A 57,671-nucleotide genomic window follows, 5' to 3' on the forward strand; every position below is an offset into this window, starting at 1 on the left:
TGTTGCTGCAACAACTGAAGCATCCGGTCACGCTGAGCGGAAAGGCCCGGCGAATGCGGCGCGTAACGCAACCCGACCTCGATCACGTCCAGCGTCCGATGCACCAGCAGCGGATCGGTCACGCGAGACGCGGCGGCAACGATGCCGTCGGCAAGCGCGTCTATCGCCGTACCGGTTTCCGGCGACGGGTCGTTTTGCAGCGCGGTCATCGCTCGGGTCACGCCGTCGAGCCACGCTGCACTGGCAGACGGAGCAGCCGCCAGTTCCACGAGCGAGCGGCGCGCATCGGGCACGCTCATCGCGGCGGCGGGCGACTCATGCTTTTGTGTCGCCGCTGCCGCTGCGGACGACAGTTGTGCGCGCCGCCGCTGCAAGCGCGAGGAGTCCGGAAACAGTTGCAGGGCCAGCGCGATCCGCGCCCGCGCTTCGTCGAACCTGGCCGAGTCGAGCGATTGCCCGATTGCAGCGTCGTATCGCGATTCAATCTGCGGACTCTTCAGCAATGCGCTGCCTGGGTCCAGCAAGCGAATCCGGCGCAGGACGTCCGCCGCGCTGCCCGGCTGGTCCTCGAACAACGCGTCGCGATCCAGCGCTTCGTCGAGGTTGCTGGCGAGCTTCGCGAGCATGTCGGCGCGCTCATCGTCTATCTGCTTGCGCCGCACGTCGAATTCCGGCGAAAACAGCTTCAACTGGTCGCGGATCTGAAACACGTGCTGGGCCGCCGCATAATCGATTCGTCCGAGCGGCGGGCTCCAGTATGCGTCGAGCCGGCTTGCGAGAAAGCGCTGAATCAGATCGTTCTGGTTCAGCACGAGCCGTTCGCGCTCGTCCACGCCGAGCAATGCGAGCGCGGCGACCGCCTGGTCTTCATTCGCGTAGTGGCGCGGGTCGCTAGCGGCAAAGCGCGCGATGGTTGCTTCCAGCTGCCGATGACGATGCTGGCTATGCCATGCAAAGGCGCCCGCCGCGAGCACCGCCACCGCGAGCGCGCCCGCGCAGTATGGCAAGAGGCGTTCGTGCAGCTTCCTCGGCCGCAGCCCTTCTACCAGCGCGCCCACCGTTTGCAACCGCTCGCCGCCGCGAAACGCCACCGCCTGACACAGCGTGCGGTATTGACGCCGCCCGAGACCCGGCACAGGCGGCGGCACTGCGTTCTCGCTCAACGCGACGTCGGCGCTGTGCCGGCCGAACGGATGGCGGCCGGTCAACAGCTCGAAGATCACACAGCCGAGCGCATACACGTCGTCGCGAACCGACGGCGCGGCGCCCTCGATCATGTCGAGGCTTGCATAGGCCGGTGTCATCGCGCCGAGCGTGCCGGCATCGAACACGGTCTGCTCACCGGCCGCGCCCGCGGCAGCCAGGCCCGCGCGCGCAATGCCGAAGTCGAACACCTTCGGCACGCCGTCGCGCGTCACCATGACGTTGCCCGGTTTGAAGTCCGAGTGCACGATGCCGCTCGCATGCGCACGCTGCAACGCTCGCGCCATCGCGTCGATCAGCGGCCACGCCTGCCGGAACGGCATGCCGGAAGGACGTTCGCGGATCAGCGTGCGCAGGTCCGTGCCGTCGATGTACTCCATCGTCATGAAAACGATCGTGCCGTCCTTGTCGAAGTCGTAGACGTGCACGATGTTGTCGTGAGCGAGCCGCTGCGCGCGGCGCGCTTCGCGTTGCAACGCAATCAGCGAATCCGGGTGGCGGCGGAACTCGTCGTTGAGCACTTTCACGGCCACGTAGGGATCGCGGTCGCGGGCCTCGACCTTGCGCTCGTCGCGCGCCAGATAGACGACGCCCATGCCGCCGCGCCCCAGTTCGCGCTCGAGCAGAAAGCGTCCTTTGAGCAGCTTGCCGACCGATGCATGGTCGCTGCTTTGCGCCCGAGCAACCCGTTGCCAGGTATAGCGGTTCAGGCTGCTGTCGGTGGACCGGCTGTCACCGACGCTACTGTCGCTCGCATGACTGTCGTTCACATCATTGCTTCGGACTTCTGCGGAATCCGCGCGGTCGGCCAAACGGCTCGCGAGTTTGACGACCGTCGCGTCGTCCCACGCTGCGCGCGACGCGCTGTCTTCCTGGTCCATGCGGCCTTCGTCGCGCGATGAAACTGCCAATGCGGGTTGCACGACAGTCAGGCCGTCTACGGCGTCAGCGGGCTTCGCGTCGAGCGGCGCGACGTGCCGCGCGAACAGGCGCCGCGCATGTGCGTCGATCACGAGGAACAGTTTCCGGGCGCGCGTGCCGCCGGCGCCGAGGCGTGAGTAGTTGTCGTTCATCGAGGTCTGTCAGGCTGCGTCGAGCCGTACGATCACGGCGGAGAGGTTGTCACGGGCGCGGCGCGCCAGCGAAAGCGCGAACAGGCGGTCCACCAGTTGCTGCGGAGAGTGCGGATGGCGGCATGCGTCGGCCAGTTCACCGTCGCTCAGTTCCTTGTTGATGCCGTCCGAACAGAGCAGAAACAGCATGCCGGGACGGCTGCCGGCCACCGCCCAGTCGACGAACAACTCGTCTTCGACGCCGACCGCGCGTGTCAGCACCCCCGCCCCCGCTGCCGGCGCGCGCGTGCCGAACTGCGTAATGTCGGGTGGCTGACCGTGCACGTGATCGCGCGTGAGCTGAACCAGCGTGCCGTTTTCGTGCACATAGACACGGCTGTCGCCAACCCAGCCGCACAGCACGAACGTTGGGGCGTGGACCAGCAGCGCGAGCGTCGAGCCGATTACGTCGACCTGCCGCGCAGCGGCTGCCGCGCGCAGCTCGGCGTTGACCTGCTGCAACGTATCCTCGATGGCCGCAATGAAGTCGTTCACGTCGGCGCCGCGGGTCAGCGCACCCAGGCGCTCGACGATCAGCGTGCTCGCGTAGTCGCCTGCCGCGTGGCCGCCAAGTCCATCGGCGACGACCCACAGCCCGAGGTCGTCGCGCACCAGGATCGCGTCCTCGTTACGGCGGCGCACGTTGCCCGTTTCGGTGTGGCCGGCTGAGCGGCAGATCGTCGTCATGCGCTGATCTCCACGATCGCGAGCGGCCATTGCGACGGCGGCGCGCGAAGCCCGGCCACGCTCGCCAGATACGCGCGCGCGTCGTCGCAGGTCGGCAGCGCGAGCGCTGTTGCGAGACTCTCGCGCGCGAGCCGCGTGAGTTGGCGTGTGGCGAGCAGAAGCAGACGGTCGCCGCGCTGCAGTGAAAGCGCGGCTTCGTCGCAGCCGGGATCGTCGCCGGTGCCGATGCCGGGCATCTCGAGCCACGCGTCGCCGAACAGCAGATCGTCGAGCTCGCCGCCCGCGCCGGCCGCGCGCTCGACGAACGGCGTGAGCAAATGGCCCGCTCGCCAGTGCCACGCCGCCGCCGCGCCGACGCGCAGCACCCTGGCGGATGCGCCCTCGAAACAGACGAGGACAGCGGCGCCGTTCTCGGTCACGGCCGCACGCGGTTCGGGGTTCGGGTCGAGGTTCGGGTAGCGGCTTGAGTCACGACTCGAGTCACGACTCGAGTCGCGGTTCGGGTCGTGGCTTGAGTCACGGCTCAGGTCGCGGCTTGATTCGTGGCTCGGGTCGCGACTCGACTCGCGCAGCCGCGCATGCAGCGACATCAGCCCGGCCCTGAGCGTTCGTGGGTCCGGCGCGTTGTGCAGTACCGTCTCGCGAATGCAGCGCGCGGCCACGCGGCGTGGATCAGGCGGGCCCTCGTCGGCGCTCACGAGCAATATGTTGCCGTTGTGGAGCCACAGCGTCGCGCTGCCTGCCGCGGCGGTGCGCGGAACGAGACCCGCACTGTCTGACGCGGGCGAGGTTGAAGCTCCGCTTGCCAGGGCCGAGGGTGTGGCTGCCGGTGTGGCGTCGCTTGCATGAATGCCCGGCGGGCCGGATGCGTCTGTCGCGGCCAGGTCACAAGGATCGTCAATGAACGCGAGTCGCTCGTGCGCTTGGTACTGTTGAGGCTGTCCGTGCTGCTCTTGCAGTTCATTCAATTCGTGCAGCCCGTATGCGTGCTGATCCGGCACGCGCGCGGGCCCGAGCAGCGCCGCATAATCGCGCGGCAATCCGCGCGTCGCCAGCAATCGCGCCGCGCCCGCGGTCCACCACAGGCACCACGGACCCGGCTTCATGCAAAGCTGACGCCATGCCTCGCTCAGAATCAGTCCCGCGCATGCGCTGTCCGATATCCCGAGTTCCCATTGCCCGCTGTCCCACGGCAATTCACGCCAGAGCGCCGACGCGTCGCGCGCGTCGCTCAATGGCCGGGGCAGCGCCACGACGCGCGCGTCGAATGTCTCGACGCTGACGGCCTCGCCCTGAGCGCTGCGGTACACCCGTTCGAGCGCATCGAACCAGCCGGGATTGCCGAACAGCCGCGTGACATCGCCGGAACAGGGCGCCGCCAGCACGGTCGGGAAAGCGCGGCCGACACGGTCCACGGCCGGACCGGCGAGACCGCACCACGAGCCGTTGCCGCACACCTGTGGCGGCAGCACGAAGCGCCATGCCGGGGCGTGCTGCCAGGCAGCCGCCCATCGCTCGCCGGTCTCGCGCCGCCCGATTTCCACCGCGCGCTGGAAATGACGATCCCATGCGTCGACGAAGTCCGCCGGCAGCCTGCGCCGCACGAAGTCGCCCGCGCCGGGCAGCTTGCCGTAGAAGCCGACCGCGCCGCTCATCGCGGGCACCTGAAGCGCCGCACTTCATTGTTATCGAACGGATTGCGCAGGCTCGCCGGCTGGATCGGCAGCCTGAGCGCGTGGCCGTCGAAATCGAAGCTCGCCACATAGCGAAGATCGCCCTGCTTTTGCAGGCGAGCGGCGTCGAGCGCATGGAAGAACGCCCATTCGCCATCGAGACGCAACGGCGTACCCAGCGGACGGCCCGCCACGTCGAAAGCGCTGACCGACACGTGGCCCGGCTGCGGGCCCGGCCATGCCATTGTCACGCTCGACACCCCGTTAGCCGAATAGTCGTATTTCTGCCCGTCGATCTCGATCACGGCCCGCGCGATAGGCGGCTCGAACTGCGGTGCGAGCAGCGTGAAGCCAACCCGGGGCTGGGCACCGTTCGGAAAGAACATCTGACGGATGTCGTCCGCGGCCTGCGCGCCTGCCAGTACCGATTGCGGTCCCGGCGGCGCGCCCGGTTTCCAGCGCCATGCACGGCTGCCGGTATCGACTCGCTGCGCAAGCGTCGATTTGAAGAAGCTGTCGAATCTGCCGCCGTTGCCAAACAGTTCGGCAAAGTTCTGCAACGGAATGTCCGACCCGCCGCCCGGTGCAAACGGATAGCGTCCGTCGACGAAGTTGGCGCAGTCGCTGCCCGCCGCCGCGCGGAACTGGTCGGCAAGCGCCGCGCTGCTGCCGCTTGCAACCAGATCGGCGCTCTTGCCGGTGAGCCCCTGAATCAGCGCGGCCACTTGCGGCGGCAGTTGCCCCGCTTCCTGGCGCGCGGCGAGCAGCGCCGGGCTATTCTGCGCGGCGGGGTCGCTCAGGTCGTTCATGGTCAGCAGGGTTTTGCCGAGCTGATCGAGGACGGTCAGGCTGTGGTCGAGCGGCGTCGCGCCGCTCGTGCCCGCGCCGAGCTGATTGATCTGCGCGAAGTGTTCTTCTATGGCGGCGCCCGGCTGCCGCGAACCGGCCGCATTCGCATCGCCCGCCTTCAGCGTCACACCGGCGGGCAGCGGCGCGCCGGCATTGCGCAGTTCGCCCGCGAGCCGCGTGTTCAGCGCGCGCTTCGCCGCGATGTTTTCGCCGGCAAGCCTCGCCTGCGAGGCCAGCGCATCGGCGCCCGCCGCGCCGCCGCCTGCCGGCGCGCGCAACATGTCGCTCGTATTATCGCGAACCAGATTGAGCAGCGCCTTGAGCGGCGAACTCGGTCCGGACAGTTTCGCGGCCATCGTGCTCGCGTCCTGAATGCTCGTGACAGGCTGCAACTGCAGATCGGCGAGCAACGCATCCCAGCTTGCGATGTAGTCCTGTTCGTAAAGCGTCAGCACCTGTTGTTCGTAACGCGAGCGGGCCAGCGGATCGACGCGCCCGCTGTCGAACACCCAGTAGTCCTTCACGAAGCGATCGACGGATTGGTCCAGCCCGCCGCTCACCTCCGACTGAAAATACGGCCGCGTGAAGAGAACCGGCAAAGGTTCGGAGAGCGGCGTCCCGCTCTTGCGACGGAACACGTTGCCGAGCAAGCCGAGCGACTGGTCGAGCCGCACCGGCGAGACCCCCGAGCGCCCGGCGTCCAGTCGCACACTGCCGTAGATCAGCGTGGCGACGTCCGCTGTCTTCAGTGTCGAGCGCGCCTGAGCGATCAGTGCGGGATCGAGCGGCAGCGCGCGCGGTTTCTGCGCGTCGCCGAGCCGGGCCGAGAAGTGCCTGTCGAGCGCGGTGCGAATCGCCGGGTCCTGCGGGAACAGCCGCTGCCACTCGACGCGGGCAAGCGCGGCCAGTTCGTCCGCGTCGAGATGCTGCGGCTCGCCGAGCATCAGGTAGCCCTTCAGATCGTCGTAGAGCGCTTGCGGGTTGCTGGCGTTTTCGCCGAGACCTTCGCGAAACCGCAGATCCACGCCGGGCAGCAAGGTGCCGTCGAGTTCGCGCAGATACGCGCTGTGCGCCTGCGCATAAAGCGCGTTGCCCTGATACAGACCGAAGCGCATCGACCACGGCACGTGGGCGCGGTACTGGCCCGCGGCGTCCTGCGTTGCGGCGATCACCTCGAGCCGCGCGAGCGCCCGCGCGAAGTACGACCTGATGTCGGGTACGCCGGCAAGCGTCGCGGCGTCGGGCAGGTCCTTCAGCGCGCTCTGGATTTCGGCGACGAATGCGCGGTTGCGTGCATAGCTGGTCGCGAATCCCGCGACCAGCACGAGGGTCACGACGACAAGGCCCGCATACGCGGCCGCCTGCATGAACAGCTTCTGCCGCTCGAAGCGCGGATTCGTGCCCGCAAGACCGGACTCGCGAAACAGCACGTCCTTCAGCAGGCGCTCGACGAAGTAGGTGTGCCGCTGCCCGGCGCCTGCCTGCACTCGCGCGGCGTCCACGCCGAAAGTGCGCGCGACCGCTCCGAGCACCCGGTCGATCGGCGCACCTTCCTGGGTGCCGGAGCTCAGGTAAGCCCCGCGCAGCATCGGCGGCGTGCCGTACTCGTGACGCCCGAACGCGGCCTCGACGAACTGCCTAGCGATGTCGCGAAACGCACCCAGTTGCTGCGGAAAGCTCAGCACCGCCGCACGCCGGCCACGATCGCGCTCGCCATGCAGGCGCTCGATCAGACGCGTGTTGAGACGGTTGAGCAGCAGGTCGTATTCATCGGCGAAACGACTGCACGCGCTGCCGTCGAGGCTCGCGTCGAGAGGAAACGTCATGCCCCACACCTGGCTGCGCAACTGGGCGCCGAGATCGTCGAAGAACTCGCCGAAGCCCGCCACCAGGTCGCATTTGGTGAACACGAGATACACGGGCACTGCCACCTTCAGGTGCTGCGCAAGCTCGTCCAGACGCCGGCGCACGGCGCGCGCGTGCTGTTCGCGCGCGGCGTCGTCGAAGCCGAGCAGGTCGGACACGCTCATCGTCACGATCACGCCGTTCAGCGGCCGCCGCCTGCGATAGCGGCGCAGCAGCGCGAGAAACGACTGCCATGCCGCCGCATCCGCTTGCGCATCGGAATCCTGAGTCGTGTAGCGGCCCGCGGTATCGAGAAACACAGCCTCGTCGGTGAACCACCAGTCGCAGTTGCGTGTTCCGCCGATGCCGCGCAACGCGTCCTTGCCGAAGCGCTCGGACAACGGAAACTCGAGCCCGGAGTTTTGCAGCAGCGTGCTCTTGCCCGAGCCGGGCGGCCCGATCACGACGTACCACGGCAACGCGTACAGGTTGCGGCCGTTACGGCGTGTCGTGCGCAGCGTGTGAATCGCTTCACGAAAGCGTTGCAGCAGTTGCGCGCGCTCCTCGCTGGCGGGCTCCGCGGCGGCGATCCGCGTCTCCTGTCCCGCCAGGTCGCCCGAGAGCCGCGCGGTCTTGCGCTGCGCTCTCCAGTGCATAACCTGCAAGGCGATCATCCACGCGAGCACCACCGCGAGAATCAATGCGACCCGCGCCGCCGGGCTCGCGAGCGGTTCGCGCTCGCCAATGCCCACGTAAGGGCCGCCGAGCCAGATCAGCGCCGCAATCAGCAGCACGGCCAGCGCGTGCGTGAACCACCGGGACTTGACCCAGGTTTTCAGCGTGTTCATGGGTTCAGTTCTCCGGGATAAACAGAATTTCCACGCGACGGTTGCGCGCCCGGTTGGCCGGCAGGTCGGCCGGCGTCGCGACCGGCTGCGACGAACCGGCACCGTTTGCCTCCAGCCGGCGCGGATCGTCGAGTCCTTGTGCGAGCACCGCGAGCGTGTTCTGCGCGCGCGCCGTCGAGAGCGCGAAGTTGTCCTTGAATCTGAGCGAGTGCACCGGTTGATCGTCGGTATGGCCCACCACGATCACGCGCCCGCGCACCTGGTTGAGCGCCGAGGCCACGCGACGCAGCAGCGGAATTTCGTCGGGGGCAAGGTCTGCTCCGCCTGAGGGAAACAGCGCGCCTGCTGCAAGGCGTATCGTGTCGCGCCCGTCGGCCTGCTCGTCGACGGTCAGTGCGCCGGATTGTTCAAGCGGCGCAAGCAGCGCCTTCAGGCTGTTGCGCGCCGGCTTCGGTGCGGCGGCATTGCCAGGCGGCGGCGCGCTGTTGGGACCGATCGCGGCAAGCTGTGCGCCGACCGGCTCCGCGAGCGCATTGAGGCGCGTGAAGAAATACAGGAACGCGCCAATCACGATGACCGCCGACGCGATAGCCGCGATCCACAGCGGCACGTGACGCATGACCGGATTGCGGCGGTCGTCGACGCCGCGCCAGTGCGGCGCCAGTTCGGCAGCGGGCGCTTCGCGCAAGCCGCGAATCCGGCGATACAGATCGTCCTGAATGTCGGCAAGACGGCCGAGCCCGCCCGGCTCCACCAGATAACGTCCGCCGAAACCGAGCGCGAGGCAGATGTACATCATCTCGATCAGATCGAGATGCCGCGAAAAGTCCACGCTCAGCCGCTCGAGAATCTGGAAGAACTTGGCGCCGCCGTAGGCCTCGCCGTGAAACGTCACGAGCAGCGTCTTTTGCGCCCAGCCGCTGAGGTCACCCCACGGCGCATTGTTCACGGCTTCGTCGAGCATGGTGCACAGCACGTAGCGCGCGGCCACGACGGTTTGCGTGTTGACACCGGCGTCCTGCGCGTGACGCTCGAAGCTGTGCACATGAGCGACGGCCTGCTCGCGCAGCCGCGCGACGTCGGCGGGCGCCGCCACGCTGTGCCGCAACTGCACGCTAAGGAGCAGCAGCGGATTGGCGGCGCGCACGAGCGGATTGACGACGCCGCTCATCAGTTCGGCCAGTTCGATGCGCGGCGCGGCAGAAGCTGGTTCGTGGGCGCGCGCAGGCGCGTGCCGCGGCATGATTAGGGTGGCGTCGTCGGCGCCCGCTCGAGGCTGCGGGCGGATGACCGTGGCGTCGATGCGCCCGGCCTGCTGATCGTTGCGATTGGCGGTGCTCATGCGCGAACCGCCCACAGTTGAAGATCGAGACCGGGAAAGCCGCTGCCGAAATGCATGGCGATGCCGCCGGAGGTCTTCAGCATGCGCCACATCGGCGAACCGCGGTCGCACTCGAAATATACGAAGCCGGACGTATAGGGCAACTGGCGCGGCGCAACCGGCATCGACGAAACGCCGATGCCCGGCAGTTGCAGATTGACGAGATCGCGAATTCGCTCGACGGGGCCGATTTTCGATTGCGTGGGCAACTGCCTGCGCATGTCTTCGGCCTTCATGTCGGCTCGCGCGGCGAGCACGAAGCTCGCCGTGTCGAGCAGCGTCGAATCGGGCACCACGCCGACCCAGACGCCGTACTTGCGTTGTTGCAGTGGAATAGCCACCGCGCTCTGTTCGAGCACGGCGCTCAGCGCGATCCTCAATGCGTCGATCACCGGCTCGAAGCTCTCCCGCAGCAGTTCGTGCCGGTACGCGGGAAAGCTCTGTGCGCGCTTGGCGGGCGCAGTGAAGGTGGCCAGTTCGCCGGCCAGCTCGAGCAGCAACTGGTACAGCGCTTCGGGATGCAACAGCGGCGCTTCGGCCAGATGCGCCACGAGCGGCTGATAACGGTTGATGACCTGAAGCATCAGGAAGTCGGCGATCTCCGCGGCACCGCCCCGATCCGTTTGCGTCACGCGAATCGCGAGCGCTTCGCCGCGCTGGTGAAGCAGGCCGAGCAGTTCCGACAGGAACGTCACGAGGCGCTCGGCGGCCTGCGTCTGCAACGCGCTCGGCATGAAACCGTCGTCGAGCGTCACGCGCCGGTCTGCCCGGCATTCGATCACGCGGGCAAGCGGAATCCGCATCAGTCCCTCGGCGGGCTGCGACTGCGGCATGAGCCGCGTGCTCATGCCCGCGACTTCGAGCACGGTGAGCCCTTCCATGCTGCCGGACGCGTCGTGGACTTCCGTTTCGCGAACGCGATAGCGCAATAGCTGATCGGCGCTGCCCGCGCCGCTCCAGCCGCTGTCGGGCCGCGTCGACGAGCGCAGCGGCAGGCTCAGATGAACGACTTGATCCCGCCAGTTCGGATCGATGTCGAGCGGCGCGGGCAACGGGTCGTCGCCCGGCATCGAGAACGGCGTGCCGTCGGGGAACACGCCCCGCGCGCGCTTGATGCCGAGCTTGCCTATCGCGAGCAGGTCGGGTTCGAGTTCGAGCTCCTGGAAGCCCCAGCCATGCGGGCGCAGCGCGCCCGCGCGCAGTTCCACGTAGCGCTCGAAATAGCGCTCCTGCTGCTGCATGTGCTGCGGCCTGAGGAACAGGCCTTCGCTCCATATGACTTTGTTGCTGTGGGTCATGGTGTCGGTTCGATCAAGAGTTCTCGTTGCGCCGCCCGGCTTTGGACGGTGTGCTGACGCGTGGCCGCGCTCACGCTGGCGGGTCGTCGGTGGCGCGGGCCTTGAGGTGCGCGAGCTGCTGCTCGTAGGCCCGCGCGAATTCGTCGCCGAACAGGCGCCGAAAGCATTCGTCGGGGTCTCGGGTGAGCGCGTCGAACTGCTCCTTGTAGCGCTCCCAGTGACGCGGCCGCCCACCGAGAGGCAAGCGTCGCGCGCGGCCTTCCGACTCTTCGATCCGCGCGGGATCGAACTGGGCCAGCATCGACTGGAACGCCGAGCGCACGCCGGCGAGCATTGCCATCTGATGATTGCGGATGTCGGCGGCGGCGTCGTTGAGCGCCGCGTTGCCGGACAGGAAGCCGCCGTCCGGCGGCGCGAACAGCCTTCGGACCGCTTCCTGCGCGGTCGGCGCGAACTTGAGCGGGTTGTTCTCCGAACGCTGGATCAGCGTTGCGGGTAGCCGGAAGCGGTTCTTCAGTTCGGCGCGGGCGCGCAGCACGTCCATCATCGCGTCCACCGCGATGTGGAGCATGTCGGTCAATTGCTGCGACTGGGCGTCGGCGGATGCCGGCGGGAGCGCGCTGGTTGTTGCGGGGCCTGCAGTGGCCGACTGGGGTGACGGTGGTGATACTGGTTGGGCTGGTGAGGCCGCTGAGGCCGCTGAGGCCGGTGAGGCTGCTGAGGCTGCTGAGGCTGCTGAGGCTGCTGAGGCTGCTGAGGCCGCTGAGGCGCCTAAGGCACGCGACGTTGGTAACGCAGGTGACGTTGCAAACGCCTGCGTCACCGGCGCCGCTGCCACCGGGTCGATTGGCGAAACCGCTGCGCCGGTCGCAACGGATGAGACCGGCGCGACGGCGGAATCCGGAAGATCTGCGCTAGCCCGCGGCGAATGCTGCAAATCCACCGGCTGCGGCGAGTCCGGCGTCTGCGACGGGTCTGTCGAGATTCCAGCGATACGCTCGCCAGCGCCCGGCTCCGGTTGCGCCCCGGAACGTGGTTCCACCTTGCTTGCGGTTGCGTCCCAATCGTCGGGCAACAGCGGGCCGCTGGCTCGCGGCTGCTCCACTTGCGGCGGACGGAACCGGTCCGCGACCGCTGGCATGTGGTTCCATTCCGGCGCCGGCGCCGCCGGAGCCGGGGATGCGGCCTCGGCAAAATACGATGGCGGTGCGTCGAAGAGCGCGAGCGGATCGAGGCTTGAGCCGCCCGCAGCGGCGTCGGCCGCACCGGGAATCAGACCTTCGGCAAAGCCTGCGCCGCCAGACATGCCGACGCCTCGGGACGGCAGCAGCACGCTCAGATCGAGCGGCTCGGCGTTGTGCGCGCGCTCCGCTGCCACATCGGCGGCGGGCGACGGTACCGCCAATGGCGCGGGCGCCGGCGCTTTGCGAACCTCCTTCGATACGTCGCGCGAGCTATGGTCCTGTTCCACCGTCTCGCCGCGAACACGCACGGCGATGTCGAAGGTATCTATCTGCAACCGGTCACCGTCTTTCAGCGCCGCTGGATCGCCCCTTTGCAAAGCGACGCCATTGAGCAGCATGCCGTTGGTGCTGCGGTCCTCGACGAAATAGAGGCCGTTCAGGTAGCGCACCAGAGCATGCAGCCGCGATACACCTTCGGTGCCGAGTACCCAGTCGCAGTCTTCCGAGCGGCCGATGCTGCCGTCGCGACAATCGAACACGTGTTCGCGCCGGCCGCCGAGGCGCTCGCCCCGTTCGCCCTGCACCGAAAGAACCAGACTGTGCGCCGTGCTCATTGCGTCGCTCCGCTCATACCGTTAGGAATGCCGAGCAGTCCCAGCGCGTCGCGCACGAACGCTGTGCGGCGCGCGTCGATCTGCGCCGGGACCAGCGCGGCCATGTAAGTGACGGCCGCCGTTGCCGCAATCGCGCTCAGGTGTTCGGGCGGCGGCGTAGGCTGCTCGTTTCGAGGATTCAGGTTGCCGCCGGTCCAGCCGGCCGACGCGCACGCCCATGCGCCGATGCTCCGGTAGCGGTGCTCGCTGGCGAACAATGCGGCGGCGGCGCGCTGCGCTTCGCCCGGCGCGCGCACCCATGCTTCGGCGAGAGCGACACCTTCGCGGTCGTGCGCGCCGAGGGCCTCGCGGCTCGCACACTGGCATACCCACGCAACCGTGTAGCGATGCGGCAGGAGGCGCGCGAGCAGGCTCAGCGCGTCGGCGGCCAGTCCGTCGTCGAGCAGCGTCTGAACGGCGACGCGCGGCGTCATGCCCGGTTCCAGGCGGGCGTTTGCCGGCGCGGAAAGCCGCATCTGCCGGGCAGCGTCGAAAAGCGTGGTCATAGCGGCAGGATCATCGGCGCCGCGCCGCCAAGTATTGCGCTGGCCGTGCCGATCAGTTGCAGGTTGGTGGACTGCACGAGGCAGTTGGCCTCGGACAGGATTTCCATCGCGGCAATCGAACTGATGTTCAGATTCGCTTTGGAGTTGAGTTCCATCGCGAGGCCCGATGTCATTGCCACGTTGAGTTCGCCGTTCACCGTGACGTTGGTGCCCTCGATCGCAATCTCGCCGGTGCTGTTCAGCGTGATGCTCGCGAGCCCGGTCACGAGCCTGATCTGCTTGCCGGCCGTGAGCGTGTAGTTGCGCGCCACCTCAACGTCGTGGTCATGCTCCGATTCCTCGCGCAAATTTTTCTGCGCATGAATCAGCACCTCTTCGCTGCCCTTCTTGTCCTCAAAGCGGATTTCGTTGTAGTCCTCGGCGGAGCCGTTGTGGCTGCGGCTTCTCACGCCGCTTTGCGTGCGGTTTTCGGGCAGGCTGTACGGCGGCATGTTGTCCGCGTTATAGACGCTGCCGATAATCAGCGGCCGGTCCGGGTTGCCGTCGAGAAAGCTGACCACCACCTCCTGTCCGACGCGCGGAATAAACTGCGCGCCCCAGCGCTTGCCCGCCCACATCTGCGCGACGCGCACCGGGCAAGAATTCTGGGCGTTCGGCTTGGCCGGGCGGTTCCAGAAGAACGTGACCTGCACCCGGCCATACTTGTCGACGGCGATATCTTCCGGCGTGTTGCCTTCGACCACCGCGGTCTGCAAGCCGGCAATCACGGGGCGCGGCGTGAGCGGCATGGTGCGAAACGGCTGACGGCTGCGAATCGCCCTGAACGCGCAGTGAAACGGCCCCTCGTCCTCGTCCGCGCCGCCGCCCGTCACATAGTCCGGCTCGACGAGCCGCATCTCGGTTTCGATCACGAGATACTCCTGATTCGCCTCCGCAAGCGGAAAGTCCTTCAGCCTGAACAACGCACCGGTGGCGAGACCGCACGCGTCGGTGTGCCCGGCGCTCGTCAGCATCGGCACGTTGAGCGCATCGGCGCGCACCTGCGCGTAGCGCTGACCGTCCTGCAGGCGCTGGTCGTGACCCACGTAGTCGTACGAGTAGTCGTAGATGTCGAGACCACTCACGCCGTGGGCATCGTCCTTGTCGGTGACGTCCTCGGTGGCGAGCAGCGACGCTTTTGGTTTCAGATAGTCGTAGTCGTCCAGTTGCACGCGCGTTGCATTTGTCGTGCGCGCGGCGCTCCAGTCGCTGATCGACGCTTTCATGCGTTTGCCGCGTTCAGTGGGCGGCGCATAAGGGATCTGCTCGAAGCCGCCCACAGGTGAATGAGCGCCGAGCGCATCGGCCAGCACCATGGTGTGCACACCGTCCGCATGCGTAAAGAAGTAGTAGATGCCTTCCTGCTCCATCAACCGGCTAATGAAGTCAAAGCTGCTCTCGCGGTATTGCACGCAGTAGTCGCGCGGCGCGTAGCTACCGCTCAGGCTCAGTTTCACGTCTGCATAGCCGGCGTCGGCGAGCACCGACTTGACGATCTGCGGCACGCTCATGCTTCGATAAATGCGACAGTCGCGCCGGCGCGTCGCAAGCCACGGCTTCGGCACGACGCCGAACGTGTAGACGGCGTAACGCACGTTTTCGATGTTCACAAAGCCGCGCTGCTCGCACTCGTTGACCATACCGTTGAAGTACCGCGTATAGCCTTGCGGAGTGACGAGCTTGACTGTCATCGGCGTGCCGAGCAGCGTGCGCAAATCGATCTGCGGGTTCTTGCTGATGGCCTCTATCCGGTATGAAAAAAGACGGCCGAGCGATTCAGTCGCGGTCATGTTCGAGAACAGCAGACTGGCGCCGAGGTTCGAAGCGAGCGTAAATGCGTGAGCCATGGTGATTGACGGAAGCGGGTTGCGTGGAAAGTCCGGTCGGTGCAGCGCGCCGGGTTGTGCATGGCGCGAGCGTCCATGCGTGCTAAAGGTCCACGTCCACGCTGAACCTGGGCAGATTCGCCGCCGATTTCACATTTCTCTCGACCTGCGTTTTGAGCGACGTCTTGAAGTTCTCGCGGATTTCGCCTTTGAAACGCGACACGGAGACCCACTCGTCAAGCATCTCCTTGAGTGCTTCCTTCGTGATCAAGTTTTCTTTTGCGGGCAGCGTCGAATCTTCTATCAGCTTCTTGCGCAGCGTTTCGAGGTTCGCGGCACGTTTGTCCCAGCCGCCGTCGCTCGCTCCACCAATGTGGATCGACTCGGGTCCGACGTCGACCGTCACGCCGCTCTCGTGGATCGCGTCCTGCACACGCTTGCGCCGCACCGTCAGATGGAACTTGCTGACATTGATCTTGAGCGGCGAGGTCTTTTTCAACTGACCGATTTTCAGCGTGGCGTTCACGTGTGCAGAGAGAAACAGGACGTCCTCCGTACCGTCTTCTTCGCTCACTGTCCACGGAATCACGACCGCGTTCGAAATGAGGTTTACGGACTTCGACTTGTTGTCCTTCGCGTCGTCGGGCAGCACGTCCCTGTATGTGAAGCGGGGATTCGATCCGTGCTCGAAGTTCTGGATCAACCTCGTCACGAACTGCACGACATTCCTGTCGCTCAGTGTGGACAGTTCCGCGAATCCATCGTTGCTCTTTCCTGCTGGCATCGCCTTATCTCCCGACGCGATTGGTTCGTCTTTCAAAGAACACAACAGCCGGGACTCGCGATCTATTCCTTCGTCATGAAGTAAAAAAATCGACAAACGCGGCGCACGGCAAGCGGGATAACGCAGTGACGCGCAGTCGAACGTACTGAACGGAGCGGGACGGATGACGCAAGGCTCAAAGCCAGTCGTGGAAGTAGCTGTCTCTCACCTTGTGCATCGGGAAATACCAGTTGTCGCGCATGAACAGCTTGTTCTCAAGGCTCTGATCCGGACTCTGCGAGGCGGCGAGGTCCGTGAACATCTGGTTGCGCAGCTTCGTGAAGCCGGAGCTCTCGGCCGCCGCGGTGGGGCCTGTCATCTTGATCGTGCTTCCGCGCACGTCGCTCAGGTACTGGGCGCGCAGGTCGTCGCTGGTTTTCAGCGAGCGAAACCTGCTATGGATGAGTGTCTTATACGACTTCAGTCCATTGCTGCGGGCGTGGCTGGCGATGATCGAGTTGCTGATGGGCGGCGGATCATCTCCGCGAATATTCGCTCGCCACCAGTCCGCACTTGTCCAGTCGTTTTCGCTCACGCCGTTGTGCCACACGGCATTCACGGCGGAAAACCGCGGATAAGACTGGTGGCAAATGATGTCGCCGAGCGGACTCACGCAACTGACGTCCGTATCCACATAAATGCCGCCGTACTGAAGAAGAATTTCGATGCGCAGGATGTCGCTGGCCGAACCGAAGTTGGCGCCGCGATTGACGAGTTCGCTGCGATAAATCGCTGCGTTCTTGCCCATCTTCAGGTCGCGCTGCACTTCGCGCAGCTTGATTCCGTTCGCCTCGCAAAAGTTGATGATGGAGTTGACCTGCTGCGCGCGCATACCTCGCAGAGTCTCGCCGCGCTGGTTCAGATAGTCTTCAAGATAGCTGATCGTGGCGGCATCGCCGCCGCTTTCGCCAAGGCTGCGCGCGACCTCTTGCCATTGCGCCGAAGAAACGCGCCCACCGCTTTGCGCGCTGACGTGTTCGCTGATCTGCCGGCGGCGTTCGCCGGTCAACAACTGGTTGGCGTCAATCCAGAGATTGACTTGCCAGTCGGGATTCATCCGCGGAAAGGTGACGATGCAATCGCGGTTCCGCTGCGGTATGTCGCCGCCGATCCAGATGATATGAATGACCTTTGGAATGGCTCTCAACTTTCTGAACTCCTCATATAGATCAGTTGACCGAAGACGCTATGCCAGCGCATCGGCAGGCGCACTGACAGCCGGCGCGCACGCGTCGAACGAATACGCGAAATCGCCTTGCTCCACGCTCACGCGAACCTGCCCGATAGCGCCGCCGTCGATCAACCGCGCAAGGAACTCGCGGCTGATTGCGGGCAGCATGGTGTTGGTCAGTATTGCGTCGATCATCCGGCCGCCGGATTCGCTCTCGGTGCAGCGCCCGACGATCAGGCGAACAACCTCGTCGCCATAGTCGAACGCCACGCGGTAGCGCTCCTCCACGCGACGCTTGATGCGGTTCATCTGCAGCGTGACGATTCGCGCCAGCATGTCAACGCTGAGCGGGAAGTACGGAATCGCGACGAGCCGGCCGAGCAGCGCGGGCGGAAACACGTCCAGTAACGGCTCGCGCAGCGCCTTTGCGAGCGCCTCGGCATCCGGCATGGCGGTCGGGCGGCTGCAAAGCTGTGCGATCCGCTCGGTGCCGACGTTCGTCGTCAGCAGAATCAGCGTGTTGCGGAAGTTGATCGAGCGGCCTTCGCCGTCTTCCATCACGCCCTTGTCGAAGACCTGGAAGAACAGTTCGTGCACGTCCGGATGCGCCTTCTCGATCTCGTCGAGCAGCACCACGGAATACGGCTTGCGACGCACCGCTTCTGTCAGCACGCCGCCCTCGCCGTAGCCGACATAGCCCGGCGGCGCGCCCTTGAGCGTGGACACCGTGTGCGCCTCCTGGAACTCGCTCATGTTGATCGTGATGAGGTTCTGCTCGCCGCCGTACAGCGCCTCGGCCAGTGCCAGCGCGGTCTCGGTCTTGCCGACGCCGGAGGTGCCCGCGAGCATGAACACGCCAACCGGACGATCGGGATTGTCGAGGCCCGCGCGCGAGGTTTGAATGCGCTTTGCGATTGCTTCCATCGCATGGTCCTGGCCGATCACGCGCTCGCCCAGCACGGTCGCTAGGTTCATCACGGTCTTCAGTTCGCTGCGCACCATTCGCCCGACGGGAATGCCGGTCCAATCCGAAACGACCGAGGCGACCGCCTGATAATCGACGCTCGGCAGGATCAACGGAGACTCGCCCTGGAGTCCGGCGAGCTCGGCTTGCAGCCGCTTGAGCTCCGCAAGCATGTCCGCCTGCGCGGAAGGGTCGGGCGCGGGCGCATCTGCGAACGCAGGCGCCGAGGCCGTGCGCGTTTGCGTGATCTGGTCGGCCTCGCTCTCTGCCGGCCGCGCGACATCTTCACTCGCTTTATCGACCGCGGCACTGCCGCCGCGCAGTTGCGCACGCAGCGTCAGAATCCGCTCCACCAGCGCTTTTTCTCCGGCCCATTCGGATTCGCGTTGTGAGCGGCGCGCGCGTGCTGTCTCGAGTGCAAGCGCGACGCGCGCCTCGCGCTCGTTCACGTCGATGCCCACGCTTTTTTCGCGCTCGATGATTTTTTGTTCGGTCTCCAACGCCTCGATCTGCTTGGACATGTCGTCGATTTCGGCAGGCGTCGCATGCTGGCTGATCGCCACCCGCGCACAAGCCGTGTCGAGCAGGCTCACCGACTTGTCCGGCAACTGGCGCGCAGGAATATAACGATGCGACAGCGCGACGGCCGCTTCGAGCGCCTCGTCGAGAATCTGCACCCGATGATGCTGCTCCATCGCGCTCGCGACACCGCGCATCATCAGAATGGCCTTTTCTTCATCGGGCTCGTCGACGGGCACCGTCTGGAACCGCCGCGTCAAAGCCGGGTCCTTTTCGATGTGCTTGCGATACTCGGCCCATGTCGTCGCGCCGATCGTGCGCAGCGTGCCTCGCGCAAGCGCCGGCTTGAGCAGATTCGCCGCGTCCGAGGTGCCGGCCGCGCCGCCCGCGCCGACCAGAGTGTGCGCCTCGTCGATAAAGAGAATCACTGGCCTCGGCGACGCCTGAACTTCGTCGATCACCTGCCGCAGCCGGTTCTCGAACTCGCCCTTCATGCTGGCGCCGGCCTGCAACAGTCCGACGTCGAGCGTGCGCACCACCACGTCCTTGAGCGCCGGCGGCACGTCGCCACGCGCGATCCGCAGCGCAAAGCCCTCGACAACGGCAGTCTTGCCGACGCCCGCCTCGCCCACCAGCATGGGGTTGTTCTGGCGGCGGCGCATGAGTATGTCGATGAGCTGGCGAATCTCGCCGTCGCGCCCGACCACGGAATCGAGCCGGCCCTCGCGCGCCTGCGCGCTCAGATCGACTGTGAATTGCTGCAACGCCTGCTGTCTGCCCATCTGCGCCGGCGCAATCGAGCCGCTGTTCTCGCCAGGCGCGGGCGCCGGCCACAAACGGAAACCGTCGGTCGCCTCGAGGCGGTCTTCCGGCGATCCCGCGGCGATCTCACCGAACGCATCCGCCAGCGCCTCCGCCTTCACTTTGGCGAATTCGGCGGACAACGCGTGCAGCGCGTTGCGCAAGTGGCGCGTGCGCAGCGCGCCGACGAGCAGATAGCCCGTGCGAACCTGAGCCTCGCCGAACATCAGCGTGGCGAAGACCCAGGCGCGCTCGACGGTTTCCTCCACGTCGGTGGAGAGATCGCTGATCGTCATATTACCGCGCGGCAGACGCTCGAGCGCCGCGGTCAGATCGCGAGCGAGATTCGACGGGTCCACGTCGAAGTGCCTGACGATACGGTGCAGGTCCGAGTCCTGCAATTGCAGGATCTGATGCACCCAATGCGCCATCTCGACGTACGGGTTGCCGCGCAGTTTGCAAAACACGGTGGCGCTTTCGATGCTCCGGTAGGCAAGCGAATTGAGCTTGCCGAACAGTGCGCCGCGACTGATCTCGGCCATGGTGGCGATCCTTTCAAATAGAGTGGCCGGCTTGATGCCGCCAGTTGGAAGTCAGACGCGAACGCGTCGGTGCAGTGCATTCGCGCGGTCTCAGTCGACCGGCGTCAGCACGACCTCATCCGCGTCCACGGGCTTGCGGTAATGGCCCATCCATGTGCTGAACCCCATGCGGCCCATCTGGCCGAGATGGGTCGCGGGCACCTCTTCTTTCTTGAGCACGATCTGCACATCCCAGCGTTTTTCACCGCCCACGTAGAGCTTTACCGCAGCCACCAGTTCGGCGAGCGCGTCGCCGCCCGGCAAAAACCGCTTGAACTCGCCAAGCGGCAGCGGGCCGATGCGCAAGCGAAAGCGTTGCTGCGCGCCCCGCACATGTGCGCCGAGCGTCGCGTCGCGACCCAATGACGCGACCGCAATGCCCATTCGCAGATGGGTGTCGCGCGGCAACTGCATCCAGTCCGTCATGAATTCAAGCACCGCCACCGGCACGCCGAAGTAGTGCGCAAGAAAGCCCCTGAGCCCCTCTGCATTTCGGGCCTGCGGGACCAGCCGGCCGGCGAAAAAACGCTTGTACTGATCCGGCAGCGCGTCGCGTGCCGCGAGTTGCGGCGCGGCCATTCCAATCAGAGCGCCGACATACGTGCGAAAGCGGTCTTCGTTGGGACGATCGAGCTGAACCGTGGGCTGCGCATCGGCCCACGCGCGGTAGAAAAGGCTCAGCATCCGGTGATGAAAGATGTCGGCAAACGCCACGAGTGACGTGTCTTTCGCGTTGCGCTGACGCTCGAGCGCATGCTCGGTCAGATGCAACGGCAACGGACCGTTCGGTCCGAACAGCCCGAAAAACAGCCCGTACAGCGTGCCTGGCGAGCCCGGCGCCCCGCGCTCGAAGCGCTCGATGCCGCGCGGCGCGAACTCGAGCGTCGCCGCATGCGCAAGCCGCATGGGATCGTCGGCAGGCTTGGTCGAATGTCCGAAGCGGGGATGGTCCGGGTACGCGCATTCGAGCCGGCGCATCGCCTCGAAAAACTCGAAGTCGAATGGCCGCTCGCTCAGCGCGGCCTCGAGCGCTAAAGGATCGGACGCTTGCCGGGTGTGGCGGACCATCGGGCTACCTCGTTACGTTCGAAGGTGCGCAAAACAGTCTCGGTGAACGAATTCAGCGAGACGTAGCGCGCGAAAAAGTGCTGAAGCACCGACGCGAGCAGAAACGCGCTGCTGCCCTCGAAGGCGGCGTCGCTACAGGTCAGTGTGATTTCAAGGCCGCGTCCGTACGTGATCGGTCCGGGCACGGGTATTCGCCGCGTGGCGGGCCTGGCGGCGACCCGCTTGATGCCCTCGATCTTCCGGCGTGCCGCCGCGTCGAACTCGTCGCGATAGAGGCCGAGCATTTCGCGCAATGCCGCGGCATTCTGCTCGCCGTCGCGATCGGCGTCGCCACTGTCGTCGAAGAGCGACAGGTAATTGAGCTGCAGGTGACTGATCAGCCGCCATGCGGTCTCGCCGGTCGCGGTCGGCGCGCGTGGCCGGGTCGGACCGGCGATGCAGCGAATCGATGTAACCGGTGCGTCGGTGTCCAGCGTGAAATCGGTGTACGACTTGCCGACCGGCATGTGCAATGGCAGATCGCGGTTGGTGCACAACACCCTCAAGCCGAGCTGACGCAGCGTGCTGGAGTACGGTGCGTCGTTCGCGTCGACGAGTGCAATAAACGTCTCGCTGCCCACATAGCTGGAGCGTGCGCCGTTCTGCAATTGCCTGCCCGAAAGAAGACGCGGCTCGCGGCGCAACGTATAGAAGGCCGACTGCGCGTCATGCCAGGTGCGCGACGTGCCGCCATAGAACGGCAAGAAGCTTTGCTGCGGTTCCTGGCTGTCGCCATAGCCCTGCACGTCGAGCACGCTGTGCACCTCGAAATCCATCGGCCGCGTGCGATCGCCTATCACGTGATACTCGGTCTTGCCCTGTTGCAGATGGATCCGGTCGGCGCGCTGCTCGAACAGGTTGACCGCCGGCGTGCAGAACAGCCTGAAGTTGCCGGCGTCGAGCGCGTGATGCAGCCTGGCCACAGCGCGACCGAGCCACACCACGATCTCGAACTCATTGCCCTGCGCCCGTGCGAGCGCGGAGCGCAGGCCCGTGAACTCGACAAAACGAAAGCGCTCCGGGCACGCGAAATATTCCTGCAGCAGTCGATAGCCGCTAAACGAACGGTCGCCGTATGGCAGCATCGCCTCGTGTTCGTCGAAGCCCGTCGCGCGCAGCGCCGCCGCGTCATGATGCTCGCTGACGATTTGGCCTTCCTGCGCGCCTCGCACGCGGACCGTATAGCCCGCCCCGTTTGCGAGCATCTGCTCGTAGATGACGTTGGGCAGTTCGTCCGCGCCCGCAAGGTGAACCGGCAGGCTGTCGAGCGCCAGCATGTTGGTCTGCGCGCCAGACAAGGTGGAGAAGCGCAGCCGCAACCCCGCGCGAACCTCCCGCCCCGGCGGCGGCACGAGACCGGCAGCGGCAAGCGCGGCCGGCGTGTCGAAGTAGCGCGCCTCGGCAAGTTCGAGCGGCCACAGCGTGACTTCGTGCGCGGTTCGATACTCGCACGCGGTGCGGTCGCCGAAACCCTTCAGGCTGCGCAGCACCGTGTGCCGCGCCACCGTGTGGCCGGCAACGGGCAGATCCTGGGTGCCGTCCGGATGCATCTGCACCACCGCCATCGACGGAATCGGCAGCAGATAGTGCGGATAAATCATTTCCAGCAAATGCTGGGTGAACACCGGGTACTGCGCATCGAGCTTCAATTGCACCCGCGCGGCGAGAAACGCAAAGCCTTCCAGCAGCCGCTCCACATAGGGATCGGCACATTCGAAGCCTTCCATGCCGAGGCGCCCCGCGATCTTCGGATAGGCGCTGGCGAATTCCGCGCCCATCTCGCGAACATGCTGCAGTTCGCGGTTGTAGTAACTGAGAAGACGTGGGTCCATGGTTGTCAGCCGAAATGTTGCGAGACCCGGAATTCACCAGTCTCGAGATCGACGTCGGTATGCAGATAGAGCGCAAGCGGCATCGGTTGCGCCCACATCTGCGACTCGATACGAAAACTCAGCGAGCGTGCGTTCATCACCGCGTCGTCGATGTTCACGGCCACTTGCACCGTTTCCGCAATCAGGCGCGGCTCGAAGTCGATGAGCGCTGTGCGGATACGCTCCTGCAACATGCCTGCGTCGATGCCGGACAACGGCGCACCCGCCAGGTCCGGGATACCGAAGTTCAGGACGGAGTTGGCGACGTGATCCAGCCCGGGAAGACCGTCGCTGTCCCACTGCCGCGTGCAGTTCAGGAGCGCGGCAATGTCACGTGTCACGTACTCGCGCAGGCGAGCCGCCGTGATGACCCGCTGCTCGCGGCTCTCGTCGGGCTCGCCGGGCGCCATGTCGGTGAGCCGGTCGAGCAACGAGGGCTGCAAGCGTTCCTGAGGGGTTAACTCCGCCATCCGTTCGGTATCCTTATCGTATGAAACACCTTACCGTCGTGCGACCATGTCAGGTTACTGCTTCGCGACCTGCTGGATGTCGAACGTGAAGTCCTTCGTGCCGCCGCTTGCCTTGCCTTCGTCGTCCTGGGGCTGGAACGAATACTTGAACTTGCCGAAGTGCAGTGTGATGTTTTCGGTCAGACGCTCGTCGCCACCGCTGCCACCGGTCGCGACCGACGTGATCAGCACGCCTTCGCTCAGTTCGATCGTAAGGAAGTCCGTTTGCTGACCGGTGGCATTGGTCACGTACAGATTGGCGGTTTCAAGTCGCGCGCCCGTGCAGCAGGCGTTGAGAATCGCGTTCGAGCAACTGTCGACGTACTTGGTGATGGTGATGTCCTGGATGTTCGCCTTGCCGCCCGACGCGTAGCCCGCGCCTGTGTGCAGGTTGCCGGTGTTGCTGACGCCCCACGACCACGCGATGATCGGCACCTCGTTCTTGTGCTTCGAATGATTGGACGCGCCCTGGATCGTGACCGAACCGGAGCCGAATTTCAGGTGCATATCGAATGCCATATTGACCTCTTCCCGTTGCTAATAAGTGTGCTCGCCAGTAAGGCGAACGTGGAGCCCGTAGCGTTGGCGCTGCGGACAGGTTCCTTGCATGCTGACGCGGTGCCGCACGCCTACGCGGCGAGTGCGGAGGGTAGGCGCGAGACGAGCCGTAGCGACACCGTCAGTCCTTCCAGCTGGTAATGCGGTTTCAGGAAGAACTTGGACGTGTAGTAGCCAGGGTTGCCTTCGACTTCCTCGACTACTACCTGTGCCGCGGCGAGCGGCTTGCGCGCCTTGGTTTCTTCGCTCGAGTTCACCGGATCGCCGTCGACGTAGTTCATCACCCAGTTCGACAACCAGCTCTCCATCTGCTCACGCGTGCTGAACGAACCGATCTTGTCGCGCACGATGCACTTCAGGTAGTGCGCGAAGCGGCAGCACGCAAACATGTACGGCAACCGCGCCGAGAGGTTCGAATTCGCGGTCGCCGACGGATCGTCGTACTCTTCCGGCTTTGCCACTGACTGCGCGCCGATGAACGCGGCAACGTCCGAGTTCTTGCGGTACACGAGCGGCATCAGACCCATCTTGTCGAGTTCCGCCGAGCGCCTGTCGGTGATCGCAATTTCAGTGGGACACTTTATGTCTACGCCGCCGTCATCGCTCGGGAAGGCGTGAACCGGCAGGTTCTCGACCGCGCCGCCCGACTCCACGCCGCGAATGCGCGTGCACCAGCCATACAGCTTGAACGAGCGATTGATGTTCACCGCCATCGAATATGCCGCGTTCTGCCATGTGTATTTCGACGAATCAGCGCCCTCCGTGTCTTCTTCGAAATCGAACTCCTCGACGGGGTCGGTCTTCGCGCCGTACGGCAGTCGCGCAAGCGTGCGGGGCATCGTCAGCGCCAGGTAACGCGCGTCGTCCATTTCGCGCAGCGAGCGCCAGCCGGCGTAGTCCGGCGTCGTGAAGATCATCGACAGGTCACGCGGGTTGGCAAGCTCGCTCCAGTTTTCCATGCCGAGCAGGCTCGAATCGGCGGCGGAGATAAACGGTGCGTGGGCCGCGGCGGCGATCTGCGAGATGCCGCGCAACATTTCGATATCCTGAGGGCTATGATCGAAGTAATAATCACCGATCAGGCAGCCGTACGGTTCGCCGCCGAGCTGACCATACTCCTCTTCGTAGATGCGCTTGAACACCGGGCTCTGGTCCCATGCAACGCCTTTAAAGCGCTTGAGGTTCTTCCCCAGTTCCTTCTTCGACACATTCAGCACGCGAATCTTGAGCATCGGATCGGTCTCCGAATTCGTGACCAGATGATGCAGGCCGCGCCATGCGCCCTCCAGTTTCTGGAATTGCTCGTGATGCATGATGCGATTCAACTGCTCGGTGATCTTGCGGTCGATCTCCGCGACATACGCATTGATGGTTTGCGTCACGTCGTCGGAGACGATGTTCGAATCTTGCAGCACCTGCTCGGCGAGCGTGCGCACGGCCGCCTCGACCTCTTCCCTCGCGCGCTCGTTCTTCGGGCGAAACTCCTTGTTCAGCAGCGCGGCGAAGTCGCTCGTGGGGCTCAGCGTGCCTTGGGCGGCCGCTTCCAACTGGTTCTGGCTTTCCATGATCGCCCTCACTCCTGTCCGGGTTCGGTGTCAGCAGGCTTTGGCGCGGCGCTTAGCGATTGCAGCAGCGCCGGGTCCTTCAGCGCCTCGGCAATGAGTTTCTCCGCACCGGCCTTGCCGTCGAGATAAGTACCGAGATTCGCCAGTTGCGTGCGTGCCTGGAGCAGGCGGGCGAGCGCATCGACCTTGCGCGCGACCGCGGCGGGCGAAAAGTCGTCCATGCTTTCGAACGTCATGTCGACTTCGAGATTGCCTTCGCCCGTCAATGTGTTGGGAACGTTGAAGCTCACTCGCGGCTTCATCGATTGCATGCGGCTGTCGAAGTTATCGACATCCACTTCCAACGCCTTGCGCTCTTCTATCGGCGGAAGATCGCCGCTGTTGGCGCCGGACAGATCCGACATCACGCCCATTACAAACGGTATCTGCACTTTCTTTTGCGCACCGTACAGCTCGACGTCATATTCGATCTGTACGCGCGGCGCACGATTTCGCGCAATGAATTTTTGACTGCTCTGTCTCGTTGCCATTCGCTCGTTCCTCTGGATGCATTCGGGTTCGGGGTTCGAAAGAGCCGGCGCGTTTGCGACCGGGCGGCTCGCCAGACGCGCCGTGCTGCGCCCGGCCATCGTCCACGCTCACACAACAGCGCAGAGTCGTGATCTATTCCATGGTTTTTTGAATCGATCCGCTTGAACTCTCGCCCATCGACACAGCCGCCTTCCGCACCAACAACATCTGGGCCGGCGTGAATATTCCATCGCTCCATTCATTGCGCGAAAAGATGCCAGCTAGTGCACGCCGGCACTAGGACTCAACATTCGTCACGACGTGCCGGAATAATTCCGGGCAGTCGGCTGTTCAGTGAACAACAGTGCTTATGGAACCGTGGCTTCAGTACACCGCACGCAATGACATTCTCCGAAGACCCCATACGCTCGTGCCCGATCGCAACGTTGCGCTTCTTACCCGTTTTCCTGCTTGCGCTCGCACCCTATGCCCATGCCGGCTGGACCATTGTGCAAACGGCCGCACCGGTGACCACGATCCACGAAAGCAGTGTGTATCGGGCTGGCTCGGGTCAACGGCTCGCGCAGGACGATATCGTCGAAACGCCGGCAAGCTCCAATGGAATCGTTCAGATGCAGGACGAGACGGGCAATGTGCTTGCGCTCGGAGGCGACACAAGCGTGTTGCTCGCGCGCGATGGCCGTGTCGCGTTACTGCGCGGCTGGCTGAAAGTGCAGCACGCCTGCACTGCGGCCCGTTGCGTGGTGCCGGTCGTGGATACGGAGCGCATGCGTGTGACGCCGGCCGAGCGCAGCGCGCTCGTGATTGCGGCGTCCACGCCGGCTTATGGCGACGCGTACGCCGTGTTTTGCGAAAGCGGGTCCGCAAAAATCGGCACACCAGGCAAGCCGCATGGAAAGCCGGCACAAATCGCAATATCCACCCATGAGTTCGCACGGCTTTCGAAAGCGAACGCCGGCATTGCCGTTTCGGCGCGTCTTGACCCTGCGTTCGTGGCCGCGATGCCGCTAGCGTTCCGCGACGCGTTGCGGCTCTTGCCGTTGCTGCCTGCGCCTGTTCCTGCTGCTCCCGCCGCTCCCGCCGCGCCGCGCACGGCAAGCGCATCGGCGCCCGACTCGCGCCCCGTGATTTATGCGGACGTGTCTGACTGGCTGCACAGCACGCTTGCGGTACGAACAGATCCTGGCACGCGCTTTACTCAACGCTTTGGCGCTCGCTTGTCAGACCCGGCCTTCCGCCGCGACATCCGGCAAAACCTGCGCGATCTGCCCGACTGGCGGCCGCTCCTGCAGCCGCCTATCAAGCCGCTGATGAAGCCGCTTGTGAACCCGCTTACCCCACGACAACCGGCACCTGCCAGGTGGTCCGGCACAGCCGCCCCTGCCTCTCCGTCTTCCGCATCCGTATGGGCTCGACCATGAAGCTATCACTCGCCATCAAGTTCAACCTCGTGTTCATCACCATCTTTGCGATTGGACTGAGCGCGGCGGGCATCGTCGCAGATCATGTGTTGCAGCAACAGTCGCTCGACGAAACCCGCCACGACGCCAATGTGCTCATGAGCGCCGCCGAGGCGATGCAGGACTACACCGCGAAGCACATCACGCCGTTACTCTCGACACAGATTCAGTATTCGTTCGTGCCTGAGTCGGTGCCCGCGTTTTCGGCCATCGAAATGCTCAACACACTGCAGGGCGCGTTCCCGAACTTCTCTTACCGTTCGACGATGCTCAACCCGACCAACCCACGCGACCGCCCTACCGATTGGGAATCCGAAGTGATTGCTCATCTGCACGACAAGCCCGCTTTGAAGGAGGTGACGGGCGAGCGGCGCACGCCGGGTGGCGAACAACTGCTTTTTCTGGCGCGTCCCAGCAGAATCACGGATGCGGCCTGCATGCAGTGTCACAGCACGCCGTCGGCGGCGCCACGCACTATGCTCGACAAGTACGGACCGGCGAACGGATTTGGCTGGACCATGAACGACGTGATCGGCGCAGAGTTCGTTTCGGTGCCGATGTCTGAATCGATCGCACGCGGCCGGGCACTGTGGCGCAGCTTCATGACGGCACTCAGCGTGGTGTTCGCGGTCGTGCTGGTGGTGCTGAACGTGATGGTGCACGTACTCGTCACGCGGCGCCTGCAGGCTCTCTCCCGTGCCGCGGACGAAGTAAGCCTCGGCAAACTCGGCGACGTCGAGTTGCCCACACGCGGCAGCGACGAGATTGCCTCGCTCGCGGTGTCGTTCGGACGGATGCGGACCAGTCTCGTAACGGCCTTCGAGATACTCGATGAAACCGGTGCGGCCGCAACCGTTCCGCACGGCTTGCAGCCATGAGCGCGATGAACGCAACGAGCGCAGCGCCGCGGCAGATCGGCCGTTATCTGGTTGACGGGGTGCTCGGACGCGGCGCGATGGGCACCGTCTACCTTGCCACCGACCCGCATATCCAGCGGCAAGTTGCGCTCAAGACAATCAACCCGGAGTTGCTGCGCGATTCGCCTGAAGCGGGCAGCGCAGCCGACGCGGAACTGCCCGCGCGCTTCATCAACGAAGCGCGTGCGGCCGGGCGCCTCGTGCATCCGCATATTGTCAGCGTGTTCGACTATGGAGAGGCCGACGGCGTCCCGTTCATTGCGCTCGAATATGTGCGAGGAGAAACGCTAGCCACTCGGCTTGCGAAAGAAGCCGTGCATGGCACGCGGTTGCCGCTCGCGCGCACGCTGACGTGGTTCGCGCAGTTGCTGGACGCGCTTGCATACGCACACGAGGCCGGCGTGATCCATCGCGACATCAAGCCGGCCAATCTGCTGATCGCACCGCGTGGCGAATGCAAGATCGCCGACTTCGGCATCGCACAACTGGACACGGGCCGTCTGACACAAATGGGCATGATGATCGGCACGCCTGCCTATATGTCGCCCGAGCAGTACACGGGCGCGCCTATCGACGCACGCAGTGATCTCTTTTCGGCAGGCATCGTGCTGTACGAGATGCTGACCGGCAAGTGCCCGTTTGCGGGCTCGTCGGCAGCTGTGATGCAGCAGGTGCTGAACAGCGTGCCGCCTGCGCCGTCGAGCGAAGCGCCCGGCCTTCCTGCGTCGCTCGATGCGATGGTGCAAAAGGCGCTCGGAAAGCAGCCCGAGGCACGCTACCTGTCCGCGCAAAGCTGGCGCGTCGAGCTGCTCAGTCTGCTGGATACGCTCGCGGCTAAACGCGATGCCGACGAGACGGTAGTGGCGACGCCCGGAAACCGCGGGGCGCTTTTACCGCCGCTTTTACCGCCGCTTCCACCGCCGCCCCCACGGGTCGCCACCGGCACTGCTGACGCGGTATCCGCCAGCTCCGTCATCTGGCCTGCAGAATTGCTGGCGCAGATCGAAGAGCGGCTTGCGAGCCACGTCGGGCCGGTCGCTTCTCTGCTCGTGCGGCGTGCGGCGGCACACGCAACGAATCCGCAAATGTTGGCGGCGCAGCTCGCGCGTCATCTTCCCGACGAAGAGACGCGTCATCACTTCGATACGCTGCTGCAACGGCATACTGGCGCGCCGCGAGCCGTGTCTTCGCGGCCGGAGAGCGAGAGTATTCAACCTCCGGCAGGTGGCACTTCCGCAAAGGCACGCGTGCCCGATGCCGCGCACATCGAAGCCGCCACACGGCAGCTAGCAACGCATATCGGGCCCGTGGCCCGTATCGTCGCGCAGCGCGCAGCGCTGGGCGCCGATACTGCAACCTTTCACAACCGGCTCGCCGATGCACTTCCCGCCACCGTCGATAGAACCGCGTTTCTCCGTGCGCTGAGCGAGCGGCTTCCTGACGCTTAGGAACACTGAATGGGCGCTGAAGGGGTGCCATTGCATCGGCGTAAGCGTTCGCGTTGACGCTCGCATGCAAACGGCTAGCCGGCGAGAATCCGCTTATGCCGGCTCGCCTTGAGGAGAACGATTGTCGAGCGTATTCACCAGTACCAGCAGCAGATGATTCACAGGCGTAGGAATTCCTAGCGCAGCGCCACGACGCGCGATATGTCCGTTGAGATGTTCGATTTCACTACGCCTGCCCCGCGACAGGTCTTGCGCCGTCGACGAATACTGGCCCGCTGGAATGGTCTCCATGATGGTTCGCACGGTCTGATCGGCATCGCTCGAAATGCCGACACCGTCAGCACGGCCAACCGCAATGCATTCCGCGACGATATCGCGCATCGCTATTTCGACGCCATGTCCGCCGCGGCGGCGCAATTCGCCAAATGGCAATTGCGTTAGAGCAGACATCGCGTTGTACGCGCAATTAAGAATCAGTTTCCCCCACAGCGCACCGCGAACATTTGTGGACAGCTCAGTCCCGATTCCGGCGCTGTTCAATATCTGTGCGATATGCTGGCTCCCACTGAATGTCTTTTCTATGATCAGCTCGCCGCTACCGTGATGCCGTACGTGGCCGGCACCGGCCATCTCGCACGCAACATAGACTGCCGCCGAAGAGACTTGCTGCGGTATCACGCTCCGTACGCGCTCGGCGTTGTCCACGCCGTTCTGTAACGTCAGCACGAAAGCGCTGCTTTCCAGATATGGCCGCATCGCAAGCGCGGCCTCCTCCGTGTCGGATGATTTGACGCAAAAGAGAACGAGCTCGGCATTCGCCACGCCCTTCGCATCGGTGCTGGCCGATACAGGAACATACTCGTCGAACTGTGCGCTTTCGAAACGCAGGCCACGCTGCTCAATGGCCGACACGTGCTCCAGCCGGCCGATCAGCGTGACCGCGTGCCCGGCGCGGGCGAGCATGCCGCCGTAAAAGCAACCCACTGCACCCGCGCCCATGACTGCTACTTTCATTCAATCCTCGAATGGCATGTTCAACCACATTAATGGAGCGTCGCGCGTGCTTGCCGCGCTGCTTCCTGCAAAACACCCGTTATTCGCCGCTTATTCCACTGACTACGCGCATGCGTTGATGCCGGCCGGGCGAACAGCTCTGCGAAAACCACTGTTCTCTTCATTGCGCATTGCCACAAGCGCCGAGCGCGTCCATCATGCGAACGAGATCGGCGACCGAGCGGCACGCCATTTTGCGCATGGCCTGGCCGCGGTGAATCTTCGCCGTGATCTCCGCAATTCCCATGGAAGCTGCGATCTGCTTGTTCATCATGCCGGCCACTACGTGTTGCATCACTTCCTGCTCGCGCGGCGTCAGGGTTGCCCAGCGGGCGCGCAGTTCATCCAGCGCGCTATTGCGCGCGAGACGCGCCCTGTCCCAGTTCAGCGCGGCAATGACTGCGTCGATCATGTCCTGATCGCGAAAGGGCTTTGACAGAAAATCCAGCGCTCCGGCTTTCATCGCCTTCACTGTCATTGCAATGTCACCGTGCCCCGTCATAAAGATAATGGGCATGTGCGGCTTGCCTGTCTTCGCAAGCAAAGTCTGAAATGCAAGGCCGCTCTGTTCAGGCAGTTGTACATCGAGCACGAGACAGGACGGCCCGGCGCTGCGCGGTGCCGCGATGAACGCCTCGATCGAGGCGAACGCATGAACTTTCAGGTTCACCGAACGCAGCAGGCTCGCGAGCGCCTGCCGAATCAGCTCTTCGCCATCGACGATGTAAACCGTCCCGTCCTCCTCGTCCGTTATTGATGGAGCCGTCAACAAGGTCATCAAGTCAGGCATTGCCGCGTCGAAACTTGTCAGTTGCGAGCCGCATTGCGGCCCAAGGTGGCTAATCGGGAACATTCCAACGCATGGAAGCATCCTTGTCATCGGAACGCGCAGCGATTATTATGGACCAAACGATCAACAACTCACAACCGTCCCACTGAACGGGGACTTCAACCAGCAGCCACTCCGGGGGTTACCATGACAATCGACTTTTCAAACTTGAATGCATCGGCAAGCAGCGTGTCGTCGAACGCAAATGCGGCGCAGTCCACGTCAGGCAATCGGGCCAAGCCGTCGTTCCAGGAGCTTCTGGCAGAGCTCACCGACTATGTGAACGGCACGCCCGGCGAGCGCATGGAGAAAATGATTCTCGCCAAGCTCGGCGTCACGGAAGAAGAGCTGAAGAAAATGCCTCCCGAAGAACGGGAGAAGATTCTGGCAAAGGTTCGTGAATTGCTGAAAAAGGAAATGGAAGCACAGCGCGAGATCGAGCAGCAAAAAGCTTCCGGCGTGCAGGTCAATTTATCGGTTTGACCGGGCCGCGAGGCGCATGCAAGCAGATTGGAACGCGCGTCGATACCGGCATACGTACGGCGGCGCTACCAGCGCGCCGCCGTCGTCGGAATTACGAATGGGCATAGATCGGACCCAGACCGATGATGTTCTGCTGCGTGTCAGGCGTTTGAGTTACCGAAGCACGCGCGCCCGCGGCTGAACTGCCTTTTGCAACGCCACCGTAAGCGGCGGCGGACGAGCCGTTCTGTGCGTCGATCCGCATCTGGGCGGCTTCAATGTTGTTCGGGTATTGCGCGTTGTCGCTGGCCGGGTTATAGCCCGCCTTCTGCAACTGAACCAGTTCCGCGCGCACGTCGGCACGCGTCAACGGGTGATTCGACTGGGCGAACGAAAGGGCCGGAACGGCAACGAGCGCGGCAACGACGAGCGATTGAACGAGTTTCATGAGTCTTCTCCAGAAAAAAGCAGTGATATTCAGAGGTCGAGGAGTTCAGGTGCAACACCTGGCGCTCGAAGCATGCGTGCCATGGTGTGGTCTGAGCCGAACGCAGTGTTGCCAATCAACCTTGCGTGTCGATATTTGAACTCGCCGACGTATCTGGAATGTGTTCGTCCCCCCTCGTCATGCAAGCCAGTTTATCCGGACGCGGAGTGGATACACTGCGATACAAATCCGCGCCCGCGCCACACCGCCTCATTCGACGGACTCGGTCCTCAATGCGCCAAACGGCGCGCCGAGAGGACGCACGCGCATTCCGGGGTCGAGCCGCTGCCACGGCAGATCGGCGGGATCGGCCGCCATCGGGCCGGGCGACTTTGCAACCAGAATGGCGTGAGCAATTGGCTGAAAATCCGCGCGAAAATGCACCGAACTCTTGTTGACGAGTATCTTCATTCGTTCCGGTTCGATGCCCGCCACGCGAAACAGGTTGCGATCGAAGACCTGCATCTTGACGGTGCTCACGGCTATCCGCACCCCTTCGATCCGCAGGCACGCAGTCGGCCCTAGCTCGCCGCGCATGCCGTTGAGCATCGGGCCATCGAAGCAGAACACACCGTCCGACAGGTGCTCCACTTCGAACTCGCCTGCGAGCGGCGAGTCGCCGGGCACGCCGGAGCGCCCGCCGAGCTCTATCGCGATGCGCGCTCCCACGCCCGCGCGATGTGCGGCGGCGGCGGCCTGTGCGTCCCAGATCACGCCTACAGCGGCTTCGCTCGCGCCATTGCGCAGCAGCGCGCGCACGAGACCCATTGTGTTCGAGTCGCCGCCCACCCCTGGATTGTCTTGCGTGTCGGCGATAATGACGGGCTTGTCGGCCGCGGCACTCAGGCGAATTGCCTCCTGCGTGGCTTCGTCCGGCGTGAGGAAGGGCACGTCCCAGCGCGATTCGTCGCCGACGATCTTCGCCAGCAATGCGTCCGCGGCTCGCTCCGCTGCGTCTTCGTCGAACGAATACGCCCACACGGTGGGACCGCATTCGGGGAAATCCGCCGCTGGAAAACCCGGCGCGAATGAGGCGGACACCACCGGGCGTGTCTCGATGTTCGCAAGCAAGCCGTAGGTTTCGCTCGCCGGCTCCACCAGCGTGCACATGCCATTGACCGGGATGAGGAAGGGTACGCGGCGTAGCGCGCCGTGCAAGGGGCGCCGCTCCCACATGAGATCTTCGAGAATGCGCGCGGCCCGCTCGCCGGTTTCCGCCATATCGACGTGCGGATACGTCCGGTACGCGACCAGCGCGCTGGCATGCGCGAACATTCGTGAGGTGACGTTGGCATGGAGGTCGAGCGAGACGACCACCGGCATGCTGTCTCCCACGATCCGGCGCACGCGCTCGAGCAGTTCGCCCTCGCCGTCGTCGTACTGCTCCGTCACCATCGCGCCGTGAAGGTCCAGATAAATTGCGTCGAAGCCGCCGCGCTCGACAGCCGCGATGATTTCGCCGCCAATACGCTCGAACGCGTCGTTCGTGACATGGGCGGACGCGCTCGCACCCGCCCAGATTACCGGTTGCAGCTCGCGGCCATTGGCCTCCATCGTCTTGATAAATCCGCCGATCGGCACGTTGACGTCACGCAGCCCGAGCACGTCGGCCCCGCGAACGAGCGGCGGAAAGCCTTCGCCCTGAAGGAAACTTGAATATGAGGCCCGCGTCGGCGCAAATGTATTGGTTTCATGCTGGAAACCGGCAATCAGGATTTTCATGTGTTTGACCCTTTCTTGAACCACACCGCAACGCGGCGCCAAATACTTCGGATACCTACTCTTTATGTCGATTCGCTGTGTGATGAATGCGTGCAGTTGCGCAGCCAGTTTGCGGTGCGGATGTCGCCTCGTTGCTCACCGGAACTGTCTTATGCCTTGATCCGATAGTGGCAGGGCGAAGCACTACTAGCAAGAGCAACTAAGTTCACATACCGTTGCCCTGTGAGCAACGCTTGTAGGCTGGCGCTAATTGCGCATGCACTCTTCGAGAACGCCTCGGCTAGCGTGCTGGTCAAAGCTAATCGGCGCACATGCCGTGCGCCGCTTAAACTTCCCGAATGCGCCGCGCAAATGGGCTGCACAAAAAGGCTGCATAGACGAACTGCGCAAGCGGCTTCCGGAACACTTCACCAGGTGTTGCCCCGCCTCACCCCCAGCAAGGTGCGCGGCCTAAGTCTTAAGGGCACAATGCTTGGGGTCGCAAGACGAGTGGCTAATAGATCGCTTCCCGGAACATTACGCGGGGCTGACAATATGGATGGAGCGGTCCACAATCACGGAATGCAATCAGGGTGGATATATGGTGAGACCTCGTGAGTTCGATAGGGACGAAGCGTTGGATCGTGCAATGCGGGTGTTCTGGTCGAAAGGCTATGCCGGGACGTCCACGGAAGATTTGCTCGCCGCCATGGAAATTGGCCGGCAGAGCCTTTACAACGCATTTGGCGACAAACGCAAGCTGTATCTGGAAGCGCTCGAGCGTTACCAGGAGCAGAGCATTGCAGGCCACATCGCGCGTCTCTCGCGAGGGCCGTCCGCTTTGGCGGGCATAAAGGCCCTGTTGCTCGGCACAATTGCCGCAAGCGCCGAAGAACGCGAGCGCGGCTGCATGGGTGTGAACAGCGCGGCGGAATTCGGCACCGCGGACGCCGATGTCACGGCTATCCGCGTTGCAGGCGCCAAGCGGCTCCGGGAATCGCTACTCGCCCGCGTCCGCGAGGCGCAGAGCAACGGCGAAATCGATGCAAGCATGGATGCCGACGAAGTCGCGCTCTTTGTCGGAGCCACCATGCAAAGCCTGCAGTTGAGTGCCCGCGCGGGCATGACGCCGGCCGCGCTCCGGCGCCTCGCGCGGTTCGCTGTCGAGCGGCTGGCGGTGGGCGCGTGATGCGCGCTCGGGTTGCTTCGTGTTTGCAGCGCACTGGCGTTTGCGCCCGGTGTGCGCTGATCCGCGCAATTGCACAAGTGGCTCGTGGACCAGTGATCCAAGGGGCGGTCGCCCGCGGTGATTTGCATCGCGCGTTCAGCTTTTATCATCCCGTACCGCTTGCCCCGATGGAATAGATAGCCCGCTGCGGGTGTTTAGCTTGATGTTGCATAGTCTGCGCCCTCCCGCATCGTTCCATGGAAACACACCAGCCATCGCAGCCGGCCGCATGCTGCACGCATGAATCGAAACGCAGTGCGGCGGTGCCGCGATCAGCGGTGCGAAACTACATCGCATGCCTGCGCGAGCTGGCTGCGCGTGTGCTGCCGGACAGCGGCCGCAAAGTATCCGGCGATGGACGGGTTCGATGACCGCAGCAGATCTGTCCGCCCTCCTCCCGTCGATGCTTCCGCGTCTGTGGACATTCGCGCTGCGCATTTCGGGCGACCGGCACGACGCCGAAGACCTGGTGCAGCGCGCCTGCGTGCGGGCACTCGAACGCGCGCATCAACTTCAGCCGGAAACCGCGCCGCTCAGCTGGATGTTTTCAATCGTGCAGTCCACATGGATCAACGAACTGCGTGCGCGCAGCGTGCGCAGTCGTTCGGGCATGGACTGGGACGATGAATTTCTCGAAACGGTCGCCGACCCGGCCGCGCGCACGCCTGAACAACACGCGATGGACGGACAGATCGTACAGGCCGTGCAGCGGCTACCCGACGCACAACGCGTAGTCATGCTGCTGGTAGCGGTCGAGGGCCTCAGCTATCAGGAGGCGGCGCAAACCCTCGGCGTGCCGATCGGGACCATCATGAGCCGCCTGTCGCGGGCCCGTCAGACCATTGGGGCCCTGTTCAGCGAAAAACAAAAAAGCGCGGCCAGCGCGAGTAGTGGCAAAGGCCAGGGGGCTTGAATATGGACGACATCCTGCTCATGGCGTACGTCGACGGCAATCTGCAGCCGCGCGAGCGCAAGGAAGTCGAACGCACAATTGGCGTCTCGGCGGACGTCGCCGAGCGCGTCGCGTTGCTCAGGGCGTCGGCGTTGCCGTATAGGCGCGCGTTCCAGCGTCAGCAACTGCCACCGGTTCCGGAAAGCCTTGCGCACAACGTTGCGCAACTGATAGACGCGTACGCGGCAGCTTCTGCCACGAGGACCGCGGGCAGGAAGGATCCAGCCGCGGCATGGGCTTCGCGCGCGAGCGGCCGCATTCCGTGGTCCTCGTCTGGGCGCGCGCGCCCTTGGGCTTCGGCTTGCGCGAGAGGTCTCGAGTACGCCCGTCCGTTGCGCGCGCGCATTCGCGCCGCGGCTCCGTGGGCCGCGCTCGCATTCGTGGCTGGTGCGTTTTGTTGCGCCACAGTGCTGCGCTTGACCGAGGGTAGTGCCTCCGCGGTTATCGCGCAGACGCTTTCACCGCAGGCTATGCCGGCGGGCCTGTCGCCGTGGGTCATCGCAGCAGTCAATTATCAGCGGCTCTACGCGCGCGAAACGGTTGCATCCGACTTGCCCATTGCCAGCCTTCCGCAAATCGTCGAAGACATTCGCCGCGACGACGGATTGTCGATTCGTGTGCCCGACCTGCGTTCGCTGGGATTCACGTTGAAACGCGTGCAACGTCTGCGCTTTAACAACAAGGCGCTGGTGCAGATGGTCTACCTGCCGGAAAAAGGCTCACCGGTTTCTCTTTGCGTGATCACAGATGACAAGCCTGATGCGACGCTCGCGCAGCAGCATGTGGACACAATGCAGGTAGTAACGTGGAGACAGGCGAAGCAGAGCTATGCGCTGATCGGCACCTCCGGCGACAGCGACCTCGGAGCAATCGGCAAATACATTGCTGGAAGCGGGAGCGGCGATCTTCTCAGCCAGCTTCTCTCAGCGCATCGGTTAACCAGAAGCGAGTCATGATGTTCGACACTGTCGATGCCGTGCGGTGCCGTGCGGTGCCTGCCACTCGCGGCGTGTCACAGCGCATTCCCGCTTTGAACAGGCAATGCACGGCCATCAAGCAGTCATGCAGATCACGCAATCACGAGCGGCAGCGTGATCCGCACTTCGAGACCGCCTGTACGACGGTTCTGCAACTGGAGCTCGCCACGCATGGCCGTTGTGAGGCGCCGCGCGATTGCGAGTGCAAGGCCCGAGCCAGGCACGCGTTCGGCCGCTTTCGGCGCCCGATACCAAGGCGCGAGTCCCGCCTCCATCTCCGAAGCGTCGATGCGTCGGCCCGAATACGACACCGCAAACATCGCGTGTCGTGCTTCTGCCTTCAGGCTCAGGCGTACGTCGCTGCCATGGTGCAAAGCGTTGTCGATGAGATTGGCCAGCACGCGCCGCAGCGCATGCGGACAGCTGACAACGGGCTGTCCGATATGACCGTCGAGCGCGACGTAGCGGCCTGCGTCGCGGTAGTCGCTGAGCAGCTGGCCGAGCAGGCCGTCTGCATCCACGCAGCGTAGCTGTTCTGCGGCGCTGTACTGCATGCGCGTGCATGCAAGCCCTGCCGCAACCAGTTCGTTCATTGCGCGCAGATCGTGATTGATTGCCTCGCGCTCGGCGGCATCGTATAGGGACTCGCAACGAATGCCCAGACGTGCAAGCGGTGTGCGCAGATCGTTCAGAAAGGCGGCCTGTACGTCCAGCAATTCCGCCAGCCGCTCAGCATGGCGGTGCTCGATGCGGTTTATCGCCCGCATCAACCGCGCGCTGGCACCGGAGGCAATGTCAGGCAGCGCTGCCTTGATCCCTTTGGCATCCTGACGTTCCAGCTCGGTCGCGAGCCGCACGAGGCTTGCGCGCTGTTCGAACGCCTGCAACGCGATGACGGCGGCAAGCAACACGAGACACACGCAAATGGAAGCGGCGCTCAGGAGCATCGCGTTGCCTCTCAGATGACCCGGCAAATGCGCGAGCAAGTTGTCGCGACTCGCGCGGTGCACCTCGACGAGCAGCGCGCAGACCGCGGTTGACAGCAGGATGGCGTAGCGCCAGCGCGCGGAGAAAAGGCGCAGACCCAGAAAGGACGATCGCGCGTAATCCGTTTCGGCGCGGCGATTTACAACGGCTGCTTCATCGGCAGACTCACGTGGCACAGTGGCGTGTGCGGTCATCGTCGTTCTCCTGTTGCCGTCAGCTGGAGCCCGCATGGATGTTTGAACTGTCCACCCATGCGCTTCAATGTGTCTGTGTTTCGATTGCTTTGGTATTGCCGGCCGTTGGCCGAGCTTCGACTTTCTGGTCGCGCGCAACCGGCAAGGTGTCGATAGCAACATGCCAGATGCGGCCCGGCTCCCTGGCCGGTTGCATGGGTTCCAAGCTTACCTTCCGTTTAGCGGCGCGCAATCATATGTACGTATAAGCGAAGTAGCACGCGCGATTGAACGTACGTGCCATTCAGGCGCTACGCGAAGGTCTATGGCTGCCGATGCGTGCGTGACGCGTAACCGCCGGGGGCGGACAGCGCGCCTGGCAAGCAACGGTTTCGGGGGGCGGGGAATGTGCCGTCAGAGCATGCGGTGGGTTGGCATCGCTTCGGCGGAGCGGGCATTGTCATCACAGATGCCCTAGGTGACGCGGAGTGCGAGTTGTCGACGCGGGCGGCCCGGTTCGACGCAAGCTGACCGTGTTCGGGCATGCATGCCGCCGCACGCTTAGCGGTTCAAAAAGACGCGGCGGTAGCGCCTTCTATTGGCAAGTCTGTGCAATGTTCGATTGCTTCGGCGAGAATCACCTGATCGCGATTGCCGGGAACCCGAACCTGACGTGCACGCGGGCGGAACACGCGGTCACCGCGCCTGATTGCGCGTCCCGTCAGCGCGCAGACACAACTGACGCGCGCGAAACCGCTGCACCATATCTGCTCGGCGTACCGCCCCGTGCACGAGTCGCTCCAGGAGACGCTAATGGTTGCGGACGACAACCACTCCACTACCGCAATCCGGGCCGGCCGGCTCGCGCGATGATGGCTTGCGTCGGTCATCGCCGAACGTGTACCTACGCCGCACCGCTGGAGCGGCGTGTAACTCTTTCGCGCGCAGGCGGCGAGTTGTTCCGCGGACGGATCGAGGACGTTTAGCAATGCGCGAACCACGATGTTCTCGTCGGATAGCACTCTCATCGACTGATCTCCAGAAGCCGTGTGTTCGTGATTTGAAAAGCAAGGCGGTGTGTGGAAAAACACGGCGGGCGTCAACCCGCCATGTCGGCTGTCGCTCAACCTCCGCCTTGCTCGCGCAGCGTGAGTTTGCTGCTCACCGACGTGACACCGTGCACCTGCTTCGCTGCCGCGACGGCAACGCCTTCCTGGTCTTCGCTGGAGATCTGCCCCGCCAGCGTTACCTGACCAGTCCTGGCATTGCCGAAGACCGTGATCGTAGTCTGGTCCAGGCCTTTGGTTTTTTGCAGTGACTTCTGTACCGTCCGCGAAAATGCGCGGTTTGCTGCGCGCACGGCCTTTTTGCTCGGCGCGGCCGGCGTTGTGGTGCTCACCGTTGCGTCGGGCGCGGCGTTCGCCGATTCCGCAGCAAATGCCGGTACGTACGCAAAGGCCGATACAACGGCGGCAAGGCTGCCGCCGATCACCAGTTGTCGAAGGTTCATCGTTGAGTCCTTTTAAAGTAGGGGGAACCTGAAAAACGCACTGAACTGCATTCATCCGCGTTAGAGCGCTGCGAATCCGAATGCTTTAATTAGAACTGCGCAATGTATCGGCGGTGTTTCGGCCACGTATCGAAATGTATCTGGCCGGCACCTACGCCGCGACGAGCGGCAACGTGACGCGCGCTTCGAGTCCGCCCGCGCGGCGGTTTTCCAGTTGCAGATCGCCGCCCATGGCCGCCACGAGACGACGCGCGATGGCGAGCCCGAGGCCCGAGCCCGGCGCGCGCCCGGCAGTCTCCGCCGCGCGATACCAAGGAGCGAACACGGCGTCCATTTGAGCGGGTGCGATGCCCGGCCCGGAGTCCACGACGGCGAGCACGAGACACCGTGCCTCCACGCGCACGCATACGCGCGCGTCGCCGCCATAACGCAACGCGTTGTCGATCAGGTTCATCATGACGCGGCGTAGTGCATGCGGGCTGGTGACGACCGGACGGCCGACACACCCGTCCAGTTGCACATGACGGCCGGCGTCGCGGTAATCGCCGATCAGGGTGCGGAGCATCCCATCAACGTCGACGCGTCGCGAGGGCTCTTCGGCACTGCATTGCATCTTTGCGCACGACAGGCTCGCCTCGACGAGGTCGGCCATTTCGGCGAGATCGCGCTGCAGCGCCTCGCGCAGCGGAGCGTCTTCCAGCAGTTCGCAGCGCATGTTCATGCGCGTCAACGGCGTGCGCTGATCGTGCGCGTACGCAGCAAGTATCTGCAGAAGTTCGGCCTGGCGTCCGACGCGGTGACGCAACGAGCCGTTGATCGCGCGGGCAAGGCGTGCAACGTCGGCAGGACCGTTCTCGCTCAGCACTGGCTCCTCGCCGTGAGTGCCGCCCTGTTCGATTGCAGCGGCGAGTTGCTTCAGGTGGCTCGCGAGTTCGACCGCCTTGAGCGCCGTCACCACCGCAACGGTGGATGCCAGCGCTACAAGCAGCATCAGCGGGAACCCGACATTGACGAGGACCGGCCACGGAGCCACCTCGAACACATACGCGCAATAAATGCCTATGCTGGCCAACAGCGTGCAGACCACCCAGGTCGACACCGGGAAGCTCTGCAGCAACTGACCAGTGGATGCGCGGACCGGTTCTGCACGGTTGAGCAACGTGTCTCGTGTATCCAGCGCATGCGCGATCATCTTTTTTCTCCTGTACCTGCCGTTGCGATTAGAAGTTGATGCGCGAATCATAGGTGGTTTGTACCCTTTTAGAAGGTACAGTTGGGAACTACAGACAAGCAACTGTACCCATACCACTTCCCGCGTGTTGCAATGCATGAGCGCGTGAATGGAACAGCGGCTTGCAACTGTCCGCCTTCGGAGACGACAACTTTTCTGTTCCGGGGAATCGCAAGGCGGCCCGGGCGCCAGTCTCCGAAATATGCTGGAGTGCCTTGTCCCATGGACGTTTGCGCGCGTGGGCTTTCGTGCAGACATGCGCGTTGACCGTCGCAAATCGCGCACTGCGGGCCGTCATGTCCGGCCAGCGGCGGCAGCCTGTGGTCGTGCGAGGGGTGCTTGGGGAGCGTGGGCCAGTTCAACCGTCACCGGACCGACGCATCGCAACATGCGGCATGCACGCAATGTGTCCGCACGCCAACGCGTGTCGGCAAGCTTGCAGTGTTCGCCTTATGCGACCTTCTGCGTAGCTCGGCGCAATGGCCGAGCAGCTGCGCTCCCTTCTCTCGCTGCTAGAAGAACTTGACGATTTCCGGCACGCTCAGGACAGCGGCGTAATAGCCCATGAACTGGACCCCGGTGTTGAAGGCAAACAAACGCGCGAGCAGGCCGCCAAACAGACCGACAGTGAGAATCACGGCAAGGCCGAGCAACTGCCCCTCCCACAAGCCAATGACCACGATCAGACCGGAAAACGTCGCGATGATCGCCTCGTGGCTAAGCTTTTTCGCAACGAACGAAGCCGCCCGGTGCGCGTAGTTCATCGCAAGCGGGTACGCGATCAGGGCCGCCAGCGCGACGGACAACAACCCGAAGATCAGGAATTGCGACGTCGACATCAACGTATGCAGGTTGACGATGTGGCCAGTCGCCGTATCCACGGTAAAGCGCGGCGGTGCGTTGAAAAGTGGCGCTGCAGGGCCGGCTGCGACGGGGCTGAGCGGCAAACCGAAAGCGATCAGCGGAATCATGGCTTCGGCAATGTAGGTGGCTTCGGTCACGCCATTTCTCACGGCGATTACTGTGGTGAGCCGCTGATAGGCGTGCTTTATTCGCGCGCCGACGACCTCGCCCATCAGAACGGTCATCGCAACCGGGCTGAACACGAAGGTTGCGCTCGACACGGCGGCCGTCGCCACGGTGCAGGCAGTCTGTTGCCGGTCGAGCACCTTCAGCGGATTCGGGAAGTAGCCGCTCCAACGCATGACGTCGGGCGCAAGCGCAAATTTCGACATGCTCTCGCGACGCATGCGCCGCCTTTCCACCGGCGACAGAATGGAAAAAAGGTCAGCCACCAGCGGGCCAATTGCAATGCCGAGGAAGTAGCTCACGCTCAGGTTGACACCGTACTTGCGCGTGAGTGACTGCAAGCCCACGATCAGAAATACGAATGGAATCAGCAACAGAACCGACGCCCAGCGGCCGGCGGAAAACCATGCAATAAAAATCGCGGCCACCAGAAACACCCACGGCGCAGCGCCCGCAATCAGTCCGCCGAACGGCGCAAGCATGAGCGCGAACAGCACCGCCAAAGGCAATGCGACAAACGCCGCCACCAGCGCGCCGGAGATCATCTTGCGCAGCGCGATATGCGGCACGCCGAGCGCGCGCAGCATTCCCGCCTGCTGCAGGAGCGGCGCGGCCATCGTGTCGCCGGGAATGCCCAGTAACGCGGTCGGAATGGCATGCGTCATATGCTTGGCCACCGCGCCCGCGAGGAAAAACGTGAATACGCCAGCCGGCGGTACACCGAGCAGCGCGACCAGCAAGGTGAGCGGCGCAATCGTGGTGGTTTCGTCAGTGCCTGACACGAGCCCTATTCCCGCGAACACGACAGCGCCAATCAGACCCATGACCATTGCGCTCGGCAACTGGTGGAGCAATTCAGTCATCTCAATGTTCTCCCGCTCGCGCAGTCTTGCTGGACACCTCGTACGACGCGAACAGCTCGAACAGTCCGAGTTCTTTCAGCTCTGCTACCGCGCTCGGCGGAAGATCCACGAGCGAACCGATACCGCCGCGTTCTTCAGCAAGGCGCTCCAGCACCTCCAGCCTGTCCGCATCATCCACCGCGTGCTCTACCACTATCCGCTTGGGCCGGAACAGGACGGCACACAGCGCGCCCGCCGCGAGACAGCCGCCCAGTCCAATCAGCATCGCATAGGCCCGCGCGATAGCCGGATCGCTGACGAAGTGAGACAGCACGGCTTTGCCGCTCACGAACGCGCCTACGCTAATGGCTATGCCGAGCACTATCGACCACGCCAGATGTGCAAGGTCCACCGTGTCGCCCCACACCTGCGCGAACGCAGGCGTCGCGCCTTCAACGCCTGCATGCAGGCCTAAACCGTCTGCCGCGGCCGGCGCCGCGTCTGCACTGGACTGTTCCAATCGATTGCCTCCTGACCGCTTGCATTCTTATTGTGGGCCGCGTGAAAAGCACGGCCGATCGATTCGCCAACAACTGTCCGCCGCAACTCTGCGTTCGGATATCGGGAAAGAGCCAGCATGAGCCGCGGCCGCAACCAGCTTGCGAGGACTCATGCACGTGTTGCTTTATTACTGTGCCGATGACAGCAATGTTGCCGAAGCTGATAGGGCGATAGCTTTATAGATGCAGCCATGCGGCGATGGGGGAAACAGCAGGCTATGCACGGCGAACCGTCCCGGCGAAGTGATGAGCAACGCGGATTGTGTCCGTGCCGGCAGTGCTGCGGGTCCTTCTTTGTGGACCACGGCTCGCCGCGCCGGACGGTTCGAACGCATAGGCTAGCGTTTCCGCAATCCGGCGAGAAGCTCGATCGCGAAGTCCATGCGAAAGTCAGCCGAAGTTATCATTTTATTGACTAACCAGTCAAGATCGTCGCCAGTTGCCCCGGCAGCGAGAGCGATATTGCGCGCATGCAATGTCATGTGACCGCGCTGGATGCCCTCGGTCGCCAACGCGCGCAGTGCTCCCATGTTTTGAGCAAGACCGACGGCGACCGCAATCTCGCCGAGTTCCTGAGCCGTGGTCACGCCCATCATTTGCAACGAGACCCGCGCAAGCGGATGAGTTTTGGTCGCGCCGCCCACGAGGCCGACGGGCATCGGCATCTCGATCGTGCCGACCAGATCTCCATTGGCCGCCTTCTCCCACGTTGTCAGCGACGCATAGCGTCCGCCGCGAGCAGCATACGCATGAGCGCCTGCCTCGACCGCACGCCAGTCGTTGCCCGTTGCGACAATCACCGGGTCGATGCCGTTCATGATGCCTTTGTTATGCGTGGCCGCGCGATACGGGTCGATGGCGGCAAACAGATAAGCGTCGATCACACGGTCGATGACCTCCTCGCCCGAGTACTCTTTCGTCGCGAGCGTCGCGGCCGAATACCTCACGTGAGCGCGCGCAAGCCGCAAATCCGCGAGATTGGAAAGAATGCGCAAACGCACGCTGCCGCCGGTTAACGCCTCGATGCGCCCCGCCACCGATTCGGCCATCGTATTGACGGTGTTCGCGCCCATCGCATCGCGCACGTCGACGATCAGATGCGCGACGAGCATCGCGCCACGCGGCGTATCGGGAAACACATGCACTTCAATGTCGCGGCAACCGCCGCCGAGGCGCAGCAGCACCTGGTCACGGCTATTCGCGAGCCCGATCAGTTCGTCTTTGTGTGCGAGAATCGCGAGCCGCGCGCCATATGGATCGCTCACACCGACTATCTGGACCTGCGCACGCATCAGCGGCCCTGTACTCGACGTGCGGAAGCCGCCACCCTCGCGCGCGAGCTTCGCCATGAACGAAGCGGCGGCGACGATCGACGGCTCCTCGACGGCCATCGGCACGATCACGTCTTTCCCGTTGATCTGAAAGTACCCGGCGACTGCGAGCGGCAACTCGAACGTGCCGATCACGTTCTCGATCATGCCGTTAGCCCTTTCCAGCGGCAGCGCGCCAGGCCTCGCCAATTGTGTCCATTGCGTGTCGTCCAGATCCAGCATGTTGCGAAGGTGCGAGAGTCGCTCATGAGGAGTGAGCGAGCGAAAGTTGGGGAGCGTCGAATTGGTGACCATGCATTGCCTTCGTCGTAGGGCCGCCGCAGATAAGCACTTTTGCTTGCGACCGTGATTGAAAGGCTCAATAATAGGCACACCGTACCCTTTTCAAAGGTACAGTTCGACGTAACAGCTGCAGCTCTGTACCCATAACACTTTTCTGATTTGCGGAGCCGCAACGATGAACCTGCAAAAAAACGTCAGCCTTTCCAGCTCCATGGCGGACACACTGGCCAGACAGATAGAAGAAGGCGTTTTTCCAGCAGGAACCAAGCTGCCCTCTATCAGGGAATATGCGGAGGCGTCCGGTTGCTCGAAAAACACTGTGATCAGTGCATTCGAAACGCTGACCGCAAACGGCCTGATCGAACCGCGCCGCGGCTCGGGTTTCTATGTCGCGCGCCAGGTGAAGGCTGCTGCGGAGCCTGAAGATGCGCGCGTACTCGAACGGGCCATGGACACGGTCTGGCTAATGCGCGAACAGCTGCAAGTCAAGCCCGCGGTCCTGAACCTGGGCGAAGGTTTCCCACCAATCGACTGGCTCGAAGGCACACGACTCGACCAGTACCATCAGCGTGTCGTGCGCACCGGCGTCGCGTCGCTCTTCCGCTACGGAAGCCGCTACGGCTATCTGCCGCTACGCCAGTCACTGCAACAAAAGTTGTCTGGTTATGAAATCGACGCCCCGCCCTCGCAGATCGTGCTCACGCACGGCGCCAATCAGGCAATGGACCTGGTGCTGCGCTATTTCGTGCGGCCGGGCGACGCGGTGCTCGTCGACGATCCCGGCTACTATCCGCTGTTCGGCAAACTGAAGCTTAGCGCTGCCAACATTATTGGCGTGCCGCGCGAAGTGGACGGCCCCAATCTTGCGGAGCTGGAGCGCTGCATGGTGGAGCACCGGCCGAAGCTCTTCTTCACGCAATCGGTCGGACATAACCCCACGGGTACGGATACGAGCGCGGCAAAGGCCTACCGTACTTTGCAACTCGCGGAACACCACGACACGGTGATCGTGGAGAACGATGCATTTGCCGATCTCAGACCGCGCTCGCTCACCCGCATCGCCACATTGGACCAGTTGCGCCGCACGATTTATATAGGCAGCTTCTCGAAGTCTGTGTCCGCGGCGTTACGCGTGGGCTTTCTTGCATGCAATGCAGCGCTCGCGAGCGACCTCGCCGACGTCAAAATGCTGATTCACGTAAGCAGCTCTGAATATAGCGAAAGAACGCTGGCCGCCATCGTGAGCGACGGCCACTTCATGCGGCATACCAACCAGCTACAGGAAAAGTTGCGGCGAGCCACCGCAGCCGGAAAAAACGTGCTGAAAAAGGTGGGCGCAAGCATTTTCAAAGAGAGCGATCAGAGCATGTACTTATGGGCTTCTCTGCCTGGCTGGCCCGATTCGATGAAGCTCGCCAAAGCAATGCTGAACCACGGCGTGATTCTGGCGCCGGGCGCCGTGTTTTCGCCGACCTCGGACAAAGTGTCGCCGTATTGCCGCTTCAATGTCGGCTACCTGTCGGACGAACGGTTCCTCAGCGCGTTGCTTCTGGCCACACGATAAAGAAGCCCGGCGCCGTCATGCAGCGGAGAACGGCGCAACAGCGCGCCGGTCCCGCATGACCGCGACCAGAAGCGCGGCCACGCCGCAGACCGCCATTAGCGCGATCAAGGCGGGCGTGCCCATATGAACCAGCACCCAGCTCGCCACCGCCGGAAAACCGAACGTTCCGATAAAGTAGGCCACCACGAACCAGGTGAGCGCCGGCTGGCGGTGCATGGCCGAGCAATCGTTCACGGCCTGCGCCTGAATGGTTGGATACACCAGCCCGTAGCCGATGCCAAGTAGTACTGCGCTTATCGAATGAAAAGCCGGCTGATACGGCACGACGAACATGGCCGCCGTGCCGAGCACCATGATTGCCAGCAGCAGCTTGGTAGCGACACCGTGATACAGCCTGACCACGATGCGCGTGAGCAACCAACGGGCGAGCACCACCGTCACGGCGTAGAGGCTGAAGAACGTGCCGGCTTGCACATGAGTGCCGCGAATGATGGACATCTGGAATGTCATCGACCCTGAAAACACGCACGCGCACAGCGAAATCATCACGATTGGATAAGCGGCGCGCGTGCGCCAGACAGCGCCTGATTCGCGCAGCCAGCCTCGTTGCACGGGCGCCTCCTGCCGGTGCGGCGATACGCGTCCGAACGCTTCGAGCATGAGCGCCGCGACCGCGCATAGTCCGCCCACCACATAGAACACGCTGGTAAGCGGCCAGTGCCACGAACGGACCGCAACGGCGGCCACGGCGGGGCAGCCGCCAATACCCGCCATCTGGATCGTGCCGAAGCGCATGAACCAGGAACCCCGATCGGCGTCGTTCGTGCGCTCCGTCAGCGACATGGGCGCGGCAAGGCAAAAACCTCCCCAGCCGAACCCTACGAGGAAGCCGGGGACAACACCCATTGCGCTCATCCGGTCGAACTCGGCAAAACCGATCACACCCAGGCCGATGCACAGCGACGCGAGCGCGGTGGTCCGGGCGCTGCCGATACGCCGCGCAAACCGGCCCACCACAAGCGCACCCGCCAGCGTGCCGACCGTGGCTTCGGCAAGCGCGAGTCCGGTATCCAGGTCGTTGCCGCCGAGAGAGCGGAAATGCATCGACAGAAAAAACGTCGCCCCGTACCCGCTCGCCGTGAGCAAGGTGCCGATGAGCACAAAGAAGGCGCTGAATGGGCGCATGGCGAAACCGGGATCAGGGTTGAATCACGACGTTAAGGAGTCCCGCGGATAGCGGCTGCCTCAACCCGCGCCGCGGGCGTGGGGGTCTTGCGCGACATGCGCGGTGTCAGTGGTTGGGAACGCAACGGATTCGCTGATCTCCCGCCATTGGGCGTCCTCTTCGGCGCGGAACCTGGCGGCGTTGGCGGCCACCGCTACCGCGTCGCTGCCCACCAGCAGGCGCAACGGCGGCGCCGGCACTTCGGCAATGTCCATGATCACCTGGGCAACCCGCGCGGGGTCGCCCGGCTGATTGCCGTCACTGCGACGCAGGCGTTCCGCCACCGGACCGATGACTGCCTTGTAGGCTTCGCTGATCTGCGGAATGGTCATCGAGGAACCCGCCCAGTTCGTTCGCATCGATCCTGGCTCGATCACGGTCACCTTGATGCCGAAGTCGCGTACCTCTTTGGCCAGTACTTCGGAAAAACCGCCTACAGCCCACTTTGCCGCCTGGTAGGCCGCGAGCCCCGGTCCGCCCACTCGCCCGCCGACGGACGAGATCTGCATGATGTGACCGGCGCGCTGTTTGCGCATCACGGGCAACGCCGCGCGGCTGAGATTGCAAACACCAAAGAAGTTGACGTCCATCTGTTCGCGCAACGCCTTGTCCGTCACGTCTTCGATGGATGCCAGGTCGGCGTAACCCGCGTTGTTCACCAGCACGTCCAGACGGCCGAACTGCCCGACCGCGAGGCGAACCGCGTCACGCGCGGCGACCGGGTCCGTCACGTCTAGTGCCACTACGCGTACGCGGTCACCATAGGTATCGACTAAAGCCTGCAGGCGTTTGGTGTCCCTCGCAGTAGCGGTGAGGCGTTGACCGCTCGCGAGCACTGCTTCGGCTAGCGTGCGCCCCAACCCTCCGGAACAGCCGGTGATAAACCACACTTTGTCGCGAGTCATTTGCGCGCTTCCTGATGTTTGGAATTGATCGTTGGGTGCTGGCTGAGCTGCGAAGAAACATCTTCGATGTTCGATCGTGCGAGCGAGTAAACGCTCGGCTCCACGCCATACGGTGATTAAAAGCGCGCCATGTATCCCGCGTGTGTCGGCCAAGTATCAGAATGTATCGCCGAGGCGAGCCGTCATTGCGTCCGCCGATTTGCGCTTACAGAGCTGTTCCTTCGCCGTGCCGATGCGAGCATTGCCTCGCGCACGAAATTCAGCGAGGCTATGCACGCAAAAAAACTGGCGCCGCTATAATCCCTCTCATGAAATTCCTTCGGACCTTGCTCCTCCTGTTGCTGTGCGCCGCGCTGCCCCTCAGTGGGCTGGCGGCGAGTGGCTTGACTGGAGAATGTCCGATGCAAACGAGCGTAAGCGCAGGCGACGGCAGCGGAATGTCTTCGGACATGCCGGATTGTGAGAGCATGGGTTCTTCACAGCCGGAAAAAGCAAAAGGCTCGTTTTGCAAAGCAACGGCACAATGCCAACTCGGCAGCCTGTATCACCCGGTCTCCACTCCTGAAGTGGTCCGTCCTGCCGGACTGTCCAGTCCGGTTGTTTTCCATTATGTCGACTCGCTGTCCGTCCGTGAACCGGCCGGCCTCTGGCGACCTCCTCGCGTCAACTAATCCCTATCTGACAGGTTCACCGCGTTTGCGGTGAGGTCGTCCTGCATCCAGGACGTGGATTCCCTATCGGAGTCCGCCGTTGGGGTTAGAACATGCCTTTCACTATTGGCACGCCGTCATGCCGGCGTGCGCCACTGCGCGCGCACTCATTGTGCGCCGCGCTGCTTCTCACGAGCATCACGGGCATCACGAGCATCACGAGCGTCGCGACGCACGCTCAGGAAGCGCCCGTTACGCTCGATGCGGCACTTCAGGCTGCTAGCGACCGCTCCGCCGCGATGGGCGCGGCCCAAGCATCGGTACGCGCCAGTTCGGAAGCTGCTGTCCGCGCCGGTCAGTTGCCCGACCCGGTACTGAAAGCCGGCGTCGACAACCTGCCGGTAAGCGGGTCGCAACGGTTCACCATCGGCCAGGACTTCATGACCATGCGCCGTATCGGACTCGAACAGGAATGGGTGTCCGGCGACAAGCGACGGCTGCGGTCCGCGTTGGCAAACAACATGGTGGACCGGGAGCGCGCCGGCTTTCTTGCGCAGCTTGCGAATACGCGCCAGCAAACGGCTACGGCATGGCTGAACGCGGTCTATGCGAAGAAAGCGGTCTCTCTACAGCAGGAACTGGTGAGCCACATGGCCCACGAACTGGAGGCAACGAAAGCCTCTTATCGCGGCGCCAAAGCGACTGCCGCCGACGTGACGCAAGCTCAGGCCATGCTGGCGCAAACGCAGGACCAGTTGCTCAAGGCGCAGCAGACGTTTCAGACAGCACTCATCAGCCTGTCGCGCTGGACGGCTGCGCCTGTCCCGGATGTGACAGGCGAACCTCCCGCACCGCAGTCGTATGTATCGTCGCTGCCCGTCGACGAGCTTCGTCAGGTGCAGCCGGTGCTGGTGGCTGCCTCGCGCGACATAGAAGTCGCCGATGCGGACACCGCCGTCGCCAACAGTGACCGCAGTCCGAACTGGACGTGGGGAGTCGCTTACCAGCAGCGCGGCGGCCAGTATTCCAACATGGTGTCGATTGGCGTGAGCATCCCATTGCCTGTCAATCGCAAGAATCGCCAGGACCGGGACGCGGCGGAGAAAGCGGAGCTCGGCACCAGGGCACGGCTGATGTATGAGGACGCGCAGCGCCAGGTGGAAGCCGACATCCGCACGCAGTCAGCCCTCCTCGCGAGCGGTCGCGAGCGTATCGCCAATCTCACCGGTTCCCTACTGCCTGCAGCGGACCAGCGGGTCCAGCTCGCTGCGGCGGCGTACAGCGCAGGCACTGGTTCGCTTGCCGACACCTTCGCGGCCAGACGTGCGCAACTCGACGCCCGGCTTCAGGTGCTCGACGTGCAGCGCGACGTATCGCAAACCTGGGCCCAACTCGAATATCAGGTCGTGCCCGCCGCGATGTCGGCTTCGACGCCCGTCAGTCAGTGAAGGAGAACACCATGCAGAACAAACAACTGGCACGCGCGGCCCTTATGGTATTCGCGGCCGCAGCATTGCTCGGTGCAGGCTATGTTGCAGGTAACAGGCACGCTCCGGCGAGCGGCCCGACCGCCACTGCTATGACAGACGCCACGACAGCCGCCACGACAGCCGCGACCGCCGACAAAACCGCCTCTGGGAGCGGTCGCAAGGTGCTGTACTGGCACGACCCAATGGTGCCGAACCAGCATTTCGACAAGCCCGGCAAGTCGCCTTTCATGGACATGCAGCTTGAACCGGTCTACGCCGACGAGGGCGGTTCGAACGGCATCAGGATCGACCCGGGTTTGCAGCAGAACCTCGGTATCCGCTATGCAACCGTACGCCGGCAGGACACGACAGAGGGCTTCGACGCGGTAGCGACAACGCAGTTCGACGAGTCGAAAGCCGACGTCGTGCAATCGCGAGTCATCGGCTACATTGACCACCTGTACGCCAGTGCGCCGATGCAACGTGTCGCGAAAGGCGCTCCGATCGCATCACTGTTCGTTCCGGACTGGCTTGCGCCGCAGGAAGAGTATCTCGCGTTAAAGCGGGCCGGCATGGATGGCGACATGCTCGCGGCCTCGCGCGCGCGGATGCGGGCAATGTCGATTCCGGACGGACTGATTGCCAGCCTCGACCGCACAGGCAAGGTGCAGACCCACGTCACGCTGTTTGCGCCGCAAACCGGCGTGCTGACCGAACTCAACGTTCGCGATGGTGCGATGGTGTCGCCCGGTCAGACGCTGGCGAAGGTTTCCGGCCTCGACAAGCTCTGGCTCGTGGTCGACGTGCCCGAAGCGCTGGCCCTCCAGGTGCGTGCGGGCATGACTGTGGACGCCGTGTTTGCGGGAGACCCGTCGCAGCATTTCACGGGGCACATCCGGGAGATTCTGCCGGGCATCAGTTCGAGCAGCCGCACGCTCCAGGCGCGCCTTGACATCGACAACGCAGACTTGCGCTTGACGCCGGGCATGCTGATGCGGGCGCGCATCGGCGCCGCGAAAAAAGTATCGCGGTTGCTGGTTCCCTCCGAGGCCGTCATCACCACGGGCAAGCGGTCACTTGTCATCGTCAGGAATGCCGACGGCAGGTTGCAGCCCGTCCAGGTCACAGTCGGCAACGATGCCGGCGACGACACCGAGGTAAGCAGCGGCCTCACAGAAGGCCAGCAGGTCGTCGCGTCCGGCCAGTTCCTGATCGACTCGGAAGCCAGCCTGAAATCGGTTCTGCCACGGCTGGAAGGCAGCAACGGCGCTGCTCCTGGTGCAGCAGCATCTGCATCGGCAACCGCACCTGCAACCGCATCTGCATCTGCATCTGCATCTGCATCTGCATCTGCATCTGCATCTGCATCTGCATCTGCATCTGCATCGTCTTCGGCTGCGCCTCAAACCTACGAGACGACCGGCAAGGTCGAGAGCGTCACGGCGGGCGACATCACGTTCTCTCATCAACCCGTTCCGGCCCTCGGCTGGGGCGCGATGACGATGTCGTTCGGCAAACCGTCCCCGACAGCATTTCCCGACGTGAAGCCTGGCGAGACCGTGCATTTTGCCTTCCGGCCAACCGATGACGGCTACCAGTTGACGAAGGTCGAACCGGCCGGAGGCGCCAAATGATTCCGCGGCTTATAAGGTGGTCCATTCATCACCGGTTTCTCGTGCTGCTCGCGACCGTGCTCGTCACGGCGTGGGGTGTCTATTCGGTCGCGCAGACACCGCTCGATGCGTTGCCCGATCTGTCCGATACGCAGGTCATCATCAAGGCGTCGTATCCGGGCAAGGCGCCGCAGGTCATCGAAGACCAGGTCACGTATCCGCTCACTACCACCCTGCTCGGCGTGCCCGGGGCTAAAGCCATCCGGGCGTATTCGTCGTTTGGCGACGCGTTCGTCTACGTGCTGTTCGACGACAAGACCGACGCGTACTGGGCGCGTTCACGCGTGCTCGAATATCTGAACCAGGTGCAAAGCCGCCTGCCGCCGGGTGCCACGGTATCGCTCGGACCCGATGCAACCGGTGTGGGCTGGGTCTACGAATATGCGCTGGTCGACAGGACCGGACAGCATGACCTTGGACAACTGCGCGCACTGAACGACTGGTTCCTCAAGTTCGAGTTGAAGTCAGTGCCGGACGTTTCCGAAGTCGCGTCCATCGGTGGCATGGTGCGTCAGTATCAGGTCGTGCTCGACCCGGATAAATTGCGCGCCTACGGCATCAGCCAGGCGATGGTCGCCGATGCGCTCGGCAAGGCTAACCAGGAGTCGGGCGGTTCGGTGGTCGAGATGGCCGAGTCCGAATACATGGTGCGCTCTTCCGGATACCTGCGCTCGCTCGACGATTTCCGCAACGTCGTGCTGCGTACGAACGAGGCGGGCACACCGGTGCTGCTCGGCGATATTGCACGCGTTCAGATCGGACCGGAGACGCGGCGCGGCGTCGCCGAGCTGAACGGCCAGGGTGAAGTGGCTGGCGGTGTCATCGTCATGCGTTCCGGCAAGAATGCGTTGACGACCATCGACGCGGTCAAGACGAAACTCGCCAGCCTGAAGCGTTCGCTGCCGGCCGGCGTCGAAGTCGTGACAACCTACGACCGCTCGCAACTCATCGAGCGCGCGGTGGACAATCTGAAAGACAAGCTCGTCGAAGAATTCATCATCGTCGGGCTCGTCTGTGCGGTGTTCCTGTTCCATCTGCGCAGTGCATTCGTCGCCATCCTGTCGTTGCCGCTCGGTGTGCTGGCTGCGTTCATTGTCATGCGCTATCAGGGAGTGAACGCGAACCTGATGTCACTAGGCGGCATCGCGATTGCCATCGGCGCGATGATCGACGCGGCCATCGTGATGATCGAGAACGCGCACAAGCATCTCGAAGCGTACGACCATGACCATCCGGGCACGCCGATCACCACGGCCCAGCGTTGGGAGCTTATCGCAACATCGGCGGCCGAGGTGGGACCAGCGCTGTTTTTCTCGCTGCTCATCATCACGCTGTCGTTCATTCCGGTGTTCTCGCTCGAGGGGCAGGAGGGGAAACTGTTCTCCCCGCTCGCCTTCACCAAGACCTACACGATTGCCGCCGCTGCGGGACTATCGGTGACGCTCGTGCCTGTGCTGATGGGTTATCTGATTCGAGGCCGCATTCCGCACGAGGACGCCAACCCCATCAACCGCGGCTTGATACGGCTCTACCGGCCGTTGCTCGAAGCGACGCTGCGTCGACCGTGGCTCGCCATTGGCCTCGCGGTGCTCGCGCTGGCAGCGTCGGCCATTCCGCTGTCCCGCCTGGGTGGCGAGTTCATGCCACCGCTCGACGAAGGTGACCTGCTGTATATGCCGACCGCGCTGCCCAGCATTTCCGCCGCGAAGGCCGGCGAACTGCTGCAGCAGACTGACCGGCTCATCAAGACGGTTCCCGAGGTGGAGACCGTTTTCGGCAAGTCGGGCCGGGCCGACACGGCCACTGACCCCGCGCCGCTGGAGATGTTCGAGACCACGATCCAGTTCAAGCCGCGCAGCCAGTGGCGGCCCGGCATGACGCCGGAGAAGCTCATCGACGAACTGGACCGCACGGTCAAGGTGCCGGGGCTGTCGAACGTCTGGGTGCCGCCTATCCGCAATCGCCTCGACATGCTGTCGACAGGTATCAAGACGCCGGTCGGCGTCAAGATTTCCGGCGGCGAGCTCTCGCAGATCGACAGAGTCGCGGCGCAGGTCGAGGCCGCGGTCAAGGACGTGCCGGGCGTGACGTCAGCACTCGCTGAGCGGCTGAATGGCGGTCGATATATCGATGTCGATATCGACCGGCTGGCGGCAGCACGTTACGGGCTCGCGGTCGCGGATATCCAGGCAGTCGTGTCCTCTGCCGTGGGGGGTGACAACGTCGGCGAGGTGATTGCCGGCCGCGAGCGGTTCCCTATCAACGTCCGGTATCCGCGCGAAATCCGCGATTCGCTCGACAAGCTGCGTCAGTTGCCTGTCGTCACAGGACGTGGCGCGCAGATTCAGCTCGGCGACGTCGCCCATATCGCGATTGCCGATGGTCCACCGATGATTCGCAGCGAAAACGCCCGGCTCTCCGGTTACGTGTACGTCGATATCCGCAATACGGACCTGCAGTCCGCCGTCCAGGCAATGCAGCTCGCAGTTGCGCAAAAGGTCGTGCTGCCGCCGGGTTATTCGATTACGTGGTCGGGGCAATTCGAGTACCTGGAACGCGCGGCGGCGAAGTTGCGCACGGTCATTCCGGTGACGCTCGTCGTCATCTTCGTGCTGCTCTTCGTCACGTTCAACTCGGCGGCTGATGCGTTGCTGCTGATGTCCACGGTGCCCTTTGCGCTGGTCGGCGGCTTCTGGCTCATCTGGATTCTTCGCCATGCGGTGTCGGTCGCAACGGCAGTCGGATTCATTGCGCTCGCCGGAGTGGCGGCGGAGTTCGGTGTGGTGATGCTGCTGTACCTGAAGGAAGCGCTGAATCGCAGGCTCAAAGCCGGCGAGCCGCTGACCGAGACACTTCTATTCGATGCGATTCGCGAAGGGGCCGTGTTGCGCGTGAGGCCAAAGGCCATGACGGTGGCCGTCGTGCTCGCCGGTCTGATTCCCATCATGGTCGGTCACGGAGCGGGCTCCGAAGTCATGCAGCGCATTGCGGCGCCAATGGTCGGCGGCATGGTGACAGCGCCGCTTCTCTCGATGTTCGTGATTCCCGCAGCATGGTTCGTAATTCAGCGCCGCCGCGCGAGAAGACTGAACCCTGCGCAATTGCACCAGGCAGTACCTTCCGGCATGAACGTGCCATCTACTCAAACTGGAGAAATTCAATGAAGAAGCTGATTGTTGCGTCTGTTGCTCTCGGCGCTATGGTTGCCGCACCCGCATTCGCCGGCGACGACATGGCAGGCATGGACATGTCGATGAAACCGTCGGCGTCGAAGACGTCGTCGAGCGCGGCGCTCACCGATGCAGAAGTCAGAAAGGTGGACGCAGAGACCGGCATGGTTACGCTCAAGCACGGCGCGCTCGAGAACGTTGGCATGCCGCCCATGACCATGGCGTTCAAGGCGAAAAATGCCGCGATGGTCAAACAGATTCATCAGGGCGACAAGGTCAAGGTGCGCGTGGAAAACGTCGACGGGACGCTCACCATCATGAAGCTCGAAAAGCAAGGTTGACGAGATAAGCGCTGTATTTGCAGGCTCGCCGTGCGGGTCGGGCCTGCATTTGAGCTTGCACTGACGGAGCGAACCGCCATGGTCCGGCAAAAGGTCGAGGACGTGGCCTAGTTCGCCACGTGTTTGATCGCGAGATCGACAAATGCGCGCAGGCGCCCTAGCCGCCTGAGATCGCGATGGTAGCCCATCCAGATGTCGCGGTGCGGCGGCTCGTCGCGAAGATCGAGCCGGCGAACGGTAGGCAGTTGATCGCCGACAGGTCGCGGCAATACCGCAATGCCTAGACCCCTGCCGCACATTTGTGCCTGCACGTTGCGATTATTCGACTGCAATACGACACCCGCGTTGGGAAAGCGATTCTTCAACCAGTCGATATCCGGGAAGGCTCCCGTCGACGTATCCATCGCAATCAGGCGGTGCCCGCTGCCGTCGCCTTCCGCCGGATCGGGATGGCTGGCGGCTACGTAGACACCGTATCGCATCTGCGTCAAGCGTCGTTGCACGATGTCCGGTCCGTCGAATGGAACAATGCGGAAGGCAACGTCAGCCTCACGCTGTGCCAGACTGAACAGGCGCGTTCCCGTCAGAATCTCCATCTGGACAAAGGGATACTCGCGCGCATACTCGGCAATCACGGGCGGCAGAACATACGCGCCAAACCAGTCCGCCGACGACACCTTGAGCGTTCCCTCCAGCTTCTGCTGCTCGCCGGTCAGCCTGCGCTCCATGGCCAATGCGCTTTCTTCCATGTGCTCGGCAAGCGGCACGATGGCGCTGCCCTCCTCGGTCAGGACAAAGCCGTCTGCGGTTCGCTGAAACAGCACCTGTCCCATCGACGCCTCGAGCGCGCGAAGCCGCCGCCCGATAGTCGGATGACTGAGTTGCAGCGTTCGTGCGGCTGCGCCGAGTGTGCCCGTGCGTGCAATTGCGAGAAAGATCCGGACATCGCTCCACTCCATAGCTTCGCACCCACAAAAATGAACGAACGGCGTTCATTTTAGTGAATTGCCGTACGAAACTGATTTTGCGAGACTTCGGTCCGTCGAACGTCGTCATGCTCGGCGACCCGCTGCCGGATCAATCCTGTGACGACGCCCGCCGCGGATCGAAC

The 57,671-nt window shown here is 63.6% G+C and carries 45 protein-coding genes (1 of these 45 only partly in view); 13 read left to right on the forward strand and 32 right to left on the reverse strand.

The genetic code is table 11. From position 1 onward, the window contains the following. The 18 genes from JNB89_RS02715 to tssB all read right to left on the reverse strand — a co-directional run. Positions 1-2,276 carry the 5' portion of a serine/threonine-protein kinase gene (locus tag JNB89_RS02715; protein WP_220361145.1) on the reverse strand. Its footprint begins 583 nt before the window's first position, so only the first 2,276 of its 2,859 coding nucleotides appear in the window; it begins with the start codon at positions 2,274-2,276; the stop codon falls past the left edge of the window. Positions 2,277-2,285: 9 nt separating this feature from the next. Next, positions 2,286-3,002, reverse strand: coding sequence for a PP2C family protein-serine/threonine phosphatase (locus JNB89_RS02720; RefSeq protein ID WP_220361146.1), 717 nt, complete (start codon positions 3,000-3,002; stop codon positions 2,286-2,288). Beyond that, on the reverse strand, positions 2,999-4,657 hold the full coding sequence (gene tagF, locus JNB89_RS02725; RefSeq protein WP_220361147.1) for a type VI secretion system-associated protein TagF: 1,659 nt from the start codon (positions 4,655-4,657) through the stop codon (positions 2,999-3,001). Before tagF ends, JNB89_RS02720 begins: the two co-directional genes overlap by 4 nt. Continuing rightward, positions 4,654-8,217 carry a type VI secretion system membrane subunit TssM gene (tssM, locus tag JNB89_RS02730; protein WP_220361148.1) on the reverse strand — a complete coding sequence of 1,188 codons (3,564 nt, stop codon included), beginning with the start codon at positions 8,215-8,217 and terminating at the stop codon, positions 4,654-4,656. The genes tagF and tssM overlap by 4 nt, the downstream gene beginning before the upstream one ends. A 4-nt stretch (positions 8,218-8,221) precedes the next feature. Further along, positions 8,222-9,559, reverse strand: a complete 1,338-nt coding sequence (icmH, locus tag JNB89_RS02735; RefSeq protein ID WP_220361149.1) for a type IVB secretion system protein IcmH/DotU — start codon at positions 9,557-9,559, stop codon at positions 8,222-8,224. Next, the gene (gene tssK / locus JNB89_RS02740; protein WP_220361150.1) at positions 9,556-10,896 is read right to left on the reverse strand and encodes a type VI secretion system baseplate subunit TssK; all 1,341 of its coding nucleotides are present in this window, start codon (positions 10,894-10,896) and stop codon (positions 9,556-9,558) included. The genes icmH and tssK overlap by 4 nt, the downstream gene beginning before the upstream one ends. 70 nt (positions 10,897-10,966) lie before the next feature. Then, positions 10,967-12,694, reverse strand: a complete 1,728-nt coding sequence (gene tagH / locus JNB89_RS02745) for a type VI secretion system-associated FHA domain protein TagH (protein WP_220361151.1) — start codon at positions 12,692-12,694, stop codon at positions 10,967-10,969. After that, positions 12,691-13,239, reverse strand: coding sequence for a DUF6931 family protein (locus JNB89_RS02750; RefSeq protein WP_220361152.1), 549 nt, complete (start codon positions 13,237-13,239; stop codon positions 12,691-12,693). Before JNB89_RS02750 ends, tagH begins: the two co-directional genes overlap by 4 nt. Further along, positions 13,236-15,125, reverse strand: coding sequence for a type VI secretion system tip protein TssI/VgrG (gene tssI / locus JNB89_RS02755; protein ID WP_223216674.1), 1,890 nt, complete (start codon positions 15,123-15,125; stop codon positions 13,236-13,238). Before tssI ends, JNB89_RS02750 begins: the two co-directional genes overlap by 4 nt. A gap of 82 nt (positions 15,126-15,207) precedes the next feature. Further along, positions 15,208-15,888 (reverse strand): hypothetical protein, encoded by a 681-nt coding sequence (locus JNB89_RS02760; protein ID WP_220361153.1) that lies wholly within the window; start codon positions 15,886-15,888, stop codon positions 15,208-15,210. Between the two features lie 175 nt (positions 15,889-16,063). Further along, positions 16,064-17,074, reverse strand: coding sequence for a TcdA/TcdB catalytic glycosyltransferase domain-containing protein (locus JNB89_RS02765; protein ID WP_220361154.1), 1,011 nt, complete (start codon positions 17,072-17,074; stop codon positions 16,064-16,066). A gap of 39 nt (positions 17,075-17,113) precedes the next feature. Next, entirely contained in the window at positions 17,114-19,924 is a 2,811-nt protein-coding gene (gene tssH / locus JNB89_RS02770; RefSeq protein ID WP_220361155.1) for a type VI secretion system ATPase TssH, read from the reverse strand. 90 nt (positions 19,925-20,014) lie between these two features. Then, positions 20,015-21,031, reverse strand: a complete 1,017-nt coding sequence (gene tssG, locus JNB89_RS02775; protein WP_220361156.1) for a type VI secretion system baseplate subunit TssG — start codon at positions 21,029-21,031, stop codon at positions 20,015-20,017. Further along, complete coding sequence (tssF, locus tag JNB89_RS02780) at positions 20,995-22,902, reverse strand: type VI secretion system baseplate subunit TssF (RefSeq protein WP_220361157.1); 1,908 nt, start codon at positions 22,900-22,902, stop codon at positions 20,995-20,997. Before tssF ends, tssG begins: the two co-directional genes overlap by 37 nt. A gap of 5 nt (positions 22,903-22,907) precedes the next feature. Continuing rightward, complete coding sequence (tssE, locus tag JNB89_RS02785) at positions 22,908-23,411, reverse strand: type VI secretion system baseplate subunit TssE (RefSeq protein WP_220361158.1); 504 nt, start codon at positions 23,409-23,411, stop codon at positions 22,908-22,910. A gap of 54 nt (positions 23,412-23,465) precedes the next feature. Further along, entirely contained in the window at positions 23,466-23,969 is a 504-nt protein-coding gene (locus JNB89_RS02790; protein WP_013341669.1) for an Hcp family type VI secretion system effector, read from the reverse strand. A 110-nt stretch (positions 23,970-24,079) separates the two neighbouring features. Further along, the gene (gene tssC, locus JNB89_RS02795; protein WP_013341670.1) at positions 24,080-25,573 is read right to left on the reverse strand and encodes a type VI secretion system contractile sheath large subunit; all 1,494 of its coding nucleotides are present in this window, start codon (positions 25,571-25,573) and stop codon (positions 24,080-24,082) included. Positions 25,574-25,581: 8 nt separating this feature from the next. Next, entirely contained in the window at positions 25,582-26,103 is a 522-nt protein-coding gene (gene tssB, locus JNB89_RS02800) for a type VI secretion system contractile sheath small subunit (protein WP_013341671.1), read from the reverse strand. Between the two features lie 381 nt (positions 26,104-26,484). Between tssB and JNB89_RS02805 the strand changes: the two genes are divergently transcribed. The 3 genes from JNB89_RS02805 to JNB89_RS02815 are packed head-to-tail and all read left to right on the forward strand — an operon-like array spanning position 26,485 to position 29,929. Further along, positions 26,485-27,525, forward strand: a complete 1,041-nt coding sequence (locus JNB89_RS02805; RefSeq protein WP_220361159.1) for a hypothetical protein — start codon at positions 26,485-26,487, stop codon at positions 27,523-27,525. After that, positions 27,522-28,442, forward strand: a complete 921-nt coding sequence (locus JNB89_RS02810; protein WP_220361160.1) for a c-type heme family protein — start codon at positions 27,522-27,524, stop codon at positions 28,440-28,442. Before JNB89_RS02805 ends, JNB89_RS02810 begins: the two co-directional genes overlap by 4 nt. Then, positions 28,439-29,929: a serine/threonine-protein kinase gene (locus JNB89_RS02815; RefSeq protein ID WP_220361161.1), complete on the forward strand. Its 1,491-nt coding sequence runs from the start codon at positions 28,439-28,441 to the stop codon at positions 29,927-29,929. Before JNB89_RS02810 ends, JNB89_RS02815 begins: the two co-directional genes overlap by 4 nt. Before the next feature lie 93 nt (positions 29,930-30,022). Here JNB89_RS02815 and JNB89_RS02820 read toward each other — a convergent pair whose 3' ends face one another. Then, the gene (locus JNB89_RS02820) at positions 30,023-30,943 is read right to left on the reverse strand and encodes a ketopantoate reductase family protein (RefSeq protein ID WP_220361162.1); all 921 of its coding nucleotides are present in this window, start codon (positions 30,941-30,943) and stop codon (positions 30,023-30,025) included. Positions 30,944-31,103: 160 nt separating this feature from the next. Continuing rightward, on the reverse strand, positions 31,104-31,772 hold the full coding sequence (locus tag JNB89_RS02825; protein WP_431026574.1) for a response regulator transcription factor: 669 nt from the start codon (positions 31,770-31,772) through the stop codon (positions 31,104-31,106). Positions 31,773-31,958: 186 nt separating this feature from the next. On the opposite strand from JNB89_RS02825, the gene JNB89_RS02830 reads away from it, so the two are divergent. Next, positions 31,959-32,294 carry a hypothetical protein gene (locus JNB89_RS02830; RefSeq protein ID WP_220361163.1) on the forward strand — a complete coding sequence of 112 codons (336 nt, stop codon included), beginning with the start codon at positions 31,959-31,961 and terminating at the stop codon, positions 32,292-32,294. Positions 32,295-32,385: 91 nt separating this feature from the next. On the opposite strand, the gene JNB89_RS02835 is transcribed toward JNB89_RS02830, so the two are convergent. Then, positions 32,386-32,721: a DUF4148 domain-containing protein gene (locus tag JNB89_RS02835; RefSeq protein WP_220361164.1), complete on the reverse strand. Its 336-nt coding sequence runs from the start codon at positions 32,719-32,721 to the stop codon at positions 32,386-32,388. 249 nt (positions 32,722-32,970) lie between these two features. Continuing rightward, positions 32,971-34,482: a M81 family metallopeptidase gene (locus JNB89_RS02840; protein ID WP_220361165.1), complete on the reverse strand. Its 1,512-nt coding sequence runs from the start codon at positions 34,480-34,482 to the stop codon at positions 32,971-32,973. Between the two features lie 580 nt (positions 34,483-35,062). Here JNB89_RS02840 and JNB89_RS02845 point away from each other — a divergent pair. The 3 genes from JNB89_RS02845 to JNB89_RS02855 all read left to right on the forward strand — a co-directional run bounded on the left by JNB89_RS02845 (position 35,063) and on the right by JNB89_RS02855 (position 37,597). Further along, the gene (locus JNB89_RS02845) at positions 35,063-35,650 is read left to right on the forward strand and encodes a TetR/AcrR family transcriptional regulator (protein WP_220361166.1); all 588 of its coding nucleotides are present in this window, start codon (positions 35,063-35,065) and stop codon (positions 35,648-35,650) included. A 406-nt stretch (positions 35,651-36,056) separates the two neighbouring features. After that, a complete protein-coding gene (locus tag JNB89_RS02850; protein WP_220361167.1) occupies positions 36,057-36,602 on the forward strand; it encodes an RNA polymerase sigma factor in 546 nt (181 codons plus the stop codon). 2 nt (positions 36,603-36,604) lie between these two features. After that, the gene (locus JNB89_RS02855; RefSeq protein WP_220361168.1) at positions 36,605-37,597 is read left to right on the forward strand and encodes an anti-sigma factor family protein; all 993 of its coding nucleotides are present in this window, start codon (positions 36,605-36,607) and stop codon (positions 37,595-37,597) included. Between the two features lie 113 nt (positions 37,598-37,710). Here JNB89_RS02855 and JNB89_RS02860 read toward each other — a convergent pair whose 3' ends face one another. The 7 genes from JNB89_RS02860 to JNB89_RS02890 form a co-directional block, all read right to left on the reverse strand. Next, positions 37,711-38,799: a sensor histidine kinase gene (locus tag JNB89_RS02860; protein ID WP_220361169.1), complete on the reverse strand. Its 1,089-nt coding sequence runs from the start codon at positions 38,797-38,799 to the stop codon at positions 37,711-37,713. A gap of 548 nt (positions 38,800-39,347) precedes the next feature. Further along, positions 39,348-39,806 (reverse strand): DUF3331 domain-containing protein, encoded by a 459-nt coding sequence (locus JNB89_RS02865; protein ID WP_135891651.1) that lies wholly within the window; start codon positions 39,804-39,806, stop codon positions 39,348-39,350. 95 nt (positions 39,807-39,901) lie between these two features. Beyond that, positions 39,902-40,288 (reverse strand): BON domain-containing protein, encoded by a 387-nt coding sequence (locus JNB89_RS02870; protein WP_220361170.1) that lies wholly within the window; start codon positions 40,286-40,288, stop codon positions 39,902-39,904. Positions 40,289-40,439: 151 nt separating this feature from the next. After that, positions 40,440-41,480: a sensor histidine kinase gene (locus tag JNB89_RS02875; protein ID WP_220361171.1), complete on the reverse strand. Its 1,041-nt coding sequence runs from the start codon at positions 41,478-41,480 to the stop codon at positions 40,440-40,442. Positions 41,481-42,031: 551 nt separating this feature from the next. After that, a complete protein-coding gene (locus tag JNB89_RS02880; RefSeq protein ID WP_220361172.1) occupies positions 42,032-43,411 on the reverse strand; it encodes a tripartite tricarboxylate transporter permease in 1,380 nt (459 codons plus the stop codon). A gap of 1 nt (position 43,412) precedes the next feature. Then, the gene (locus JNB89_RS02885; protein WP_220361173.1) at positions 43,413-43,910 is read right to left on the reverse strand and encodes a hypothetical protein; all 498 of its coding nucleotides are present in this window, start codon (positions 43,908-43,910) and stop codon (positions 43,413-43,415) included. Between the two features lie 378 nt (positions 43,911-44,288). Beyond that, a complete protein-coding gene (locus JNB89_RS02890) occupies positions 44,289-45,575 on the reverse strand; it encodes a hydroxymethylglutaryl-CoA reductase, degradative (RefSeq protein WP_220361174.1) in 1,287 nt (428 codons plus the stop codon). Between the two features lie 163 nt (positions 45,576-45,738). Here JNB89_RS02890 and JNB89_RS02895 point away from each other — a divergent pair, with 163 nt between their 5' ends. Beyond that, positions 45,739-47,127, forward strand: a complete 1,389-nt coding sequence (locus tag JNB89_RS02895) for a PLP-dependent aminotransferase family protein (protein ID WP_220361175.1) — start codon at positions 45,739-45,741, stop codon at positions 47,125-47,127. Positions 47,128-47,142: 15 nt separating this feature from the next. Here JNB89_RS02895 and JNB89_RS02900 read toward each other — a convergent pair whose 3' ends face one another. Both JNB89_RS02900 and JNB89_RS02905 read right to left on the reverse strand, forming a co-directional pair. Further along, positions 47,143-48,312, reverse strand: a complete 1,170-nt coding sequence (locus JNB89_RS02900; RefSeq protein WP_220361176.1) for an MFS transporter — start codon at positions 48,310-48,312, stop codon at positions 47,143-47,145. 60 nt (positions 48,313-48,372) lie between these two features. Then, entirely contained in the window at positions 48,373-49,257 is an 885-nt protein-coding gene (locus JNB89_RS02905; protein WP_220361177.1) for an oxidoreductase, read from the reverse strand. Between the two features lie 308 nt (positions 49,258-49,565). On the opposite strand from JNB89_RS02905, the gene JNB89_RS02910 reads away from it, so the two are divergent. The 5 genes from JNB89_RS02910 to JNB89_RS02930 all read left to right on the forward strand — a co-directional run bounded on the left by JNB89_RS02910 (position 49,566) and on the right by JNB89_RS02930 (position 56,560). Beyond that, positions 49,566-49,928: a hypothetical protein gene (locus tag JNB89_RS02910; RefSeq protein WP_220361178.1), complete on the forward strand. Its 363-nt coding sequence runs from the start codon at positions 49,566-49,568 to the stop codon at positions 49,926-49,928. 92 nt (positions 49,929-50,020) lie between these two features. Continuing rightward, on the forward strand, positions 50,021-51,355 hold the full coding sequence (locus JNB89_RS02915; protein WP_220361179.1) for a TolC family protein: 1,335 nt from the start codon (positions 50,021-50,023) through the stop codon (positions 51,353-51,355). Between the two features lie 11 nt (positions 51,356-51,366). Next, positions 51,367-53,010: an efflux RND transporter periplasmic adaptor subunit gene (locus JNB89_RS02920; protein WP_220361181.1), complete on the forward strand. Its 1,644-nt coding sequence runs from the start codon at positions 51,367-51,369 to the stop codon at positions 53,008-53,010. Further along, positions 53,007-56,213, forward strand: coding sequence for an efflux RND transporter permease subunit (locus JNB89_RS02925; protein ID WP_220361182.1), 3,207 nt, complete (start codon positions 53,007-53,009; stop codon positions 56,211-56,213). Before JNB89_RS02920 ends, JNB89_RS02925 begins: the two co-directional genes overlap by 4 nt. Beyond that, positions 56,210-56,560 carry a copper-binding protein gene (locus tag JNB89_RS02930; RefSeq protein WP_218741751.1) on the forward strand — a complete coding sequence of 117 codons (351 nt, stop codon included), beginning with the start codon at positions 56,210-56,212 and terminating at the stop codon, positions 56,558-56,560. The genes JNB89_RS02925 and JNB89_RS02930 overlap by 4 nt, the downstream gene beginning before the upstream one ends. Before the next feature lie 107 nt (positions 56,561-56,667). Here the strand turns inward: JNB89_RS02930 and JNB89_RS02935 are convergent, their stop codons facing one another. After that, complete coding sequence (locus JNB89_RS02935; protein ID WP_218741750.1) at positions 56,668-57,519, reverse strand: LysR family transcriptional regulator; 852 nt, start codon at positions 57,517-57,519, stop codon at positions 56,668-56,670. Positions 57,520-57,671 lie beyond the last annotated feature (152 nt).

Origin of the sequence: Paraburkholderia phenoliruptrix (genome assembly GCF_019511605.1) — a bacterium.
In the GTDB taxonomy this organism is placed as follows: domain Bacteria; phylum Pseudomonadota; class Gammaproteobacteria; order Burkholderiales; family Burkholderiaceae; genus Paraburkholderia; species Paraburkholderia phenoliruptrix_A.

Coding starts and splice junctions, on each gene's coding strand:
- JNB89_RS02835 (WP_220361164.1), bottom strand. CDS start 32,721: ATGAAACTCGTTCAATCGCTCGTCGTTGCCGCGCTCGTTGCCGTTCCG.
- JNB89_RS02875 (WP_220361171.1), bottom strand. CDS start 41,480: ATGATCGCGCATGCGCTGGATACACGAGACACGTTGCTCAACCGTGCA.
- JNB89_RS02815 (WP_220361161.1), top strand. CDS start 28,439: ATGAGCGCGATGAACGCAACGAGCGCAGCGCCGCGGCAGATCGGCCGT.
- JNB89_RS02720 (WP_220361146.1), bottom strand. CDS start 3,002: ATGACGACGATCTGCCGCTCAGCCGGCCACACCGAAACGGGCAACGTG.
- JNB89_RS02935 (WP_218741750.1), bottom strand. CDS start 57,519: ATGGAGTGGAGCGATGTCCGGATCTTTCTCGCAATTGCACGCACGGGC.
- JNB89_RS02805 (WP_220361159.1), top strand. CDS start 26,485: ATGACATTCTCCGAAGACCCCATACGCTCGTGCCCGATCGCAACGTTG.
- JNB89_RS02825 (WP_431026574.1), bottom strand. CDS start 31,772: ATGCCTGACTTGATGACCTTGTTGACGGCTCCATCAATAACGGACGAG.
- tssG (WP_220361156.1), bottom strand. CDS start 21,031: ATGGTCCGCCACACCCGGCAAGCGTCCGATCCTTTAGCGCTCGAGGCC.
- JNB89_RS02930 (WP_218741751.1), top strand. CDS start 56,210: ATGAAGAAGCTGATTGTTGCGTCTGTTGCTCTCGGCGCTATGGTTGCC.
- tssK (WP_220361150.1), bottom strand. CDS start 10,896: ATGACCCACAGCAACAAAGTCATATGGAGCGAAGGCCTGTTCCTCAGG.
- JNB89_RS02855 (WP_220361168.1), top strand. CDS start 36,605: ATGGACGACATCCTGCTCATGGCGTACGTCGACGGCAATCTGCAGCCG.
- JNB89_RS02895 (WP_220361175.1), top strand. CDS start 45,739: ATGAACCTGCAAAAAAACGTCAGCCTTTCCAGCTCCATGGCGGACACA.
- JNB89_RS02905 (WP_220361177.1), bottom strand. CDS start 49,257: ATGACTCGCGACAAAGTGTGGTTTATCACCGGCTGTTCCGGAGGGTTG.
- JNB89_RS02850 (WP_220361167.1), top strand. CDS start 36,057: ATGACCGCAGCAGATCTGTCCGCCCTCCTCCCGTCGATGCTTCCGCGT.
- icmH (WP_220361149.1), bottom strand. CDS start 9,559: ATGAGCACCGCCAATCGCAACGATCAGCAGGCCGGGCGCATCGACGCC.
- tssI (WP_223216674.1), bottom strand. CDS start 15,125: ATGGCTCACGCATTTACGCTCGCTTCGAACCTCGGCGCCAGTCTGCTG.
- JNB89_RS02920 (WP_220361181.1), top strand. CDS start 51,367: ATGCAGAACAAACAACTGGCACGCGCGGCCCTTATGGTATTCGCGGCC.
- JNB89_RS02880 (WP_220361172.1), bottom strand. CDS start 43,411: ATGACTGAATTGCTCCACCAGTTGCCGAGCGCAATGGTCATGGGTCTG.
- tssC (WP_013341670.1), bottom strand. CDS start 25,573: ATGGAAAGCCAGAACCAGTTGGAAGCGGCCGCCCAAGGCACGCTGAGC.
- tssH (WP_220361155.1), bottom strand. CDS start 19,924: ATGGCCGAGATCAGTCGCGGCGCACTGTTCGGCAAGCTCAATTCGCTT.
- tssM (WP_220361148.1), bottom strand. CDS start 8,217: ATGAACACGCTGAAAACCTGGGTCAAGTCCCGGTGGTTCACGCACGCG.
- JNB89_RS02790 (WP_013341669.1), bottom strand. CDS start 23,969: ATGGCATTCGATATGCACCTGAAATTCGGCTCCGGTTCGGTCACGATC.
- JNB89_RS02760 (WP_220361153.1), bottom strand. CDS start 15,888: ATGCCAGCAGGAAAGAGCAACGATGGATTCGCGGAACTGTCCACACTG.
- JNB89_RS02750 (WP_220361152.1), bottom strand. CDS start 13,239: ATGACCACGCTTTTCGACGCTGCCCGGCAGATGCGGCTTTCCGCGCCG.
- tagH (WP_220361151.1), bottom strand. CDS start 12,694: ATGAGCACGGCGCACAGTCTGGTTCTTTCGGTGCAGGGCGAACGGGGC.
- tagF (WP_220361147.1), bottom strand. CDS start 4,657: ATGAGCGGCGCGGTCGGCTTCTACGGCAAGCTGCCCGGCGCGGGCGAC.
- tssF (WP_220361157.1), bottom strand. CDS start 22,902: ATGGACCCACGTCTTCTCAGTTACTACAACCGCGAACTGCAGCATGTT.
- JNB89_RS02810 (WP_220361160.1), top strand. CDS start 27,522: ATGAAGCTATCACTCGCCATCAAGTTCAACCTCGTGTTCATCACCATC.
- JNB89_RS02865 (WP_135891651.1), bottom strand. CDS start 39,806: ATGAGAGTGCTATCCGACGAGAACATCGTGGTTCGCGCATTGCTAAAC.
- JNB89_RS02830 (WP_220361163.1), top strand. CDS start 31,959: ATGACAATCGACTTTTCAAACTTGAATGCATCGGCAAGCAGCGTGTCG.
- JNB89_RS02840 (WP_220361165.1), bottom strand. CDS start 34,482: ATGAAAATCCTGATTGCCGGTTTCCAGCATGAAACCAATACATTTGCG.
- tssE (WP_220361158.1), bottom strand. CDS start 23,411: ATGGCGGAGTTAACCCCTCAGGAACGCTTGCAGCCCTCGTTGCTCGAC.
- JNB89_RS02925 (WP_220361182.1), top strand. CDS start 53,007: ATGATTCCGCGGCTTATAAGGTGGTCCATTCATCACCGGTTTCTCGTG.
- JNB89_RS02820 (WP_220361162.1), bottom strand. CDS start 30,943: ATGAAAGTAGCAGTCATGGGCGCGGGTGCAGTGGGTTGCTTTTACGGC.
- JNB89_RS02860 (WP_220361169.1), bottom strand. CDS start 38,799: ATGACCGCACACGCCACTGTGCCACGTGAGTCTGCCGATGAAGCAGCC.
- JNB89_RS02845 (WP_220361166.1), top strand. CDS start 35,063: ATGGTGAGACCTCGTGAGTTCGATAGGGACGAAGCGTTGGATCGTGCA.
- tssB (WP_013341671.1), bottom strand. CDS start 26,103: ATGGCAACGAGACAGAGCAGTCAAAAATTCATTGCGCGAAATCGTGCG.
- JNB89_RS02870 (WP_220361170.1), bottom strand. CDS start 40,288: ATGAACCTTCGACAACTGGTGATCGGCGGCAGCCTTGCCGCCGTTGTA.
- JNB89_RS02900 (WP_220361176.1), bottom strand. CDS start 48,312: ATGCGCCCATTCAGCGCCTTCTTTGTGCTCATCGGCACCTTGCTCACG.
- JNB89_RS02915 (WP_220361179.1), top strand. CDS start 50,021: ATGCCTTTCACTATTGGCACGCCGTCATGCCGGCGTGCGCCACTGCGC.
- JNB89_RS02910 (WP_220361178.1), top strand. CDS start 49,566: ATGAAATTCCTTCGGACCTTGCTCCTCCTGTTGCTGTGCGCCGCGCTG.
- JNB89_RS02890 (WP_220361174.1), bottom strand. CDS start 45,575: ATGGTCACCAATTCGACGCTCCCCAACTTTCGCTCGCTCACTCCTCAT.